This is a genomic window from Brevundimonas sp., assembly GCF_051860745.1.
Lineage (GTDB): Bacteria > Pseudomonadota > Alphaproteobacteria > Caulobacterales > Caulobacteraceae > Brevundimonas.
The window spans coordinates 1-54,539 of sequence record NZ_JBHYDN010000005.1; the positions used below are offsets into that span (position 1 = coordinate 1).

61 protein-coding genes (1 of these 61 running past the window's edge) are annotated in these 54,539 nt (G+C 68.3%); 33 read left to right on the forward strand and 28 right to left on the reverse strand.

Annotated features, from left to right (window positions below):
• Positions 1–323: 323 nt before the first annotated feature.
• The 4 genes from gatB to ACTIEW_RS07570 form a co-directional block, all read right to left on the reverse strand.
• Positions 324–1,817, reverse strand: coding sequence for an Asp-tRNA(Asn)/Glu-tRNA(Gln) amidotransferase subunit GatB (gatB, locus tag ACTIEW_RS07555; protein ID WP_439477299.1), 1,494 nt, complete (start codon positions 1,815–1,817; stop codon positions 324–326).
• Positions 1,818–1,819: 2 nt separating this feature from the next.
• The gene (gatA, locus tag ACTIEW_RS07560; RefSeq protein WP_439477300.1) at positions 1,820–3,298 is read right to left on the reverse strand and encodes an Asp-tRNA(Asn)/Glu-tRNA(Gln) amidotransferase subunit GatA; all 1,479 of its coding nucleotides are present in this window, start codon (positions 3,296–3,298) and stop codon (positions 1,820–1,822) included.
• The gene (gatC, locus tag ACTIEW_RS07565) at positions 3,299–3,586 is read right to left on the reverse strand and encodes an Asp-tRNA(Asn)/Glu-tRNA(Gln) amidotransferase subunit GatC (RefSeq protein ID WP_439477301.1); all 288 of its coding nucleotides are present in this window, start codon (positions 3,584–3,586) and stop codon (positions 3,299–3,301) included.
• 72 nt (positions 3,587–3,658) lie between these two features.
• Positions 3,659–4,174, reverse strand: a complete 516-nt coding sequence (locus ACTIEW_RS07570; protein ID WP_439477302.1) for a hypothetical protein — start codon at positions 4,172–4,174, stop codon at positions 3,659–3,661.
• Positions 4,175–4,247: 73 nt separating this feature from the next.
• On the opposite strand from ACTIEW_RS07570, the gene ruvX reads away from it, so the two are divergent.
• From ruvX to topA, 7 genes are all read left to right on the forward strand, one after another.
• Complete coding sequence (gene ruvX, locus ACTIEW_RS07575) at positions 4,248–4,712, forward strand: Holliday junction resolvase RuvX (RefSeq protein ID WP_305304435.1); 465 nt, start codon at positions 4,248–4,250, stop codon at positions 4,710–4,712.
• Positions 4,709–5,629, forward strand: coding sequence for an AEC family transporter (locus tag ACTIEW_RS07580; protein WP_439477303.1), 921 nt, complete (start codon positions 4,709–4,711; stop codon positions 5,627–5,629). Before ruvX ends, ACTIEW_RS07580 begins: the two co-directional genes overlap by 4 nt.
• A gap of 62 nt (positions 5,630–5,691) precedes the next feature.
• Positions 5,692–6,675, forward strand: a complete 984-nt coding sequence (locus ACTIEW_RS07585) for an aspartate carbamoyltransferase catalytic subunit (protein ID WP_439477304.1) — start codon at positions 5,692–5,694, stop codon at positions 6,673–6,675.
• Between the two features lie 142 nt (positions 6,676–6,817).
• Complete coding sequence (gene pyrC / locus ACTIEW_RS07590) at positions 6,818–8,104, forward strand: dihydroorotase (RefSeq protein ID WP_439477305.1); 1,287 nt, start codon at positions 6,818–6,820, stop codon at positions 8,102–8,104.
• A gap of 14 nt (positions 8,105–8,118) precedes the next feature.
• On the forward strand, positions 8,119–8,760 hold the full coding sequence (gene plsY / locus ACTIEW_RS07595) for a glycerol-3-phosphate 1-O-acyltransferase PlsY (protein ID WP_439477306.1): 642 nt from the start codon (positions 8,119–8,121) through the stop codon (positions 8,758–8,760).
• The gene (gene dprA / locus ACTIEW_RS07600) at positions 8,757–9,848 is read left to right on the forward strand and encodes a DNA-processing protein DprA (protein ID WP_439477307.1); all 1,092 of its coding nucleotides are present in this window, start codon (positions 8,757–8,759) and stop codon (positions 9,846–9,848) included. Before plsY ends, dprA begins: the two co-directional genes overlap by 4 nt.
• An 81-nt stretch (positions 9,849–9,929) precedes the next feature.
• Complete coding sequence (topA, locus tag ACTIEW_RS07605; protein ID WP_439477308.1) at positions 9,930–12,542, forward strand: type I DNA topoisomerase; 2,613 nt, start codon at positions 9,930–9,932, stop codon at positions 12,540–12,542.
• Here the strand turns inward: topA and ACTIEW_RS07610 are convergent.
• From ACTIEW_RS07610 to ACTIEW_RS07620, 3 genes are all read right to left on the reverse strand, one after another.
• Positions 12,539–12,964: a molecular chaperone DnaJ gene (locus ACTIEW_RS07610; RefSeq protein WP_439477309.1), complete on the reverse strand. Its 426-nt coding sequence runs from the start codon at positions 12,962–12,964 to the stop codon at positions 12,539–12,541. The two genes, topA and ACTIEW_RS07610, sit on opposite strands and share 4 nt — an antisense overlap.
• A 4-nt stretch (positions 12,965–12,968) precedes the next feature.
• Complete coding sequence (locus ACTIEW_RS07615; protein ID WP_439477310.1) at positions 12,969–13,808, reverse strand: division plane positioning ATPase MipZ; 840 nt, start codon at positions 13,806–13,808, stop codon at positions 12,969–12,971.
• A gap of 117 nt (positions 13,809–13,925) precedes the next feature.
• Entirely contained in the window at positions 13,926–14,507 is a 582-nt protein-coding gene (locus ACTIEW_RS07620; protein ID WP_439477311.1) for an SPOR domain-containing protein, read from the reverse strand.
• A gap of 144 nt (positions 14,508–14,651) precedes the next feature.
• On the opposite strand from ACTIEW_RS07620, the gene panC reads away from it, so the two are divergent.
• Positions 14,652–15,524: a pantoate--beta-alanine ligase gene (gene panC, locus ACTIEW_RS07625; RefSeq protein ID WP_439477312.1), complete on the forward strand. Its 873-nt coding sequence runs from the start codon at positions 14,652–14,654 to the stop codon at positions 15,522–15,524.
• Positions 15,525–15,533: 9 nt separating this feature from the next.
• Here the strand turns inward: panC and ACTIEW_RS07630 are convergent, their stop codons facing one another.
• From ACTIEW_RS07630 to ACTIEW_RS07650, 5 genes are all read right to left on the reverse strand, one after another.
• Positions 15,534–17,231: a hypothetical protein gene (locus ACTIEW_RS07630; protein ID WP_439477313.1), complete on the reverse strand. Its 1,698-nt coding sequence runs from the start codon at positions 17,229–17,231 to the stop codon at positions 15,534–15,536.
• Between the two features lie 64 nt (positions 17,232–17,295).
• Positions 17,296–17,571, reverse strand: coding sequence for a hypothetical protein (locus tag ACTIEW_RS07635; RefSeq protein ID WP_439477314.1), 276 nt, complete (start codon positions 17,569–17,571; stop codon positions 17,296–17,298).
• Positions 17,568–17,864 carry an I78 family peptidase inhibitor gene (locus tag ACTIEW_RS07640; RefSeq protein ID WP_439477315.1) on the reverse strand — a complete coding sequence of 99 codons (297 nt, stop codon included), beginning with the start codon at positions 17,862–17,864 and terminating at the stop codon, positions 17,568–17,570. Before ACTIEW_RS07640 ends, ACTIEW_RS07635 begins: the two co-directional genes overlap by 4 nt.
• A gap of 334 nt (positions 17,865–18,198) precedes the next feature.
• A complete protein-coding gene (locus ACTIEW_RS07645; RefSeq protein ID WP_439477316.1) occupies positions 18,199–18,660 on the reverse strand; it encodes a DNA polymerase III subunit chi in 462 nt (153 codons plus the stop codon).
• A 22-nt stretch (positions 18,661–18,682) separates the two neighbouring features.
• A complete protein-coding gene (locus ACTIEW_RS07650; protein WP_439477317.1) occupies positions 18,683–20,158 on the reverse strand; it encodes a leucyl aminopeptidase in 1,476 nt (491 codons plus the stop codon).
• Between the two features lie 134 nt (positions 20,159–20,292).
• On the opposite strand from ACTIEW_RS07650, the gene ACTIEW_RS07655 reads away from it, so the two are divergent.
• The 12 genes from ACTIEW_RS07655 (at position 20,293) to ACTIEW_RS07710 (ending at position 33,076) form a co-directional block, all read left to right on the forward strand.
• Positions 20,293–21,426, forward strand: coding sequence for an LptF/LptG family permease (locus ACTIEW_RS07655; protein WP_439477318.1), 1,134 nt, complete (start codon positions 20,293–20,295; stop codon positions 21,424–21,426).
• Positions 21,423–22,553, forward strand: coding sequence for an LPS export ABC transporter permease LptG (lptG, locus tag ACTIEW_RS07660; RefSeq protein WP_439477319.1), 1,131 nt, complete (start codon positions 21,423–21,425; stop codon positions 22,551–22,553). The genes ACTIEW_RS07655 and lptG overlap by 4 nt, the downstream gene beginning before the upstream one ends.
• A gap of 58 nt (positions 22,554–22,611) precedes the next feature.
• The gene (locus ACTIEW_RS07665) at positions 22,612–25,041 is read left to right on the forward strand and encodes an LPS-assembly protein LptD (protein ID WP_439477320.1); all 2,430 of its coding nucleotides are present in this window, start codon (positions 22,612–22,614) and stop codon (positions 25,039–25,041) included.
• A gap of 99 nt (positions 25,042–25,140) precedes the next feature.
• Positions 25,141–26,478 (forward strand): peptidylprolyl isomerase, encoded by a 1,338-nt coding sequence (locus ACTIEW_RS07670; RefSeq protein WP_439477321.1) that lies wholly within the window; start codon positions 25,141–25,143, stop codon positions 26,476–26,478.
• A complete protein-coding gene (pdxA, locus tag ACTIEW_RS07675) occupies positions 26,478–27,482 on the forward strand; it encodes a 4-hydroxythreonine-4-phosphate dehydrogenase PdxA (RefSeq protein WP_439477322.1) in 1,005 nt (334 codons plus the stop codon). Before ACTIEW_RS07670 ends, pdxA begins: the two co-directional genes overlap by 1 nt.
• A gap of 217 nt (positions 27,483–27,699) precedes the next feature.
• Positions 27,700–28,515 (forward strand): 16S rRNA (adenine(1518)-N(6)/adenine(1519)-N(6))-dimethyltransferase RsmA, encoded by an 816-nt coding sequence (gene rsmA / locus ACTIEW_RS07680; protein ID WP_439477323.1) that lies wholly within the window; start codon positions 27,700–27,702, stop codon positions 28,513–28,515.
• A 99-nt stretch (positions 28,516–28,614) separates the two neighbouring features.
• Positions 28,615–28,971: a hypothetical protein gene (locus ACTIEW_RS07685; protein ID WP_439477324.1), complete on the forward strand. Its 357-nt coding sequence runs from the start codon at positions 28,615–28,617 to the stop codon at positions 28,969–28,971.
• 92 nt (positions 28,972–29,063) lie between these two features.
• Positions 29,064–29,462: a host attachment family protein gene (locus tag ACTIEW_RS07690; RefSeq protein WP_439477325.1), complete on the forward strand. Its 399-nt coding sequence runs from the start codon at positions 29,064–29,066 to the stop codon at positions 29,460–29,462.
• A 444-nt stretch (positions 29,463–29,906) separates the two neighbouring features.
• Positions 29,907–30,602, forward strand: a complete 696-nt coding sequence (locus ACTIEW_RS07695) for a Crp/Fnr family transcriptional regulator (RefSeq protein WP_439477326.1) — start codon at positions 29,907–29,909, stop codon at positions 30,600–30,602.
• 1 nt (position 30,603) lies between these two features.
• The gene (locus ACTIEW_RS07700; protein WP_439477327.1) at positions 30,604–30,786 is read left to right on the forward strand and encodes a hypothetical protein; all 183 of its coding nucleotides are present in this window, start codon (positions 30,604–30,606) and stop codon (positions 30,784–30,786) included.
• A 356-nt stretch (positions 30,787–31,142) separates the two neighbouring features.
• Complete coding sequence (locus ACTIEW_RS07705) at positions 31,143–31,832, forward strand: hypothetical protein (protein WP_439477328.1); 690 nt, start codon at positions 31,143–31,145, stop codon at positions 31,830–31,832.
• Positions 31,829–33,076, forward strand: a complete 1,248-nt coding sequence (locus ACTIEW_RS07710; protein WP_439477329.1) for a DNA-packaging protein — start codon at positions 31,829–31,831, stop codon at positions 33,074–33,076. Before ACTIEW_RS07705 ends, ACTIEW_RS07710 begins: the two co-directional genes overlap by 4 nt.
• Before the next feature lie 150 nt (positions 33,077–33,226).
• Here ACTIEW_RS07710 and gmk read toward each other — a convergent pair whose 3' ends face one another.
• From gmk to ACTIEW_RS07735, 5 genes are all read right to left on the reverse strand, one after another.
• On the reverse strand, positions 33,227–33,868 hold the full coding sequence (gene gmk, locus ACTIEW_RS07715) for a guanylate kinase (protein ID WP_439477330.1): 642 nt from the start codon (positions 33,866–33,868) through the stop codon (positions 33,227–33,229).
• Positions 33,858–34,739: a YicC/YloC family endoribonuclease gene (locus ACTIEW_RS07720; RefSeq protein WP_439477331.1), complete on the reverse strand. Its 882-nt coding sequence runs from the start codon at positions 34,737–34,739 to the stop codon at positions 33,858–33,860. Before ACTIEW_RS07720 ends, gmk begins: the two co-directional genes overlap by 11 nt.
• A complete protein-coding gene (mltG, locus tag ACTIEW_RS07725) occupies positions 34,736–35,857 on the reverse strand; it encodes an endolytic transglycosylase MltG (protein ID WP_439477332.1) in 1,122 nt (373 codons plus the stop codon). The genes ACTIEW_RS07720 and mltG overlap by 4 nt, the downstream gene beginning before the upstream one ends.
• A complete protein-coding gene (gene fabF, locus ACTIEW_RS07730) occupies positions 35,857–37,137 on the reverse strand; it encodes a beta-ketoacyl-ACP synthase II (RefSeq protein ID WP_439477333.1) in 1,281 nt (426 codons plus the stop codon). The genes mltG and fabF overlap by 1 nt, the downstream gene beginning before the upstream one ends.
• A gap of 107 nt (positions 37,138–37,244) precedes the next feature.
• Positions 37,245–37,484, reverse strand: coding sequence for an acyl carrier protein (locus tag ACTIEW_RS07735; RefSeq protein WP_055830235.1), 240 nt, complete (start codon positions 37,482–37,484; stop codon positions 37,245–37,247).
• 210 nt (positions 37,485–37,694) lie between these two features.
• Here ACTIEW_RS07735 and ACTIEW_RS07740 point away from each other — a divergent pair, with 210 nt between their 5' ends.
• Complete coding sequence (locus ACTIEW_RS07740) at positions 37,695–37,955, forward strand: type II toxin-antitoxin system prevent-host-death family antitoxin (RefSeq protein ID WP_439477334.1); 261 nt, start codon at positions 37,695–37,697, stop codon at positions 37,953–37,955.
• A 3-nt stretch (positions 37,956–37,958) separates the two neighbouring features.
• Entirely contained in the window at positions 37,959–38,390 is a 432-nt protein-coding gene (locus ACTIEW_RS07745) for a type II toxin-antitoxin system PemK/MazF family toxin (protein ID WP_439477335.1), read from the forward strand.
• A 46-nt stretch (positions 38,391–38,436) separates the two neighbouring features.
• Here the strand turns inward: ACTIEW_RS07745 and ACTIEW_RS07750 are convergent, their stop codons facing one another.
• The 5 genes from ACTIEW_RS07750 to ACTIEW_RS07770 all read right to left on the reverse strand — a co-directional run bounded on the left by ACTIEW_RS07750 (position 38,437) and on the right by ACTIEW_RS07770 (position 42,265).
• Positions 38,437–38,628 (reverse strand): hypothetical protein, encoded by a 192-nt coding sequence (locus ACTIEW_RS07750; RefSeq protein ID WP_439477336.1) that lies wholly within the window; start codon positions 38,626–38,628, stop codon positions 38,437–38,439.
• On the reverse strand, positions 38,628–39,368 hold the full coding sequence (gene fabG / locus ACTIEW_RS07755) for a 3-oxoacyl-[acyl-carrier-protein] reductase (RefSeq protein WP_439477337.1): 741 nt from the start codon (positions 39,366–39,368) through the stop codon (positions 38,628–38,630). The genes ACTIEW_RS07750 and fabG overlap by 1 nt, the downstream gene beginning before the upstream one ends.
• 22 nt (positions 39,369–39,390) lie before the next feature.
• Positions 39,391–39,678 (reverse strand): hypothetical protein, encoded by a 288-nt coding sequence (locus ACTIEW_RS07760; protein ID WP_439477338.1) that lies wholly within the window; start codon positions 39,676–39,678, stop codon positions 39,391–39,393.
• A complete protein-coding gene (gene fabD, locus ACTIEW_RS07765; RefSeq protein WP_439477339.1) occupies positions 39,675–40,619 on the reverse strand; it encodes an ACP S-malonyltransferase in 945 nt (314 codons plus the stop codon). The genes ACTIEW_RS07760 and fabD overlap by 4 nt, the downstream gene beginning before the upstream one ends.
• A 239-nt stretch (positions 40,620–40,858) precedes the next feature.
• Positions 40,859–42,265, reverse strand: coding sequence for an FAD-binding oxidoreductase (locus ACTIEW_RS07770; protein ID WP_439477340.1), 1,407 nt, complete (start codon positions 42,263–42,265; stop codon positions 40,859–40,861).
• A 163-nt stretch (positions 42,266–42,428) separates the two neighbouring features.
• On the opposite strand from ACTIEW_RS07770, the gene ACTIEW_RS07775 reads away from it, so the two are divergent.
• From ACTIEW_RS07775 to ACTIEW_RS07785, 3 genes are all read left to right on the forward strand, one after another.
• Positions 42,429–42,836, forward strand: coding sequence for an NUDIX hydrolase (locus ACTIEW_RS07775; protein ID WP_439477341.1), 408 nt, complete (start codon positions 42,429–42,431; stop codon positions 42,834–42,836).
• A gap of 94 nt (positions 42,837–42,930) precedes the next feature.
• A complete protein-coding gene (locus ACTIEW_RS07780) occupies positions 42,931–43,944 on the forward strand; it encodes an SPFH domain-containing protein (RefSeq protein ID WP_439477342.1) in 1,014 nt (337 codons plus the stop codon).
• Between the two features lie 3 nt (positions 43,945–43,947).
• Complete coding sequence (locus ACTIEW_RS07785; protein ID WP_439477343.1) at positions 43,948–44,406, forward strand: NfeD family protein; 459 nt, start codon at positions 43,948–43,950, stop codon at positions 44,404–44,406.
• On the opposite strand, the gene rnhA is transcribed toward ACTIEW_RS07785, so the two are convergent.
• Positions 44,403–44,846: a ribonuclease HI gene (gene rnhA / locus ACTIEW_RS07790; protein WP_439477344.1), complete on the reverse strand. Its 444-nt coding sequence runs from the start codon at positions 44,844–44,846 to the stop codon at positions 44,403–44,405. The genes ACTIEW_RS07785 and rnhA overlap by 4 nt on opposite strands.
• A 104-nt stretch (positions 44,847–44,950) precedes the next feature.
• Here rnhA and ACTIEW_RS07795 point away from each other — a divergent pair, with 104 nt between their 5' ends.
• The 4 genes from ACTIEW_RS07795 to ACTIEW_RS07810 all read left to right on the forward strand — a co-directional run bounded on the left by ACTIEW_RS07795 (position 44,951) and on the right by ACTIEW_RS07810 (position 46,949).
• The gene (locus ACTIEW_RS07795; RefSeq protein WP_292066693.1) at positions 44,951–45,169 is read left to right on the forward strand and encodes a twin-arginine translocase TatA/TatE family subunit; all 219 of its coding nucleotides are present in this window, start codon (positions 44,951–44,953) and stop codon (positions 45,167–45,169) included.
• A gap of 28 nt (positions 45,170–45,197) precedes the next feature.
• Positions 45,198–45,719: a Sec-independent protein translocase protein TatB gene (gene tatB, locus ACTIEW_RS07800; protein ID WP_439477345.1), complete on the forward strand. Its 522-nt coding sequence runs from the start codon at positions 45,198–45,200 to the stop codon at positions 45,717–45,719.
• Positions 45,716–46,600: a twin-arginine translocase subunit TatC gene (gene tatC, locus ACTIEW_RS07805; protein WP_439477346.1), complete on the forward strand. Its 885-nt coding sequence runs from the start codon at positions 45,716–45,718 to the stop codon at positions 46,598–46,600. The genes tatB and tatC overlap by 4 nt, the downstream gene beginning before the upstream one ends.
• Before the next feature lie 70 nt (positions 46,601–46,670).
• A complete protein-coding gene (locus ACTIEW_RS07810) occupies positions 46,671–46,949 on the forward strand; it encodes a hypothetical protein (protein WP_439477347.1) in 279 nt (92 codons plus the stop codon).
• 78 nt (positions 46,950–47,027) lie between these two features.
• On the opposite strand, the gene glnA is transcribed toward ACTIEW_RS07810, so the two are convergent.
• Together glnA and ACTIEW_RS07820 are read right to left on the reverse strand one after the other, a co-directional pair.
• Entirely contained in the window at positions 47,028–48,434 is a 1,407-nt protein-coding gene (glnA, locus tag ACTIEW_RS07815) for a type I glutamate--ammonia ligase (RefSeq protein WP_439477348.1), read from the reverse strand.
• Between the two features lie 76 nt (positions 48,435–48,510).
• Positions 48,511–48,849: a P-II family nitrogen regulator gene (locus ACTIEW_RS07820; RefSeq protein WP_439477349.1), complete on the reverse strand. Its 339-nt coding sequence runs from the start codon at positions 48,847–48,849 to the stop codon at positions 48,511–48,513.
• Positions 48,850–48,969: 120 nt separating this feature from the next.
• Here ACTIEW_RS07820 and ACTIEW_RS07825 point away from each other — a divergent pair, with 120 nt between their 5' ends.
• The 3 genes from ACTIEW_RS07825 (at position 48,970) to ACTIEW_RS07835 (ending at position 51,573) form a co-directional block, all read left to right on the forward strand.
• On the forward strand, positions 48,970–49,794 hold the full coding sequence (locus ACTIEW_RS07825; protein WP_439477350.1) for an NAD(P)H-hydrate dehydratase: 825 nt from the start codon (positions 48,970–48,972) through the stop codon (positions 49,792–49,794).
• A gap of 90 nt (positions 49,795–49,884) precedes the next feature.
• Positions 49,885–50,652 (forward strand): peroxide stress protein YaaA, encoded by a 768-nt coding sequence (gene yaaA, locus ACTIEW_RS07830; protein ID WP_439477351.1) that lies wholly within the window; start codon positions 49,885–49,887, stop codon positions 50,650–50,652.
• Positions 50,653–50,724: 72 nt separating this feature from the next.
• The gene (locus ACTIEW_RS07835; protein ID WP_439477352.1) at positions 50,725–51,573 is read left to right on the forward strand and encodes a 3-hydroxybutyrate dehydrogenase; all 849 of its coding nucleotides are present in this window, start codon (positions 50,725–50,727) and stop codon (positions 51,571–51,573) included.
• A 3-nt stretch (positions 51,574–51,576) separates the two neighbouring features.
• Here ACTIEW_RS07835 and ACTIEW_RS07840 read toward each other — a convergent pair whose 3' ends face one another.
• From ACTIEW_RS07840 to ACTIEW_RS07850, 3 genes are read right to left on the reverse strand one after another with little or no spacing between them, the layout of a single operon-like run.
• Complete coding sequence (locus tag ACTIEW_RS07840) at positions 51,577–52,506, reverse strand: L-threonylcarbamoyladenylate synthase (RefSeq protein WP_439477488.1); 930 nt, start codon at positions 52,504–52,506, stop codon at positions 51,577–51,579.
• On the reverse strand, positions 52,503–53,078 hold the full coding sequence (locus ACTIEW_RS07845) for a YceI family protein (RefSeq protein WP_439477353.1): 576 nt from the start codon (positions 53,076–53,078) through the stop codon (positions 52,503–52,505). Before ACTIEW_RS07845 ends, ACTIEW_RS07840 begins: the two co-directional genes overlap by 4 nt.
• Positions 53,057–53,608 carry a cytochrome b gene (locus ACTIEW_RS07850; protein ID WP_439477354.1) on the reverse strand — a complete coding sequence of 184 codons (552 nt, stop codon included), beginning with the start codon at positions 53,606–53,608 and terminating at the stop codon, positions 53,057–53,059. The genes ACTIEW_RS07845 and ACTIEW_RS07850 overlap by 22 nt, the downstream gene beginning before the upstream one ends.
• A gap of 139 nt (positions 53,609–53,747) precedes the next feature.
• Here ACTIEW_RS07850 and ACTIEW_RS07855 point away from each other — a divergent pair, with 139 nt between their 5' ends.
• A protein-coding gene (locus ACTIEW_RS07855; protein ID WP_439477355.1) for an acyl-CoA dehydrogenase crosses the window boundary here: on the forward strand, positions 53,748–54,539 show its start. Its footprint extends 993 nt past the window's final position; the window shows 792 of its 1,785 coding nt (coding positions 1–792); the start codon lies at positions 53,748–53,750; its stop codon lies beyond the right edge, outside the window.

Here is a 54,539-nt window from a genome sequence, read left to right on the forward strand (position 1 = left end):
CGTTGCAGATAGTTCGATTACCCCTTGCCGACGGAGAGCCGTCCACACAGGGTCGGAATCAGGCTTCGGCCTCGCTGCTCGAATGCGACGCTCGCCCCCCCGTTGCAACCCGGCGCTGAGGCGGGCGGAGTCCCCGACCAAAGCGAGCCGGCGCCCGACCCCGTCTCCTCCCTGTCGCGCAGCGATGGGGAGGTGGCGCGGCGCGGCTTCGCGCCGTGACGGAGGGGTGACGACGGCGCCGCCGTCGGCGGATCGCATGCGATCAGGCTCCACCCCTCCACCACGCTTCGCGTGGTCCCCCTCCCCACTGCGTGGCAGGAGACTCAGAGCCCCAGCCTGGCCTTCAGGATGTCATTCACCGCGGCCGGGTTGGCCTTGCCGCCGGTGGCCTTCATGACCTGACCGACGAACCAGCCGAGGGCCTGGGGTTTTTCGGCGACGGCGGCGGCCTTGTCGGGGTTGGCGGCGATGATGTCGTCGATGGCCTTTTCGATGGCGCCGGTGTCCGTGACCTGTTTCAGGCCGTGCTTCTCGACGACCTCGGACGGGCTGCCTTCGCCGTTCCAGACATAGTCAAAGACTTGCTTGGCGATCTTTGACGAGATGACGTCGGTCTCGATCAGTTTGACCAGCTGGGCCAAATGGGCGGCCGGAAGGGTGTTTTCGCTGAAGTCCCTGCCGTCGGCGGCGAGGCGGGCCGAAATCTCATTGGTCACCCAGTTGGATACCAGTTTGGCGTCGCGGCCTTTCGCGGCGGCTTCAAAATAGTCGGCCTTGGCCTGTTCCGAGATCAGGACCACGGCGTCGTATTGCGACAGGCCGTAGTCGGCCATCAGCCGGCGGCGCTTCTCGTCCGGCAGTTCGGGCAAGCTGGCCTTGATGTCGTCGATCCAGGCCTGCTCCAGCTCCAGCGGCAGCAGGTCGGGGTCGGGGAAATAGCGATAGTCCATCGCCTCCTCCTTGGAGCGCATCGAACGGGTCTCGCCGGCCGTGGCGTCGTAGAGGCGGGTCTCCTGCGTGATCTTGCCGCCGTCCTCGAGGATTTCGATCTGGCGCCGGGCCTCGTAGTTGATGGCCTGGGAGATGAAGCGGAACGAGTTGACGTTCTTGATCTCGCAGCGCGTGCCCAGATGGTTGAAGTCGCCGGTCGCCTTGTATTTCGCGTACTGGCCTTCACGGCAGACCGAGACGTTCACGTCGGCGCGCAGATTGCCCTTCTCCATGTCGCCGTCACAGGTGCCCAGATAGATCAGGATGGTCCTGATCTTCTTGACGTAGGCGACCGCCTCTTCCGGCGAACGGATGTCCGGCCGGGAGACGATCTCCATCAGGGCTGTGCCGGCGCGGTTCAGGTCGACGTAGGACTCGGTCGGCGACAGGTCGTGGATCAGCTTGCCCGCGTCCTGTTCCAGATGCAGGCGCTCGATGCCGACGTTGAAGAAGGAGCCGTCCTCGGCCTCGACCTCGACCACGCCCTCGCCGACGATGGGGAAGTAGAGCTGGCTGATCTGATAGCCGGTGGGCAGGTCGGGGTAGAAATAGTTCTTGCGGTCGAACTGGCTGCGTTTGTTGATCTTCGCATTGAGACCGAGGCCGGTGCGGACGGCCTGTTCGACGCAGTATTTGTTCAGCGTCGGCAGCATGCCGGGGAAGCCGGCGTCGATGAGGCTTACCTGCTCATTGGGGCCGGCGCCGAAGCCGACGGCGGCGCCCGAGAACAGCTTGGCCTTCGACGCCACCTGGGCGTGGATCTCCAGCCCCATGACGATTTCCCACGGGCCGGTGCGGCCCTGGATGAGTTTGGTGCTCTCGGTCATGCTCACCACCACTTCTCCGGCTTGGCCACAAACCCCGCCGCGTCTTCCAGCGCGCTGGCGACCTGGAACACGGTCGCTTCGTCCAGCGCCTTGCCGATGACCTGCAGGCCGAGCGGCAGGCCGCCCTTGTCGAGGCCGGCGGGCACCGAAATGCCCGGCAGGCCGGCGAGGTTGGCGGTGACGGTGAAGATGTCGTTCAGATACATCTGGAGCGGATCGATCTGCTTGTCGCCGAGGGCGAAGGCGGCCGAGGGGGTGGAGGGCGTCAATATGGCGTCGACGCGATCCCAGACGGCGTCGAAATCCATGGCGATGCGGCGGCGGACCTTGAGGGCGCGGACGTAGTAGGCGTCGTAGAAGCCGGCCGAGAGGACATAGGCCCCGATGGTCAGGCGGCGCTGGACCTCCTTGCCGAAGCCCTCGGCGCGGCTGGTCTCATAGAGGTCGGTCAGGCTGGTGGTCCCCTCGGCGCGATGGCCGAAGCGCATGCCGTCGTAGCGGGCCAGGTTGGACGAGGCCTCGGCCGGGGCGATGATGTAATAGGCCGGCAGTGCGTACTTCGTGTGCGGCAGGCTGATCGGCACGATCTCGCAGCCCGCGGCCTTGAGCCATTCGATGCCCTGATCCCACAGCGCCTGAATCTCGGCGGGCATGCCGTCGACGACATACTCCTTCGGCACGCCGATGCGCAGGCCCTTGACCGACTTGCCGAGCGATTGGGTCCAGTCGGGGGTTTCGACGTCGAGGCTGGTGGAGTCCTTCGGGTCGAACGAGCACATCGAGCGCAGCAGGAGGGCGGCGTCTTCGACGGTTTTGGTGATCGGCCCTGCCTGATCGAGCGAACTGGCGAAGGCGACCATGCCGAAACGGCTGGCGCGGCCGTAGGTGGGCTTCATGCCGACCGTGCCGGTGAAGGCGGCGGGCTGGCGGATGGAGCCGCCGGTGTCCGAGGCGGTGGCGGCGAGGCACAGGTCGCCGGCGACGGCGGCGGCCGAGCCGCCCGAGCTGCCGCCCGGAGTTAAGTCTGCGTTGGAAGTCGTTGACTTCCATGGGTTGACCACCGGGCCGAAGGCGCTGGTCTCGTTGGACGAGCCCATGGCGAACTCGTCCATGTTGAGCTTGCCGAGCATGACCGCGCCGTCGCGCCACAGGTTCGCCGTGACGGTCGACTCATAGGGCGGGACGAAGCCGCGCAGCATGTTGGAGCCGGCGGTGGTCTGGACGCCGTCGGTGCAGAACAGATCCTTGATGCCCAACGGGGCGCCCTCGAGGGCGCCGCCCTCCCCTTTCGCCAGCCGGGCGTCGGAGGCGCGGGCCATGGAGAGGGCCTTGTCCGTGGTCTGGACGATGAAGGCGTTGAGGCGCGGATTGGCGGCGTCGATATTGGCGACGAAGGCGCGGGTAATTTCCTCGGACGAAAAGTCGCGGGCCTTGAGGCCGTCGAGGGCGGCCTTGAGGGTGAGCCTGGTCAGGTCGGACATTTATTCGACCACCTTGGGCACGACGAAGAAGCCGTCGGCGGAACGCGGGGCGTTGCCGAGCACGTCGGCGACCTTGTTTCCGTCGGTAACGACGTCGTCGCGCAAGCGCATGGGCTGGGCCACGTTGGAGGTCATGGGCTCGATGTCCGTGACGTCGACCTCGTTTAGCTGTTCGATCCAGGCGAGGATGCCGTTCAGCTCCGCGGCGAGCGGCTCCAGTCGGTCTTCCGGGGTCTTGATGCGGGCGAGGTGCGCCACCCGGCGCACGGTCGCGGCGTCGATGGCCATGCGGCCCTCCAAATGCGAAACCAGAACGGGCGGGATTAGCGTTCCAGCCCCGGTTTCACAAGGATTCTGACGCTATTGCGCGGGCGTGACCGTCACGGTCGCCGGGACGGAGCCGTCCGTGGCCAACGCCCAGCCGACGATGACGCGCCGGGTGCGGCTGCCGATCTCGCCCGAGGCCGGGTCCATGGTGCTCTCGTTGAGCTCCAGATCGACCCGGCCCTCGCGTTCCGACAGGACGCGGTAGTCGAGGAAATCGCCGATGCGGAAGACGCGCCAGCCCTCGGCCGGCGAATCAAAGAAGGCGACGTGGGTGTAGAGGCCGTTCATGGCCGGATCGCCGCCGGCCGTGCCGAACAGTTTGACCGTGCGTTCGCCCTGCCGCGTCAGCGGGGTCAGCTCGACCACGGCGGCGGCCCATTGCTGGCCCTCGTCGGCGTCAGGCTGGACGGTCGCGGCGGGGCCGGCGGCTGTCAGGGGCGCGGCGGCGGGGGCGGCCCGTTCGGCGGGTACGGCGGCCTTGCGGCTCTCGACCTGGGCGTCGCAGGCGGCCAGCCCGAGCAGGGCGGCGAGGAAGGTGACAGGCTTCATCGGAGGGTCTCCCATCAACGGCGGCCCCAGCTTGCACTTTGACAGGGCGGCTCGCCAGTCCTACCGCCAAGCCGTGACAGTTCTATCGCTCGAAGACCTCGCCGCCTCCACCCCGCCGGGCACGCCGTGGCTGGGGCTGGATCTGGGCGAGAAGACCATCGGCGTGGCGGTGTCCGACGTCACCCGGATGATCGCCAGCCCGCTGTCGCTGGTCCGCAAGACGAAATTTACCGACGACGCCCATGCGGTGCTCAAGCTGATGGACGGGCGCAAGGCCTCGGGGCTGGTGATCGGACTGCCGCTGAATATGGACGGTAGCGAGGGGCCGCGGGCGCAGTCGTGCCGGGCTTTCGCGCGCAATCTGCAGCGCATCCGGGCGGTGCCCTGCGCCTTTCAGGACGAGCGGTTGTCGACCAGTGCCGTCGAGCGGTTCCTGATCGAGGAGCTGGACCTGAACCGCAAGCGCCGGGCCAATGTGATCGACCGCACCGCCGCCGCCTGGATATTGCAGGGCGCGCTGGACCGGTTGCGGGCGTGAGCGCCCTGCTCACCGGCGTGGCGCCGGTCTTCGCCATGATCGCGCTCGGCTGGGGGCTGAAGAAACGCGACTTCCTGAGCGACGACGGTTGGCGCGCGGTTGAGCGGCTGACCTATTTCGCCTTCTATCCGGCCTTCCTGATCCCGGCGGTGTGGCGCGCGGACTTCGCGGGCGGCGCGGCGGGGCCGGTGGCCATGGCCACGGTGGCGGTGGCCCTGGCGGTGGCCCTGCTGACGGTGCTGGCCAAGCCAATGCTGAGAATCAGCGATCCGGCCTTCACCAGCGTCTTCCAGGGCGTGATCCGCTGGAATGGTTTCGTCTTTCTGCCGGTCGCGGGGGCAGTGTTCGGAGAGGCCGGGCTGGGCGTGGCGGCGGTGGCGTTCGGGGTGCTGGCGCCAGCGCTGAATGTGGTCTGCGTACTGGTGCTGGCGCGATGGGGCGCGGGTCAGGGCGGGGGTTGGCGGCTGGCGCTGTCGTCGCTGGCGAGGAATCCGATCATCTGGGCGTGCGGGATCGGGGCGGCGCTCAATCTGACGGGCGTGCCGAAGCCCGATCTGGTGATGGGAGTGTTCGATCTGATGGGGCCGGGCGCCATCGCGCTGGGGCTGATCACGGCAGGGGCCGGGCTGAGCTTCCGCTATGCGGCGTCGCGGCCGGTGCTGATGCTTACGGTGACGGCGATCAAGCTGATCGTCCTGCCGGTGGGCATGTACTGGCTGACCGGGGTGCTGGGCGGAGACCGGATGGCGCAGGGGCTGGCGCTGCTGGCCGGAGCCTCGCCGGGGGCGGCGGCCTCCTATGTCATGGCGCGGCAGATGGGCGGCGACGCGCCCCTGATGGCGGGGGTCGTGGCCCTGACCACGGTGGTCAGCGCCTTCACCATCCCGATCCTGCTGGCGGTGTTCGGCTATATCTGAACACAGGATGTGAACATGGGCGGCTTCCGTTCCGGCGCGCACGGCCCTATAGGCGGGCCTCGATGAGCAAGCCCGCCGCACTCACCGATCTGATTCTCGAGCGGCTGGCGCCGTTCCCGCACAGCCATTTCCTGTCCGCCGGCGACCTGAACGCAGCGACCACGCCGCCGCTGCTGGATCTGGCCGACGCCTTCGTCGACTTCAATCGCCAGTCGTCGAAGTCGCTGGACCTGATGCGCGGGCGCACGGTCATGAACCTGTTTTTCGAGAATTCGACCCGGACAAGCGCCTCATTCGAGATCGCGGCCAAGCGGCTGGGGGCCGATGTGACGGCGCTGAGCCCGCGCACCTCGTCGACCGCCAAGGGCGAAACCCTGATCGATACGGCGGCGACGCTGAACGCCATGAAGCCCGATGTGCTGGTGGTGCGTCACGGGGCCTCGGGCGCAGCGGCCCTGCTGTCCCAGAAGGTGGGCTGCGCGGTGGTCAACGCCGGGGACGGGCGGCACGAGCATCCGACCCAGGCGTTGCTCGACCTGCTGAGCCTGCGCCGTGCGTTCGGGGACGTGGGCGGGCTGACGGTCGCCATCTGCGGCGACATCGCCCACAGCCGGGTGGCGCGGTCCAATGTGTCGATGCTGTCGATGATGGGCGCGCGGGTGCGCCTGATCGGGCCGCCGACCCTGGTGCCCGGCGACGCCGACCGCTGGGGCTGCGAGGTCTTTCACGACATGCGCGAGGGCCTCAAGGGCTGCGACGTGGTGATGATGCTGCGGCTGCAGCTGGAGCGGATGGAGGGGGCGCTGGTGCCCTCGACCCGTGAATATTTCCGATTCTGGGGCCTCGATCGCGAGAAGCTGTCCTGGGCCAATCCGGGGGCGAAGGTGATGCACCCGGGGCCGATGAACCGCGGGGTCGAGATTGATTCCGACGTGGCCGACGACCTGACCGTCTCCCTGATCCAGGATCAGGTCGAGATGGGCGTGGCGGCCCGGATGGCGGTGCTGGCCGCCCTGTCAGCGCGGCTGGATGGAGACACGCCATGAGCGCGGTCGTTTCATTCCTCCCCCATCGGGGGAGGGGGACCGCGCAGCGGTGGAGGGGGCCAACCCCTGACACCGACTTGTGGACTGGCCCCCTCCACCACCCTTCGGGCGGTCCCCCTCCCCCGATGGGGGAGGAATGCTCATGAGCGCGATCGCCATTCTGAACGCCCGGCTTCTCGACCCGGCTACCGACTATGACGGTCCCGGCGCGGTGCTGGTGGAGGACGGGCGGATCACCGAGGTCGTGCATGGCGGCGGCGCGGCCGCTCCAGCGGGTGTGACGGTCATTGACGCCGGCGGCCTGTGCCTGTCCCCTGGGCTGATCGACATCCGGGTCAAGACCGGCGAGCCGGGCGCCGAGCCGAAGGAGACGCTGAAGTCGGCCAGTCTGTCAGCCGCGGCGGGCGGGGTCACCACCATCGTCATCCAGCCGGACACAGACCCCGCCATCGACGACCCGGCGATGATCGACTTCATCCTGCGGCGCGGCGCGGCCCTGGGGCTGGTCAACGTCCGGGCGGCGGGGGCGGCGACCAAGGCGCGGGACGGCGTGCGCATGGCCGAGATCGGCCTGATGGACGAGGCCGGGGCGCTGTATTTCACGGACGTCGACCGGGTCATCGCCAACACCCGCACCCTGCAGCGGGTGATGAGCTACGCCGCCGCCTTCAACGCACTGATTTCCTGCCGCCCGGCCGATCCCTGGCTGAGCGAGGGCGCGGTAGCGACGAGCGGCGAACTGGCCACCCGTCTGGGACTGGCCTCGGCCCCGGCCATCGCCGAGCGTATCCAGCTGGAGCGGGACCTGGCGCTGGTCGAACAGACCGGGGCGCGCTTCCTCGTGGACCAGATTTCGACCGAGGGTGCGCTGGAGACGCTGGCGCGAGCCCGGGCCCGCGGGCTGGAGGTCGCCGCCTCGGTATCGATCAACCACCTGTGCTTCAACGAGATCGATATCGGGGACTACCGCACCTTCTACCGGCTGGACCCGCCGCTGCGGCCCGAGAGCGACCGGCAGGCGCTGATCGAGGCGGTGCGCGACGGGCTGATCGACGCCATCACCTCGGCCCATGCCCCGGCCCCGGCCGAGGACAAGCGTCGGCCCTTCGCGGAGGCGACGCCGGGCGCGGTCGGGCTGGAGACCCTGCTGCCCGCAGCCCTGAGCCTGCATCATGACGACGGGCTGGAGCTGCTCGATATCCTGCGTCCCCTGACCCAGGGGCCGGCCACCCTGCTCGGGCTGGACGCCGGGGTGCTGGCGACCGGGGCGGCGGCGGACCTGATCCTGTTCGATCCGGGAGCGCCGGTGGTGATCGACGCCGACACGCTGAAGTCCAAGTCCAAGAACTCGCCGTTCGACGGACGCCGATTGCAGGGGAAGGTCTTGCTCACCGTCGTCGGCGGACGCATCGTCCACGACACACGTTAAGAGGGACGAATCACTTGCAGGATCTGATCGGCCCGGCCTTGGGGACGCTCGCGCTCGCAGCGGTGGGCGGATACCTGCTGGGCTCCATCCCGTTCGGAGTGATCCTGACCCGACTGGTGACAGGCGAGGATGTGCGCAGTATCGGCTCGGGCAACATCGGCGCCACCAACGTCCTGCGGACGGGGCGCAAGGATCTGGCCTTCGCGACCTTGATACTCGACGCCGGCAAGGGCGCGGCGGCTTTCCTGATCGCTCAGACCCTGTTTCCCGGCGTGCCGGCCATCGCCGCCGTCGCCGGCGGTGCGGCCTTCCTCGGCCACCTGTTCCCCGTCTGGCTCGGCTTCAAGGGCGGCAAGGGGGTGGCGACCTTCTTCGGGTTGCTGCTGGCTGCTGCCTGGCCGCTGGGCCTGCTGGCGGGGGCGACCTGGCTTACCGTGGCGGCCCTGTTCCGGATGTCTTCGCTGGCCGCCCTCGTCGCGGCGGTCGCGGCGCCGGTCTACGCGGTACTTCCGGTGGAGGCCCTGGGCTTGCCGACGGCTCGCCCGGTGTTCGTGCTGGCCCTCGTCACCGCCGCCCTGATCTGGCTGCGTCACCACGAGAACATCGGCCGAATCCTGAAGGGGGCCGAACCCCGGATTGGCGCGAAGAAGGGGTGACCCTCCCCGACGCAGAGCGTTTCGCGCGCCTGCGACTGGCGCGGACCGACCAGGTCGGTCCCGTGACGTTTCGACAGCTGCTGGAACGGTTCGGCTCAGCGGAGCGCGCCCTGGAAGCCTTGCCCGACCTGATCCGGCGCGGTGGCGGTCACGGGCACGCCGTGTCCCCGGTTGAACGGATAGAGGCCGAGATGGAGGCGGGCGAGCGCGCCGGGGCCCGGCTGATCGTGCTGGGCGACACCGACTATCCCGACATGCTGGCAGCCGTCGATCCGCCCCCGCCGCTGCTGTGGACCCTGGGCGACGCCGCGCTGATGGCGCGGCCGTGTATCGCCGTGGTCGGCGCCCGCATCGCCTCGGCGGGCGGGCAGAGAATCGCGCGTGGCCTCTCGCAGCAGCTGGGCGAGGCGGGCTATATCGTGGTCTCGGGATTGGCGCGCGGGATCGACGGGGCGGCTCATACCGGGGCCCTGCCGACCGGGACCGTGGCGGTGCTGGGCGGCGGCGTGGACGACATCTATCCACCCGACAACGCCGACCTCTATGCGCAGATCGTCGAACGAGGCTGCGTGGTCTCGGAGAGCCCGATGGGCGCGCGGGCGCAGGCGAAGGACTTCCCGCGCCGCAACCGGATCATCTCAGGCCTGTCGCGGGGTGTGATCGTAGTCGAGGCGGAGCTAAGGTCCGGCTCATTGATCACCGCCCGGCTGGCCGGCGAGCAGGGCCGGGACGTCTTCGCCGTGCCGGGATCGCCTCTGGACCCGCGATCGCGGGGACCCAATGAACTGCTGCGGCAGGGCGCCATATTGTGTGAGGGGCCGGAGGATGTGGAGCGGGCCTTCTCGACCCTGCGAACACTGCGCGAACCCGGACCGGACAATCCCTTCGACGGCGCGCCGGACGAGATCGAGGCGGCGCTGATCGAGCGGGTCGCCGCCCTGTTGTCGCCCACGCCGACGCCGCGCGATGAACTGGCCCGGGCGTTGGGTCTGCCGATCGGGACTGTGGCGGCGGCGCTGCTTGAACTCAATCTGATGGGGCGTGCCGAGCTGCTGGCGGGCGGTCTGGCCGCCGCCCGGTCGCCCTGATTTCCACGCCCGATTGACAGCGGCGCTCGCGCCAACCACGTTCCGCCCCCTTTCCGAGCCCGCGCAAGGCCCCCTCCCCGCATGAACCTCGTCGTTGTCGAGAGCCCCGCAAAGGCCAAGACCATCAACAAATACCTGGGCCCGGACTTCACTGTCCTGGCGTCCTATGGCCACGTCCGCGACCTGCCGTCGAAGGACGGCTCGGTCCTGCCGGACGACGATTTCGCCATGAGCTGGGAGGTCGACGCCCGCGCCTCCAAGCGGATGTCCGAGATCGCCGAAGCCGCCAAGAAGGCCGACCGGGTCATTCTGGCCACCGACCCCGACCGCGAAGGCGAGGCGATCAGCTGGCACGTGCTGGAGATACTGACCAAGAAGAAGGCGCTCAAGGACACTGCGGTCGAACGGGTCACCTTCAACGCCATCACCAAGTCCGCCGTGCTGGAGGCGATGGCCAATCCGCGCCAGCTCGACATGGAGCTGGTCGAGGCCTATCTGGCGCGCCGCGCGCTGGACTATCTGGTGGGTTTCACCCTGTCGCCGGTGCTGTGGCGCAAGCTGCCGGGCGCGCGTTCGGCCGGTCGGGTGCAGTCGGTCGCCCTGCGCATCGTGGTCGACCGCGAGCTGGAGATCGAGGCGTTCCGGGCCCAGGAATACTGGTCGGTCGAGGCCGATCTGGCCGCCGACAGCCCGCCCTTCACGACCCGGCTGGTCAAACACGCTGGCAAGCGGGTGCAGCGCCTCGACATCACCTCCGAGGCCATGGCCAACGCCGCGCGCGACGCGATCAAGGCCGGCAGTTTCACCATCCGGTCGATCGAGAAGAAGCCGGTCAAACGCAGCCCCTCGCCGCCCTTCACCACCTCGACCCTGCAGCAAGAGGCCGCGCGCAAGCTGGGCTTCACGGCCCAGCGGACCATGCAGGCGGCGCAGAAACTGTATGAGGGCGTCGACGATACGGGCGGCCTGATCACCTATATGCGGACCGACGGCCTGTCGGTGAGTCCCGAGGGGATCGCCCAGGCGCGCGAGGTCATCACCGATCGGTTCGGTCCGGCCTACGTTCCGGAACAACCTCGATATTACAAGACCAAGATCAAGAATGCTCAGGAGGCGCACGAGGCAATTCGACCGACCAACCTGACGCGCCACCCCGACAGTCTGCGGCTCGAGGGCGACCTGTCCCGGCTGTATGAGCTGATCTGGAAGCGGATGATCGCCAGCCAGATGGAGTCCGCCCGGCTGGACCGGACCACGGTCGACGTGGAGACGCCGGACGGCCAGACCGGCCTGCGCGCCACCGGTCAGGTGGTCGCCTTCGACGGCTTCATCGCCGTCTATGAAGAGGGCCGCGACGACAAGCCCAAGGACGGCGTCGACGACGAGGACGACACCACCCGCCTGCCCGCGCTGAAGGAAGGCGCCGTGGCGAAGGTCGAGGCCATCCGCACCGACCAGCATTTCACCGAGCCGCCGCCGCGCTTCTCGGAAGCGACCCTGGTCAAGAAGCTGGAAGAACTGGGCATTGGCCGGCCATCGACCTACGCCTCGATCCTGACCACCCTGCGCGACCGGGAATATGTCCGCATGGACAAGAACCGGTTCATTCCCGAGGACAATGGCCGGCTGGTCACGGCCTTCCTCGAGCAGTTCTTCACCCAGTGGGTCGAGTACGACTTCACCGCCGCGCTGGAGACCCGGCTGGACGAGGTCTCGGCCGGTGACCTCGACTGGAAGGTCGTGCTGCGGGACTTCTGGAGCCAGCTGAAGCCGGCGACGGACGCCGTCACCGCCCGTCAGGGCGTGATCGACGAGCTGGACGAGGCCATCGGGCCCTTCCTGTTCCCGGACAAGGGCGACGGCGCCGACGCGCGGCTGTGTCCGCTGTGCAAGACTGGGCGGCTGCATCTGAAGGCCAGTTTCAAGATGAAGTCGTCCTTCATCGGCTGCTCAAACTATCCCGAATGCCGCTACACGCGCGGCTTCGGCGCCGCGACGGGCGTCGACGACGGCGGCGACCGCGATCTCGGGATCGACCCTGTGACCGGCGCGCCGGTGGCGCTGAAGATCGGGCGGTTCGGCCCCTATGTGGAGACGACGGTCCCCGGCGAGGAGAAGCCGAAGCGGTCGTCCCTGCCCAAGGGCTGGTCGCCCGCGACCCTGGCGCTGGAACAGGCGCTGCGCCTGCTGGCCCTGCCGCGCGAGGTCGGAATTCATCCGGAGGACGGCAAGCCGATCTCGGCGGGTCTGGGCCGCTATGGCCCGTTCGTGCTGCATGCAGGGACCTACGCCAATGTCGCCGATATCGACGAGGTGTTCGACATCGGCCTGAACCGCGCGGTCGTGCTGCTGGCCGAGAAGCGGGCGGGCAAGTTCGCGGGACGCGGGGCGGCCACGGCGCCGTTGAAGGATCTCGGCGCCCACCCGGAGACGGGCGAGCCGGTGCACGTCATGGCCGGGAGGTTCGGCCCTTATGTGAAGTCGGGCAAGATCAACGCCACCCTTCCCAAGGGCACGACGCCCGAAGACCTGACGATGGAGCAGGCCCTGCCGCTGCTGGCCGCCCGCGCGGCGGCCGCGCCGGCCAAGGGCAAGAAGGCTCCGGCGAAGAAGGCGGCTCCGAAGGCGGCGGCGAAGAAGCCCGCTGCGAAGAAACCTGCCGCCAAGAAGAAGCCGGCCGCAAAGAAGGCCTAGGCCTGGGGCTTCAGCAGCCGGTCGCGCGCCGCGTTGAGGCGGGAGGCGAGGCCTTCCGTGCCGCCCTGATCGGGATGTGCGCGGCCCATCAGCCGTTTCCAGGCGGTGTTGATCTCCTGCGGCGTGGCGCCGGCGGCGACGCCGAGCAGCGACCGGGCCTCGGCCTCGCTCATGGCCTCCGAGCGCGGCGCCACGACGCGCTGGCGCGAGGCGACGGTCAGCCACAGGCCCGCGCCGATCAGGCCGGCGGCCGGGAGCCAGGCGCCGCGGAAGGCCACGAGCGCGCCGGCGCCGATCAGCGCCGCGCTGAACAGGGTGGCGGCGACCCGCCATTGGGCCCGGCCGCGACGCTCGCTGTGACGGCCCAGACGGATCAGGGCCCAGACCGCGATAGCCGCCAGGACCAGCCAGGCGAGGTTCAAGGGGTCACGCCGCCGCGTCCAGCCGGGCGTCGAGCGCCGCGCCGTCCAGCCCCAGGGCCAGCATCAGATTGCGCAGTTCCTGCCGCGCCGCGACATGGGCCAGGGAGACGGCGACCGGGCGAACCTCATTGGACAGATCAGCCACGGTCAGGCCGAAGGGGAAGAGCTCGCGATAGATGACCCGGTCGCGCAGGCCGGGGCCGATGCGGAAGCCGACACGGCGCGCCAGCTTCTCCATCCGTTCCTCGAGCCGCTGCCGGTTTCGTGCGGCCGCGACGGCCATGCGGTTCACCACCACGATCCAGTCGATCGCCGCGTGGCGACCCTCCGCGATCGCCCGGTGCTTGCGGGCCTCCCAGACGCTCTCGGAATAGATCGAGGGCTTGAGCAGTTCGAGCGTCACCGGATCGATCTGACCCAGCAGGTCGAAATCCACGAAGCTGTCGTTCATCGGGGTGACGATCTGGTCGGCGAGGCCGTGGGCGGTGCGCGACAGCAGCGTGTCGCCGCCGGGGGTGTCGATCAGGATGATGTCGGCCTCGGCACGGGCCTGGGCGAACGCGGCCTGAAAACGGGCCAGCTGTTCCTGCTCGTCGGCCTTCGCCAGCGCCTTGCCGTCGCCCATGTCGGGCTCGACCGGCATCGGCAGGACCTGATTGTTGCCGGCCATCCAGGCGGCGCGATTGGCGAAGAATTTGGCCATCGACCGCTGGCGCAGGTCCAGGTCGATGATGGCGACCCTCCGGCCCGCATGCAGCAGACCGCAGACGATATGGATGGCGAGGGTGGACTTGCCCGCTCCGCCTTTTTCGTTGCCGACGACGATGACCGCAGGGTCAGCCATGGATGTTCACGCCTTTCAGGCGGCCGCCGACTCAGACACGCGACCGCGACTTGGCAGAATCGCGTCCGCGGGCGCGGACGTCAACGACAGGATGGGCGGCGGCTGTGGATGCGCGGGTCAGGCGACCCGATTGCACCAGGGATCATCAATGCCCGCGGCGGCGCAGACGGCGGCGGCGCCGGCGGCGGGGGCCGTGACCTTGAGCCGGGTCAGGCGGCGGCCGCCGACCTCGACGCCCTCATAGACCGGCGACAGGCCGTTCAAAGCCCAGGCGGCCTCGCCGGACTTGAGCCGGGACCAGGCCGACCGGGCGGCGGCCTCGCTGGAATAGGCGCCGAGCTGGACCAGACCCCGGCTGGCGCGGGGCGTGGCCGAGCGGGAGGACGGCAGGGCGGGACGCAGGCCGGCGCGCGACGAGGCCGCGTCGATACGGGCGGATACCTGTTGCACCACGGCGTCGGCCACGGCGGGAGCCGCGGCGGCGACCAGTCGGGAAGCGGCGCGTTCGCCGGCGCCGTCCAGTCCGTCACGGGCGTCCCAGAGCGCATGAGGATCCATGACCTCGACACGCAGCGCCGGGCGCAGGCCCGCGTTCGCGGCGGTACGGGGTGGGGCAGCCGCGGCGCGCTTGCCGCCCACGTCGATGGCGGCGACGGAGTTGGCGAGATTCTCGAACCGGTGCGGATCACTGTCGATCATGCCGCAGGCGTTCAGGCCGACGGCCGCGACAAGCGCAACGACTGGACGAAGGATGCGGCTGGGCGTCATAAGCCGACACTGGCACGGCAGGATTTGCCGCCCCGTTCACAAGCAGGCTTAAGCCGAAGGGTTAATCCGTTCATCATGGCCGAGACTGACGCCCTTCCCGTGGTCCGCAGCGTGGCGGCGCTGCGCGAGACCGTACGCGGTTGGCGGCGGCAAGGGTTTACTGTCGGCTTCGTGCCGACCATGGGCGCGCTGCACGAAGGCCACCTGACGCTGGTGCGCGAGGCGGGCCAGAGGGCGGACCGGATCGTGGCCAGCGTCTTCGTCAACCCGACCCAGTTCGCCGCCCACGAGGATCTCGGAACCTATCCCCGGCAGGAGGCGCGGGACGCTGAACTGCTGGCGGGAGCGGGCTGCGACCTGCTGTTCGCGCCGTCGGTGGAAGAGATGTATCCGGCGGGCGCCACCACCACCATCAGCGTCGGCGGACCGGCCGACGGGCTGGAAGGCGAGTTCCGGCCGCAGATGTTCGGCGGCGTGGCCCTGGTGGTCACCAAGCTGTTGAATCAGGTGCAGGCGGACGTGGCCGTGTTCGGCGAGAAGGACTGGCAGCAGTTGATGGTCGTGCGGCGGCTGGTGCGCGACCTCGACATTCCCACCGAGATCGTCGGATCGCCGACGATGCGGGACGGTCACGGCCTGGCCCTGTCCTCGCGCAACGCCTACCTGTCCGAAGCGGAGCTTGAGATCGCCCGGCAGCTGAACGGCGTGCTCGCCGAGGCCGGGGCGGCGGCCGCGTCCGGAGCTTCGCTGGACGTCGTCGAGCAGGATGCGCGGGAGGCCCTGCTGAGGGCCGGCTTCAGCCATGTCGACTATGTCGCCGTCCGCCGCGCCGAGGATCTGGCCGCCTTCGAGGATGGTGTGGCCGACGCGGCGGGGCGTGTTCTGGCAGCCGCCTGGCTGGGCCGGACCCGGCTGATCGACAATATGGCGGTCGCCCCGCCGTCCTGACGCGCCGCGTCAGGCCAGTTTGAGGTCCATGGCGCCGCCGATCCATTCAATGCGCGAACGTCGGCGGGCCTCGGCGGCGGCGTCCCCATTTCCCAGAGCCGCTTCAGCCTCGGCCAGGACGTAATAGCTGTAGGGATCGCTGGGCCAGTCCTCGATCAGCTCCAGAATCTTGGCGCGGGCGCCGGCGGCGTCGCCTTTCAGCAGCAGGGCCGCGGCGAGGCTGCGGCGGGTCGGGTACCAGACGATGGGCGGGTCGCCGCCCTCCTCGCCCTGACCCTGAATCGCCGCCGCGCGGGTGAAGGCGGCGATGGCCGCATCGGCATCGCCCGCGATCATCGCGGCACGGCCCTCGAGCACCCGCTGGGACAGTTCGGTGAAATCGCGCCGCTCGCTGGCCATCGGGCCCGAGGCGAAGGCCGGATCGGCGCGGAGGGTCTCGATCGCCTCGACCTCTGCGCGCACGCCCGCGGCGTCGCCCGCCCGGGCCGCCGCCTCGCCCCGCGCATAGCGCCAGCTGACGCGCAGCATCGGATGGGTGGCCGCCGGCTCCGGCAGGGCCGCGACCTGTTCCGGCGATCCGAACCGGCCGTAGTTGGCATAGGCGTTGTTGGCGACCATCTGGCGCCACATGTTGTCCGCCGGAATGTCCGGAAACGTGGCCAGGAACCACCCGGCCAGCTTCAGGCCTTCTTCGCCTCCGCCCGCCATCAGGGCGCCGCCCATGCCGAAATGGATGTTGTGACCGTGCAGCGGCATTCCGGGCACGCCGCCCGGCGGGCGGGCCAGACTGTCGTATTGCTGGTCCAGCGCCACGGCGTTGACGTTGGACATCATGGCGTCCCGGTAGCGGCCGACGCGATAGAAGGTGTGCGACGGCATATGCACCAGATGACTGGCGCCGGGCGCCAGCGACGCCAGCCGTTCGCCGTAGGGGATGGCCTTGTGCGGGTCGTCGGACCATTCGGTCAGGTGGATGTAGAGGTGGATCGCGCCGGGATCGTTCGGCGCCGTCGCCAGCGCCTGCTCCAGTATTCCCATGGCGCGGGTGATGCCCGGGTCCTTCGCCTTGCCATCGTCGTCCCACCATTCGTCGGCCTTCAACATCCAGGCGTCGGCGGTGATGGCCGCGACGGTGATGTCTGACGGATTGCGGCGGGCGATCCGGTCCATGGCCAGGGCGAAGCGCCGGTCGCGTGATCCCTTCAGACCCGAATAGCGCTGGACCATCGCATTGATCATCTGGCGCTGCATGGGCGTGGCGTGGCGGGCCAGCCGGCGGGCTTCGCGCGCGGCCTTCAGGGCGGCGGACTGGCTGTCGTCGTCATTGCCGCCGCCGTTCAGATTGGGGCCGAGCGCCCAGGCCTCGCCCCAGGCGCACATGCCGCAGGTCGGATCGAGCAGGCGCGCCTTTCGGAAGGCCCGCACCGATTCCTTGTGCTCGAACGCCCAGCGCAGCCGGACGCCGTGATTGAACCATGCCTGGGCCTCGGGGACGGTTGTGTCGACGGCGAAGCCGCCGGTTCCGAAGCCCTCGACCATGACCATGTCGGCGACCGGCGTACCGGTATTGGCCGAGACCGCGGGGCCGCAGATCTGGGGTCGCTCGATCCGGTCCAGCGCGGCGCGCTCGGCGGTTGCGTCAGCGACGGCGGCGGGGCCGATCAGCGAAACCGTCAGGGCGACGCCCGCCATCAGAATTGTGCGCATGAACGGGGCCTCCCCGCCCTCGCAGCTACCTTGTCGCGAAAGGCCACGTTCGCCAAGGGCGGGATCAGCCGCAGTCCACGCCCTCGATGATCCCTGTGGCCTCGTTGAACCGAACGTTCAGACGATCTGGCCGCAAGTCCTTGGTGGTCGGACATGTGGTGCAGACGATCCGGACATTGGCGCCTTGCGGGAAGGACACCGCGCCGACATGCGTGCCGATCAGCGAGCGAGCGGCCGCCGCATCGCAGCGCTGCGCAATCGGCATATGGTGCGGCGCCGGCTCGACCGGCGCGCAGGCCGCCAGCACCAGACCGGACGCGGCCATGATCAGAGTCCTCATCCGCATTTGACCTCGCGGATCACGCCGGTGGACTCGTCGAACAGGATGTTCAGGCGGCGGGGGCTGTAGTCCATGGTCACCGGACAGGTGGTGCAGGTCACGCGCCAGACCTCGTCAGCCGGCCGCGCGGGAAGATCCGAACGGTTGCGACCGATGTAGCGCTGGTACTGCTCAGCCTTGCATTGAGTGGGGCCGTCTTCTGGCGGCATCGGGGGCGGGTAACCGGCGTCAACTGGCGCGCAGCCCGCGACCAGCAGGGCCGTGGCGGCAAAGCTGAGGGACAGGATTTTCATCGGCGTCGTCTCCCGTGATTGGCTCAACCGCAGCGGACCTGTTCGACGATTTCGGTCCGTTCGTTGAAGAAGATGTTCAGGCGGTGGGGCGAATAGTCCTCGGTGATCGGGCAGGTCGTGCAGGTGACGCGACGGTTCACGACATCGACCGGAACGGGAATCTCAGTCTTTGGTTTCCCGACCAGCCATTGCAACTCGCCCGCCCCACACACGTCGGCAGTGGGATTGGAGGAGCGCGAGCCCGTCGGCTGATTGATCTGGGCTTCCTCGATCGCACGCGGAGCCGAGGCGTCAGACGCGGGCGTGGAACAGGCCGCGAGGGCCAGAAGCGCGATCAGGCCGCCTTTTCCCAGCGCCCTTCCGGAGACTGTTTCCAGTAGGCCAGTTCGGCGCCCTGATCCTTCAGCGTCTTCCACCGGACCCGTGCTCCCGTCAGCGCCGTCTCGTCCCGTCCGTCGAAGATGATGAAGCATCGCTCGAAGCCTTTCGTGTCGCCCAGTTCTGAGCCGTCCACAATGAACAGCGCCTGAGCGCCGTTCGGGTTCTCATGCGATTCGGTCAGCAGGATGGGCTGGCGCGCCGCCTCGGGCCCGGACGCCCGGCCGTGCGCCAGGAAGCTGTCGTCGCGATAGGTCCACAGGCGCTCGTCGATATCGTCGAGCAAACGGGCGTCGGCGGCGCGCACCAGCGCCCGCCACCCCCGCCCACGCGTCTTCTCCATCAGGCCGGGCAGCACCTGTTCCAGGGTCGACCGCTCGAGGTGGTAGAACCAGATTTCCGGTTTAGGGTCAGACACCCGATCCTACCTTTTCAGAGACTTATGACTCGTAGTTGTCAGCCACCATCCGGTCGAGCGTGCGCACGCCCCAGCCGACGGCGCCGTCCGGGACGGTCGGATTCTTGCTATCCTTGACCCAGGCGGTGGGGGCGATGTCGATGTGCGCCCAGGGCGTGCCGTTGGTGAAGCGCTGAAGGAACAGGGCGGCGGTGATCGAGCCGCCGGCGCGGCCGTTGCCGGTGTTCTTCACATCGGCGATCGGACTGTCGATGTGGCGCTCATAGGCAGCCGGGATCGGCATCCGCCAGGCGTTCTCGCCGACCTTGGGGCCGGCGGCGAGGAAATTGTTCGCCAACTCATCCGAGTTCGAGAATACGCCCGCGTATTCGAGGCCCAGGGCCACGATCATGGCTCCGGTCAGGGTGGCCAGGTCGAGCATGAATTTCGGCTTGAACCGCTCCTGGGTGTACCAGAGGCAGTCGGCCAGAACGAGGCGACCCTCGGCGTCGGTGTTGATAACCTCGACCGACTGGCCGGAGAGCGACATGACCACATCGCCCGGACGCTGGGCCGCGCCGTCGGGCATGTTTTCGACCAGACCCAACACGCCCACGACGTTGACCTTCGCCTTGCGGCCGGCGAGCGCATGCATCAGGCCGACCACGGCGGCGGAGCCGCCCATGTCCCACTTCATATCTTCCATGCCGTCGGCCGGCTTGATGGAGATGCCGCCCGTGTCAAAGGTCACGCCCTTGCCGACGAAGGCGATGGGCTGGTCGCCCTTCTTGCCGCCGTTCCATTTCATGACCACGACCTGGCTCTCGCGGCGGCTGCCCATGCCCACGGCCAGCAGGGTGTTGAAGCCGAGCTTCTCAAGCTCCTTCTCGCCCAGAATCTCGACCTCGAGACCCAGCTTTTCCAGCGCCTTGACGCGTTTGGCGAACTCGACGGGATAGAGGACGTTGGCTGGCTCGCTGACCAGATCGCGCGAGAATTCGACGGCGTCGGCGACGGGCGACAGCGTGTCCCAAGCGACTTTGGCGGCCCTGGGGTCGGCGGCGACGACGCGGATCGTCTCGATCGACGGGGTCTTCTCGGGCTTCAGCGTGGTGCGGTATTTGTGGAAGCGGTAGGCGGCCAGACGCGCGGCGAAGGCGGCCCGGGCGGCCTGACCGGCGGTCAGGGAATAGGCGTCGATGGTCAGGGCAGTCGCGCCTGACAGCTTGACGGCGTGATAGGCGGCGCCGGCGGCGGCCTCCAGCGCCAGATCGTCGAACTTGCCGGCCTCGCCAGCGCCGCTGAGCAGGATCGTCCCGGCGTCGACCCCGGCCGGGGCGGTGACGGCCAAGGTGTTGTTCGTGCCGCCGGTGAAGCGGCTGGCGGTCATCGCCTTCGTCAGGGCGCCGGAAGTCGCCGTGTCGACCTCGGGACCCCTGCCGGAGAGGACCCGGCCTTCGTGGACCAGAACGGCCAGAACCTCAGCAGCGCCCGCGGACGCGACGAATTCGATCTTCATTTACTACTCCCGCCGGGCGGTACGCCCCGGCTCTGTGTCGATGGTGTAAGCGCGCACGGTTCCACCGACGCGTTCGGGTGTGTATTAGATGCTCTCCCTCCCCGCCGCCTGCAACCGGCGATTTCCTGCCGCATATGACCCTGATTCAAGGCTATCTTTTCCGGCAGATCGCCCGCCCCGTCGTGGGCGCGTGCGCCGCGCTGGCCGGAATCGGCATCCTGAGCCAGAGCCTCGACCAGCTGGAAGTCATTGTCGAGCGCGGCCAGAGCGTCTGGGTCATGGTCAAGCTGACCCTGTTGGCCGTGCCGCAACTACTGGCCGTCATCATTCCCATCGGCCTGTTCGTCGGCGCCCTGATCGCCCTGACTCGGCTGCAACGCGAACAGGAGCTGACGGCGGTGTTCGCCTCAGGCGTCACGCGTTGGTCGGCGATTCGCCCGGCCGTGAGGATCGCGGCCATCGCGGCCCTGCTGACGCTTGTCGTCACCACCGTCGGGCAACCGTGGGCCCAGCGCCAGGCCCGGGCCGAGGCCTTCGCCGTCCGCACCGACCTGGCGGCCCTGCTGGTTGAGGAAGGGCGTTTCGTAAAGGGGCCCAACGGGCTGACTGTCTATGTCCAGCAGATCGAGCAGAACGGCCTGCTGAAAAATCTGTTCGTCTACATGCTGGATGGCGACGATGCGGTCACCTGGGACGCCGCCGAGGCGCGGTTCGGACGCATCGACGGCCGACCCGTGCTGACCATGGTGAATGCCTCGACCACCCGCTATTCCAGCCGTGGGGTGCTGACCTACGGGTCGTTCGCCCAAACCGTGATTGATCTGTCGCCCTATGCGGCTGTTACCGAACGGGTCCGCTACAAGCCGTCCGACCTGTATCTGCCCCAGCTGTTCAATCCGTCGCCCGGAGACCTGGAGCGGGTCGGATCGGCGGGCGAGCTGATGGCCGAGGCTCATTCCCGGCTGTCGGCGCCGCTCTACGCCCTGATGGGCATGGCCATGGCGCTGACGGCGATCATGGGCGGGCAGTTCAGCCGGACCGGCTACAGCCTGCGAATCGCCAAGGTCGCGGGCGTGTTCCTGGTTGTCCGCATCGCCGGCTATGGCGTGGTCTCGGCCAGCGCCTGGAACGGCTGGCTGAACGTCTTCCAGTATCTGCTGCCGATCGTGGCGACCGGTGTTGCCCTGAGGCTGCTGTTCCAGGCGCTGAAGCCCCGACGGCGTCCTGTCTGGCCAGCCTTGGAGCGGTTGAAGGCGCGTTTCGCATGACCAGCCGTACCTCGCTGCCCGTGCCCTGGCTGAGGCTTGGCCGAATCGAACGCTATGTGCTGGTCCAGCAGGCGCGTTCGCTGGGCATCGCCCTGGGCGTCATCGCCGCCCTGATCATGCTGATCGACTTCGTGGAGGTGTCCCGGGGGGTCGGCTCCGACGTCGATCTGTCCGGCGTGCGCATCCTTGGCCTGATGCTGCTGAAGTCGCCGCAGGTGATCATCCAGCTGCTGCCGTTCGTGTTCCTGTTCGGGACGCTGGCGGCGTTTGTGGGCCTGAACCGGCGCAGCGAGCTGATCGCCATGCGGGCGGCGGGGGTCTCGGCCTGGCGGTTCGTGCTGCCGGCGGCGGGCGCGGCCCTCATGTTCGGCGTGATCACCGTCGCGGCCCTCGGGCCACTGGCGGCTTCGGCAGACGGTCTGTTCCAGCGCGAGCGCGCGCGCCTGTCAGGATCGGCGGCCGGGGCCGAGGCCAGCCCGACGGTGTGGATCCGCGAGGGCGACGACACGCGCCAGATGGTCGTCCGCGCCGAGCGTCAGGACCGGTCGAGCGCACGGCTGCTGGAGGTCACCTTCTTCATCTACACCAATGACGCCGACGGCATGCGAACGTTCTCGGAGCGGATCGACGCGGACTCGGCGTCCCTGTCGAACGGGAGCTGGCGGCTGGTGAATGCGGTCGGGGCGGAGATCGGACAGCGCGCGGTGCGCTACGCCACCCTGGATCTGCCCTCGAGCCTGGCCGACGAAGAGGCCTTCGAGCGCTTCGCCCGACCGCAGTCGACCTCTTTCTGGTCGTTGCCGGCCCAGATCGACCGTGTCGAGGCCGCCGGCTTCTCGTCGACCGCCTACCGGCTTCGGCTGCAACAACTGCTGGCCACGCCGCTGATGTTCGCCGCCATGTCGATCCTGGCCGCCGCCTTCTCGCTCCGGCTGATGCGGTTGGGCGATCTGGCCAGGATGAGCGTGGCGGCGGTGGTGCTGGGGTTCGGCTTCTTCTTCGTCAATCAGGCGGCGTCCGCCTTCGGCTCGGCGGAAGTGATTCCACCCTGGCTGGCCGCCTGGCTGCCGCCATTGCTGACAGCGCTCGCCGCCTTCACCTTGCTGTTCTATACCGAAGACGGGTAAGCGATCCGGCCTGTCCCCCGGCTTGCCGGACCGTACGCCCTCCAGAGTGAATTCTTGCATGCAGCGTGACCGCCACGCGCCCGATTTGGGAGCCTTGCGCTACCGGCTTCTGGCCGGTGCGGCTGCAATCGCGTTGACGTCCTTGGCCGGAGCGGCCCATGCGCAGCAGGCACCCGCCGCCGCGGCGCCGGCCGGACCGGGCGCCGATGGGCTGACGCCGAACGCCGTCTATATCGAGGCTGATTCCGCGGCGCGGACCGGCGAACTCATCACCGCAGAAGGCGCTGGGGCGGACCGCGTGCTGGCCCGGTTCCGGGGCGCGACCCTGAGAGCCGGCTCCGTCAGCTATGATCTCGGTCTCGGCATCGCCACGGCGGACCGTCAGGTCGAGTTCAGCGATCCCGAGGGCAATGTCGTCTTCGCCAGCCATCTGGAACTCGACTCGGATCTGAAGGCGGGCGTTGCGGTCGATTTCGCCACCCGCTTCAGCAATGGCGCGAGCCTGATGGCCGCGACGGCTGTGCGCCGGAGCGAAAACGTCAACGAGCTGAACTACGCCATCTTCACGCCCTGCCCGATCTGCGACGCCGACGGGAATCTCAAGGAACCCAGCATCGCCATTCAGGCGGAGAAGGTGGTCCAGGATGAGGCACTGCGTGCGATCCTGTATCGTAACGCCGTGTTCCGGGTCGGGGGAGTGCCGGTCTTCTACCTGCCGTTCTTCGCCCACCCGGATCCGACCGTCGAACGGGCCTCGGGCTTTCTGGTGCCGATCCCCAGCTATGACGAGGGGCGCGGCCTGAGCCTTGAGGTTCCCTATCTGCAGGTGGTGTCGCCGTCCGAGGACTGGCTGATCAGCCCGCAGTTCAACACCGACGTCGCGCCCCTGCTGAACCTGCAATGGCGCCGGAGGTTCGCCGACGGGATAATCGTCGCCCGCGGCGGCTATACCTATGAGCGCAGTTTCGGGGATTTCGATCTGGACGGCGATGGCGATGCCGAGAGCAACGTCAAATACGGCGACCGCACGAGCCGCAGCTATTTCCTGAGCCATGGCCGGTTCGACCCGGACGGGCCCTGGCGCTGGGGCTTCACGGTTGAACGGGTGTCGGACAAGACTCTGTTCGACCGATATGACGTCCGCGATCCCTATCAGGACAACGGCCTCTACTATGGCGACCAGCGGCGACTGATCAGTCAGCTGTACGCCGAGCGGCAGACCGCGCGGTCCTACTTCTCGGTCGCGGCCTTCGACCTGCAGAGCCTGCGGGTGACCCGGTTTGATCCGGTCACTCCGGCTCTGAACGAGTTCGAGGCTGACGGAGCCCTGCCAGTGGTCGCCCCCCTGGTCGAGGCGCGTTGGGAGCCAGCCGGACCGGTTCTCGGCGGCCGTCTGCGGCTGCGAGGATCGGCCGTATCGCTGTATCGCGACGACTATGTCGGCGGCCCGGTGTTGCGCCCGGAGATCATCCCCGCCGGACCGATCGTCGGACTCCCGGGCGTCGACAGCCGGCGCATCTCGGGTCAGGTCGAATGGCGGCGGACGCTGATCTCGCCCTTGGGCGTGCGATGGGAACCGTTCGTCGACGTCCGCGCCGACCTCTATTCTGTTGGAGACCTGCCGCCCATGTTGGGGCTGGAGGAAGAAGCCATCTCCCGCGGCCGCGCCACGGCGGGCCTCGATATCAGCTATCCTCTGTTTCGTCGTGTCGGCCCCGGCGCTGATCTGATTCTGGAGCCGATGGCGCAACTGTCGGCCTCGACCACGTCGGACCTCGACCCGCGCATTCCCATCGAGGACAGCCAGACCCTGGAGCTGGACGAGAGCTCGCTGTTCCGGACCGACCGCTTCCCCGGCTATGATCTGTACGAAGGCGGTCCCCGGTTGACGATCGGCGCTCGCGCGACCCTGCGATGGAACGAGGGGCGGCAGGCCAGCCTGTTCATCGGCCGCAGCTATCGCTCCCAGGAGGAGCCCGCCTTCCTCACGCCCGTGCCCGATGCGCCGTCCCAGCTCTATGATCCGACCGGCCTGGCCTCACAGTCATCCGACTGGGTCGTGCAGGGCAGTTTCTCGCCGTCGGATCGCATCCGCGGCTGGGGCCACGCCACTATCGACGCCTCTGGTGAAATCCGGCGAGCGGAGACGGCGGTGGACGGCCGCTGGGGCCGGCGCAATCTGGCGACCGTCAGTTATATCGTCGACCGCTCAAACCCGCTGGCCGGGCCGCTGAACCGCAACTACGAGTTTGTGCAGCTGTCGGGTCAGCAGTTCATCTATGGCAATTGGGGCGTGGCGGCATCGGGCATCGCCGATCTGGAGCGGGACATCATCACCCGCTCCGAAGTCGGCCTGCTGTTCGACGACGACTGTTTCCGATTCGAGATCGGCTATCGGCGCGACAACACCCGCGTGCGCCCGACAGGACCGTCCGAAGGCGTCTATGTGCGCCTAAACCTCGCCACTTTCGGCGGTACAGGGTATTAACGCAGCGACGGGCGCTGACGGCCGCGCGGCCCGGGGGTGCGCGGTTCGCAAATCCGGGACGAAAACCGGACCAGCGCCGCTTGAGGAACCAGGACTGACATGGGTTTGCAGCGTTACATGACGGGCGTGGCGATCGCCGCCCTCCTGGCCGGTTCGGCCATGGCCCAGACCGCGCCACCGGCGCAGCCGGCCGCCGCCGGCAATCTGAATCCGGCGGCCGAAGCCGCACCGGTCGCGCCGCCGGCCGCGCCAGCCTTCCAGATGTCGGACGGCATCCTGGCCACGGTCAACGACAGCGTCATTACCGGGTTCGACCTGCGCCAGCGCATGCTGCTGCTGATCGCCATGACCCAGGTCCAGCCGACGCCCGAGAACATTCCCGCTATCCAGCAGCAGGCCCTGAACGCCCTGATTGATGAGCGGCTGCAAGTGCAGGAACTGGCCAACTACGAGGACCTGGTCGTCAGCGACGGACAGGTCGAGGAAGAGATCACGGCCATGGCCCAGGAAGTGGGCGCCTCACCCCAGGCCTATGTCGACTTTCTCGCCCAGGGCGGCATCCGCCCCAGCACCCTGCGCGAGCAGCTGCGGACCCAGATAGGCTGGTCGCAACTGGTGGGCGGCCGGTTCCAGAGCCGCGCCCGCGTGAGCCGGGCCGCCGTGACCGCGGCCATGCGCCAAGTCTCGGAAGCCGCCGCCAAGAAGCAGTATCTGATCGGCGAAATCTACATCGAGTCAGCCCGTGTCGGCGGTCAGCAGGCGGCGCTGAACGGCGCCAACCAGCTGGTGCAGCAGATGGTCCAGGGCGCGCCCTTCCAGGCCGTGGCCCAGCAGTTCTCGGCCGCGCCTTCCGCAACGCGCGGCGGCGACGCCGGCTGGGTCGTCGAAGGCACGATGCAGCCGGCCTTGCAGCAGGCGCTGGACCAGCTCCAGGTCGGACAGCTGTCGCGGCCGATCCCGGTGGATGGCGGGGTCTATATCGTCTATATGCGCGACAAGCGGGATGGTGCCTCGGCGAGTCTTGTGCAGATCAAACAGGTCATGATTGAACTGCCGGATACGGCCACCGAGGCGGACGTCGCGGCGGCGACCCAGCGGCTGGAGGCCCTGCGTCCGCAGCTGACCTGCGACACCATGCTGGCCCGGGCGACGTCGGAGCAGGGTCTGCTCGGCGCCGATCTGGGTGAGGCCGATGTGCAGAACCTCGCCCCGCAGTTCCAGCAGGTCGCCCGCTCCGCCGAGGTCGGCTCGGTCAGCACCGCCGTGCGCACCCCGCTGGGCGTCCACCTGCTGGGCGTGTGCGGCCGCCGCGTCGGCGGAACCGAGGCGCCGAATCCGCAGGAAGTCGAGAACACCCTGTTCCGGCAGAACCTCGCCACCCTCGGCCGTCGCTATATGCGCGACCTGCGCGAGGACGCACTTATCGAGTACCGGTAATGACCACCGGTCCCGCGCCGCTGGCCCTGTCCATGGGCGAACCGGCGGGCGTGGGACCGGAGATCATCGCCATGGCCTGGGCCGCGCTGAAGTCCGCTGGCCCGGCCTTCGTCGTCATCGGCGATGCGGCCCTGTTGCGGGCCCAGGGCCAGCCGGTCGAGGTCGTCCTGTCGGCCATTGACGCTCCCGCCGTCTTCGGACGGGCCATTCCGGTGCTCGACAACCCCCTGCCCGCGCCCGTCACGCCGGGTCGTCCCGAGCCGGCCAACGCCGGCGCCGTGGCCGACTGGATCGAGCAGGCGGTCAACCTTGCCCTGTCAGGCGAGGCCTCGGGCGTCGTCACCGCCCCCATCGCCAAGGCCCCGCTCTACGCGGCCGGCTTCCGCTTCCCGGGCCACACCGAGTTCATCGCCGAACTGACCGCCGACGCGCCCTTCGCGGGGACGCGCGGACCGGTGATGATGCTGACCGCCAAAGACCTGCGCGCCTGTCTGGTGACCATCCACGCGCCGCTGGCCGAGGTTCCGGAACTGGTCACCGCCGAGCGGGTCTGCCGCACCGCCCGCGTGGTGCACGAGGCGATGAAGCGCGACTTCGGCATCGCGGCTCCGCGCCTGGCCCTGGCGGCCCTGAACCCGCACGCGGGCGAGAGCGGTTCGATCGGGTTGGAGGAGATCGAGGTGCTGATCCCGGCGGCCACGGCCCTGCGCGCCGAAGGCGTCGACATCAGCGATCCCCGGCCCGCCGACACCCTGTTCCACGACGCGGCCCGCGCGACCTATGACGCCGTCCTCTGCCTTTACCACGACCAGGCCCTGATCCCGGTCAAGACGCTGGACTTCTGGGGCGGCGTGAACACGACCCTGGGACTGCCGGTGATCCGCACATCACCCGACCACGGCACGGGGTTCGACATCGCGGGGAAGGGTCTGGCCCGGGCCGACAGCCTGATCGCGGCGGTGCGGCTGGCGGGGGCCATGGCGGGGATGCGGGCGGCGGGGTAGCGATCCCTCACTGCTATCGTCATCCTCCGGCGAGCGAAGCGAGACCGGGGGACCCAGCGGCGCGCGTGAGCGCGAAACTGTCGAGACCGCCACCGCCGGACACAGCCTGCCTGAGCAGGTCGCCTTCGGCGCCGCTGGGTCCCCCGGTCGGCGCGGCTACGCCGCTTGCCGGAGGATGACGATAGCGGGGGGAAACTGCGTCACGTAAGGGAGAGGTGTGAGCCCCATCGACCTCCCCTCCCTCCGCGAAACGCTCGACGCCCACGGCCTGCTGGCGAAGAAGAGCTTCGGGCAGCATTTCCTGCTGGACCTGAATGTGACGCGCAAGATCGTGCGGCTGGCGGGGCCGTTCGAGGGCCGGGCCGTGATCGAGGTCGGGCCGGGCCCCGGCGGGCTGACGCGGGCCCTGCTGGAGAGCGACGCCGGCCGGGTGGTGCTGGTTGAGAAGGATCCGCGCTTCCTGCCGCTGTTGGCCGAGCTGGACGACGGTACGGGGCGGCTGACCGTGGTCGAGGCCGACGCCCTGAAGGTGCGAGAGGCCGAGCTGGTCGAACCAATCCCGGCGCATGTGGTTTCCAACCTGCCCTACAATGTCGGCACGCCGCTGCTGATCAAATGGCTGACCGGGCCGTGGACGCCGCACGCCCTGACCCTGATGTTCCAGAAGGAGGTGGCCGAGCGGATCACGGCCGCACCGGGGGACGACGCCTATGGCCGACTGGCGGTGATCGCCCAGGCGGTGTGCGAAGCCAAGCTGGTGATGCACCTGCCCGCCGCCGCCTTCACCCCGCCGCCCAAGGTGGCCTCGGCCGTGGTCCATCTGGTTCCGCGCGCCGACCGGCCGGATGCGGAGACGTTGAAGCGGCTGGAGCGGGTTACGGCCGCGGCGTTCGGCCAGCGGCGCAAGATGCTGCGGTCGAGTTTGAAGACGCTCGGGGGGGCGGCGCTGTGCGAGGCGGCGGGGATCGAGCCGGATGCGCGGGCCGAGGTCATCGACGGGGCGGGATTCCTGCGGCTGGCGAGAGCGTTGTAGGGCGCGATCGGCCGCCCGCGACGAAATCAGCTTTCGACCCTCGCGGTCGCCGCTGTCAGGGTTTAGCCTGCCGGGGTTGAACAGCCGGGAGCTACGGGCATGTCGAGGATGATCGCGCGACGGGCTGTCACGAGCGCCGCCCTTTCCCTGGCGGTCCTCGGATCGGCGGCGCTGCAGACCCCCGACGGCCAGCCTCGGCCCGTACTCATCATCAATGCGACCGGACAGACGATCACCCATTTCCATGCCTCCACCCCCGGCTTCAACGTCTGGGAGGAAGACCTGCTGGGCGAGCGTGTCATCGCGAACGGCGCGGCCATGCGTATCGACGTCGACAACGGGTCCGGCCGATGCCTGTACGACTTCCGCGCCCGGCTGGCCGACGGCGTGGTACTCGACCGACGCGGGATCAATGCGTGCGAGGTCGCTGAGTATCGCTACACCGCGAACGAATAGCGCCCGGACCGGCGGCGACCGCTGTCAGGCCGGACGGCAACTCCCGCGCCCGAGGGACGTTCAACCGGTCCCCCGACAATCGGAGAGACCGGATGATCATTTCCACAGGCACGCTCGTGGCCGTCGTCGACGGCGAGAAGCTGGCGCTGTTCGAGAACAGGGGGCATCAGTCGATCAGCCTGACCGCACGCCCGGCGCCGGCGATCGCAGAGCGCGCCTCGGGCGCCGCCGGTCGCATCTCCAGCGGGGCCAATCCAGACAACGACACCCAAGCCGAGGACGGCTTCGCCATGGGCGTGGCCGATGTGCTGAACAAGCTGGTGCTCGACCACAAGGTGGAACATCTGCTGGTCATCGCCGCGCCCAAGACCATGGGTCAGCTGCGCAAGGGCTGGCACAAGGAGACCGCCGCACGGGTGGTCGGCGAGATCTCGAAGGATCTGACCGGGCATTCGACGGATCAGATCGCGGCGGCGATCGAGAAGGCGTAGGGCTTTCACGCACTGCTGAACGACAAGAAAGGCCGCTCCTGATGGGGAGGGCTGAGCCGATGGCAAGGCGCCCCGAGAGCAAAGTAGGGAACCTGACAGACAGCAGGCTGTTCGACGTGCCTCGTGCCACCGGTGGTTGGGAGAAAGCTGGTGGTGCGTTACAGACTGAGCCTATATCGCAGGTCGAATTCGGCGCGCGCTACCCAGAGCGTCGAACTCGAACACGACAGTGACGCATTGGATCTAGCACAAATCGCCCTGTTATCGACGGCTGACTACACTCACGCTGAGGTCTATCGCGATGACGCCTTGATCGGTGCGATTGAGCGCGACAGCACCGCCGCCTTAAAGCACAAATCTGACAACCGCTGTGGCGGAAATTAGAAAACGATGTCATTGAGGCTGACACCTCAGCGAAGGTGATTATATGTATTCGAGTTCTTGATGACCAACTCCACCCAAGTCGATTTGCTATTATCTGGGCTTGGTAAGGAGGACGCTGATGCGCTTTATCCCTTCATGTCTACCTTCAACTTTGAGGAGGGAGACGAGTTCGGCCACGCTGGGGACGATGTGTCCCATCTATACTTTGTGAACCACGGCATCATCTCGGCCGTGTCTATGATGAAGGACGGGGAGTCCGCCGAGGCCTATATGGTCGGTTCGGAGGGGTTCACCGGCGTCACCGCGTGGCAAGTGCCCTCAAAAACGTCTGTACGTTTCTACTGCCACCTTGCAGGTTCCGCGCTGCGCATAAAGGCCAGCAAGCTGAGGGAACTCGCTTCCGATAGCGCGCCTCTAAGGACGGCGCTCGCCGGTTACGATGCTGCGCTGCAGGTCGAACTCGAGAAAAGCGCGCCATGCAATGCACTTCACCCCGCGGCGCAGCGCTTCGCAAAATGGTTGCTCCGGGCACATGATCGGGCGAACGGGGATATCCTGTTTATGACGCAGGACTTCCTCGCAAAAATGCTGGGTGTGCAGAGGTCCACGGTCAACGAGTCTGCCCAGACGCTGGCGCGGGCCGGCGCCATTTCCTATTCACGCGGTCGGGTTCAGATCAGAGACAGAACAACTTTGCTGGCGTGCGCCTGCGAGTGTTACCTCGCACCAGAGGCGGCGCGAGCTCCCTCGGGCTAATATGACGAGGTATCGCATCTATCTGCTCGAACGTGGGGGCCGGTTGATCGACTCGATCGAGTTGAACTGCCCGGACGACGAGACAGCAATCAACGAGATGGAGCGATACGTGACCCAAGCCGCCTCGCTCCAGCTGTGGAACGGTCGTCGCCTAGTAGGCCGCACGGACAGTCCAGACAGCTAGTTCGCCGCTATCGCTTAGCGAGGTCCACTCTAGGGAAAGGTCCGCGTCCCACTCTTGTCCGGCATTCTGTGGGTCCGCTTTCGGGCCTCGTCTGCTGTCGACCGGGCGGTGGGCAGGCCGAACGTTCCGGCTGCGGTCGGAATGGAACGCGGGCGCCTGACCGATACATTCCCCCCGACACATCCGCGACATCGCACCCCTCGACATCCGCGACACCCGATACATCCGCGATAATTGCTGGCCTTTCGCCGATAGCGATCATAATTTCGCGCGCCACCCCATTGATCAGTAACGGTTTCCGTCCGCCGACAGCGTCTCCAGCCCGCCATAGGTAGCGGCCGGGCGATACTGGCGGGATGGAACAGACAGACACGCCCGGACGCCGAAACGACTACAAGATCCGCGGCAAGCGGACCTGGACCCTGATCCGCGAGCGGTATCTGGCGGGCGAGAGCGCGCCGAGGCTGGCCGAGGTGTTCGATGTGACCGAGGCGGCCATCCGGGCGCGGGCCCGACGGCAGGGCTGGACCAAGCGGGACATGGCCGAGGCGATGGCGGCGGCGCCAGCGGACGCGGGGCTGGCCGAGGTGGTCGCGGGTGAGCTGAACGGGGTTCTGACGGCGAGGGAGGCGGCGCGGCTGGCGCTGGGCGAGGCGGTGACGCTGTTGCGCGGCGGGAAGATGGGGCTGGCGGGCGAGGCGGCGCGGGTGGCTGATGTGATGGGGCGTGCGGCGGCGCGACTGGGGGATGAGGCGGCGGTGGACGTGGAGCCGGATGAGGCGGCGTTCGAGGCGGTGCGGCGGAAGGTGCTGGGGTTGGCGGAAAATACCCCAAGCTATCGTCATCCTGCGGCGAGCGCAGCGAGACCGGAGGACCCAGCGGCGCGCGAGTGCGCGACCCTGTCAGGAGCGCCCGGCCTGACCGTTTCGCCTTCGGCGCCACTGGGTCCTCCGGTCTGCGCCGCTGACGCGGCTTGCCGCAGGATGACGATAGCAGTGGGAGATGCGGTGGGCGGCGCCTCCACTAACGGGGAGGAGAGGGATTGAGCGTCGCGGAACGGCTGGAGGCCCTGTCGCCGCCGGAGCGGCGGCTGCTGGCGGCGGACTGGCGGTTCACGGCGCATAAGGGCCAGACGCCGGCCCACGATGACTGGACAACCTGGCTGGTGCTGGGCGGGCGCGGCGGGGGGAAGACAAGGGCGGGGGCGGAATGGGTCGCGGACCGGGCGCGGGAGGGTGGGCGGATCGCCCTGGTGGGGCAGAGCCTGCATGACGCGCGCGAGGTGATGATCGAGGGGCCGTCGGGGGTGCGCGCCCTGCCCCGCTATGGGCTGGGCGGGCGGCCGTGCTGGGAAGCGAGCCGGCGCAGGCTGGTGTGGCCGAACGGGGCGGTGGGGATGGTGTTCTCGGCCGAGGACCCGGAATCGCTGCGCGGGCCGCAGTTCGGAGCAGCGTGGGCGGATGAGTGGTGCGCGTGGCGCAAGCCCGAGGCGACGTTGACGCTGTTGCGGATGGGGCTGCGGCTGGGGGATCGGCCGCGGCTGGTGGTGACCACCACGCCCAAGCCGACGGCGGCGTTGCGGCGGTTGCTGAAGGAGACGGGGCTGACGCGGTCGGACCTGCCGACGCGGGTCAACGCCGACCATCTGGCGCCGGCGTTCCTGGAGGGGCTGGAGGCGCTGTACGGCGGGACGCGGCTGGCGGCCCAGGAACTGGACGGGCGGGTGGTCGAGGGGGACGGCGCGCTGTTCACCCTGGAGATGATGCGGGCGGCGCGGGAGATGGCGAGGCCGGAGCGGTTCGACCGGGTGGTGGTCGCCGTGGATCCGCCGTGCTCGGCGGATGGGGACGCGTGCGGGATCGTGGCGGTCGGGCGAAAGGACGGGATGGCCTGGGTGCTGGCCGACCGGACCGTTCGGGGGCGCTCTCCACAGGGCTGGGCTGGGGTGGTGGCGCGGTCGGTCGTGGACTTCGGCGCCGTCAGGGTCGTGGCCGAGGCCAACCAGGGCGGGGAGATGGTCGAGGCGGTGCTGAAGGCGGCGGGCGTGACCTGTCCGGTCAGGCGGGTGCATGCGCGGTTCGGCAAGCGGGCGCGGGCCGAGCCGGTGGCGGCCCTGTACGAACAGGGTCGGGTGAAGCACGGGCCGGGGCTGGAGGCGCTTGAGGAGGAGCTGATGGGGCTCGGCGAGGATGGTGGGGGGAGTCCCGACCGGGCTGATGCGCTGGTGTGGGCGGTGACGGATCTGCTGATCGACGGGGGCGGGCTGGGGCCGAGGGTGAGGGTGTTGTGAACCTTATCCCGCTCATCCCGGCGAAGCCGGGACCCAGTGCCTTGGGTGAACGGCGCCTGTGGTCATCCCGCCCGGTAGTCCTGAAACACCGGCGTCTCGCTGGACAGGACTGGGTCCCGGCTTCGCCGGGATGAGCGGAACAATTTGGACTCAGACCGCCTCGTTCAGCAGGGCGTCCCTGTAGGCGTCGATCCAGATGTTGCGGAAACGGCAGCTGCGTTCAGCGTGATAGATATGGGCCAGTTCGGCGTAGCTGCGGTCGAAGTCGTCATTGACGAAGACATAGTCGAATTCGCCGCAGTGCTCGATCTCGCCCTTGGCGTTCTGGATGCGGCGCTCGATGACCTCGTCGGCGTCCTGGGAGCGGGTGACCAGACGGCGACGCAGTTCCTCAAGGCTGGGCGGCAGGATGAAGACGCGGACGGCGTCCTCGGGGCATTTTTCGGCGATGTCGCGGGCGCCCTGCCAGTCGATGTCGAACAGGACGTCGCGGCCCTCGGACAGGGCCCTGTCGATCGGCGCGCGCGGGCTGCCGTAGCGGGCGCCGTGGACGTCGGCCCATTCGAGGAAGGCGTCGGCGTCGATCAGCCGCTGGAACTCGGCGTCACTGACGAAATGATAGTCGCGGTCGGCGACCTCGCCCGGGCGGATGCCGCGGGTGGTCATGGAAATGGACAGCTCCAGCCCGCCGTGGTCGGCCATCAGGCGGCGGCACAGGCTGGTCTTGCCGGCGCCCGAGGGACTGGCGACGATCAGCAGGACGCCGCGGCGGGGATGGCGTTCATTCGACATTCTGGACCTGTTCGCGCAGCTGTTCGATCACGGCCTTGAGCTCCAGGCCGATTCCGGTGAGCGCGGTCGTAGCTGATTTTGAGCAGAGGGTGTTCGCCTCCCTCATGAATTCCTGCATCAGGAAGTCGAGTTTCCGGCCGGCGGGGGGTTGCTGCAACAGGGTGCGGGCCGAGGCGACGTGGGCGGTGAGGCGGTCGAGCTCCTCGCGGACGTCGGCTTTCGTGGCCAGCGAGGCGGCCTCAAGGAAGATGCGGTCCTCAAGGCCCGGCGCATCGGGGGCCAGCTCGGTCATGCGGCGGGCGAAGCGCTCGCGAATGGCGTCGGTCTGGGCGGCGGCCCCGGTCTCGGCCTGGGCGGTCAGGGCCGCAATGCGGCCGATGAAGTCGGTGATGACCGGCAGGAGCTGCGATCCCTCGCGGTCGCGCGAGAGTTTGAGCGCGTCGAGGGCCAGATCGATCGACACGGCCATGTCGGCCTCTACGGCGGCGCGGGCCTCGGGATCGTCGGCCTCCTCGGGGGCTTCCAGCACGCCGCGCAGGGACAGCAGGCCGTCGGCCGAGGGCGGGGTCGCCCCCTCCTCCGCCAGCTGGTTGGCCAGGGTCAGATAGTGGGCGAGGATGTCCTGATTGACCTTCAGCGACGCGGCGCCGAGTTCACGTTTGGCCTGGATCCCCAGCGTGATCTGACCGCGGCTCAGCCGGGTCTGGGCGGCGGTCCTGGCATGGCGCTCGAGGCCGTCGAAGCCGGGCGGGCCGCGGAAGCGGACCTCCAGATTGCGGCCGTTGACCGAACGGGCCTCGACCGACCAGGTCCAGTCGCCGGATGCGCCTTCGGTCCGGCCGAAGCCGGTCATGCCGGAGATGGCGCTCATCCGGCGGGGGCCGGGGCGGGAATGGTGATCACGCGGGCGCCGGGGGGAACGGTCACGGCGGGCGCCTCGGCTGCGGCGGGCCCGGCGGGGGCCGGCTCCGGGGGGGCGGGCGCAAGACCGGCCCGGCGGCGCTCGATCTCGCGCCAGCGGGCGACATTGGCGAGATGCTCCTCATAGGTCCGGGCGAAGGCGTGGCCGCCCGAGCCGTCGGCGACGAAGAACAGGTCGGCGGTCGAGGGCGGGTTGAGCACGGCGGCGACGGCGTCCCGGCCCGGATTGGCGATAGCGGTCGGGGGCAGGCCGTCGACCTGATAGGTGTTCCACGGATTGGGCCGGTCGAGCTCGGACCGTCTCAGGCCCCGGCGCAGCGGCACGCCCCTGGTGATGCCGTATTCAATGGTCGGATCGCTCTCCAGCCGCATGCCGGACCGCAGCCGGTTGGTGAAGACGGCGGCGACGCGGGGGCGTTCGGCGGCGACGCCGGTCTCCTTCTCGACGATGGAGGCGAGGATCATGGCCTCCTCGGGCGTGCGGACGACGGTGGCGGGGCTGCGGGCGGCCCACAGGCGGGCGAGGTTCTGGTCGCGGGCGGTGCGCATGCGGGCGATGACCGAGGCGCGGGTCTCGCCGCGGGAGACCTCATAGGTGTCAGGCCAGAGACTGGCCTCGTCGGGCGTCGTGTCGATGGTCCCGGTCAGGATCGGCTGCCGGTTCAGGATGTCGACGGCCTGGGCGGAGGACCAGCCCTCGGGCAGGGTGACGTAGTGGCGGACCACCCGACCCTCGACCAGCAGGACGAGGACGGAGCGCAGCGAGGCCTTGCCGGGCACCTCATATTCACCGGCGCGCAGCTTGCGGTCGGCGCCGGTCAGGGCGGCGGCGGCCTTGAACATGTCGGTCGAGCGGATCACCCCCGCCGACTTGAGGGTGGCGGCGATGGCGTTGACCCCCGCGCCGCTGGGCAGGGTGACGATGGTCGCCTCACCCTCGCGGGCCGACGGGCCGGGGGCGTAGAAGACGCTCCAGGCCGCGACCAGGGCGATGATCAGGAAGGTGCTGAAGGTGGCCGTGGCGGCCAGAAACGCGGTCTTGCGGCCGGATCCCCGCTCCACAGACATCAGCCGACCTTCCGGAAGATGACCGAGGCGTTGGTGCCGCCGAAGCCGAAGCTGTTGGACATGGCCACATCGATCTCCATCGGCTGGCCCTTGCCGCGCACCAGGTTCAGGGCCGTCTCGCGCTCGGGGTTGTCGAGGTTGATGGTCGGCGGGGCGATCTGGTCGCGGATGGCCAGGATGCAGAAGATGGCCTCAATGGCCCCGGCGGCGCCCAGCAGGTGACCGGTCATCGACTTGGTCGAGGACAGGGCGACGTTGGGGGCATGGTCGCCCATCAGCCTCTCGATAGCGCCAGCCTCGATCCAGTCGGCCATGGTCGAGGTGCCGTGGGCGTTGACGTAGTCGATCTCCGAGACGTCGATGCCGGCCCGCTTGATGGCCATCTGCATGGCCCGATAGCCGCCATTGCCGTCCTCGGCCGGGGCGGTGATGTGATACGCGTCGCCGCTCATGCCGTAGCCGACGACCTCGGCGTAGATGGTCGCGCCGCGGGCTTTCGCGTGTTCGTACTCCTCCAGCACCACGATGCCGGCCCCCTCGCCCATGACGAAGCCCGAGTGGTCCTTGTCCCACGGCCGCGAGGCCTTTTCGGGGGCGTCATTGTATGCGGTGCACAGGGCCTTGCAGGCCAGGAAGCCGGCGATGCCGATGGGGACGATAGAGCTTTCCGCCCCGCCGGCGACCATGACGTCGGCGTCGTCCAGCATGATCATCCGGGCCGCGTCGCCGATGGCGTGGGCGCCGGTGGCGCAGGCGGTGACGACGGAATGATTCGGACCCTTGAGGCCGTGGCGGATCGAGATCTGGCCGCTGGTCAGATTGATCAGGGCCGAGGGGATGAAGAAGGGGCTGACCCGCCGCGGACCCTGTTCCTTGAGGATGATGGCGGTGTCGGCGATGGGGCCGAGGCCGCCGATGCCCGAGCCAACCATGACGCCGGTGCGCTCGCGCTGCTCCTCGGTCTCGGGCTTCCAGCCCGCGTCGGCCAGGGCCTCGTCGGCAGCGGCGATGGCGTAGACGATGAAGTCGTCGACCCGCTTGCGGTCCTTGGGCGACATGACCTTCTCGTGGTCGAACACGCCCGGCTGGCCGGGCGCTCCGCCGCCACGACCGTCGACCGAGGGAATCTCGCCCGCGATGGTGCAGCCAAAGCCCTCGGTGTCGAAATTGGTGATCGGACCGATGCCCGAACGTCCCTCGAGGATGCCCTTCCAGTTGTGCTCAACGCCCCAGCCGAGCGGGGTGAGCAGACCGAGGCCGGTGACGACGACGCGGCGCATGAGCGCTCCTCGTTACAGAATCCTGACCGCAAACAGTAATGGCCGCCGGACGGCCCCGCTAGGGGCGCGCCACGGCGGCCATCAAAGCCGTATCGAAGTGGAGGCGATCAGCCCGCCAGCTTCTCGTCGATGAATTTCACGGCGTCGCCGACCGTCTGGATGTGTTCGGCGGCGTCGTCCGGGATTTCGATGTCGAATTCTTCCTCGAAGGCCATGACCAGTTCGACGTTGTCGAGCGAGTCAGCGCCCAGGTCGTCGATGAAGCTGGCCTTTTCAACGACCTTTTCCGGATCGGCGTCCAGGTGGTCGATGACGATCTTGCGGACGCGTTCCAGGGTGTCGGACATGGGGGTCTCTGCTTTTGGGGCCGCCGGGGCGGCTGTTGTCTCAAAACCTGCCGTATGACGACGGCGACGGCGACGCAAGCCTTGAACGAAGACTCAGGCCAACCGGTTGCGGAGGCTTTAGCACGGCGGCGCGGGCGGGAAATAGGGGATCGCGCCCTGGCTCTGGCGAACGGGATGGAATAACTCCAGTTATTCGAGTAATATGTCGCCATGCCTAATATCAGCGTATCCTCAGCGGAATTCCTCAAATCCTACGGTCGCATCAGCGACACGGCGGTCAGGGAGCCGGTTTCGATTACCAGCCACGGACGCGAACGACTGGTGCTGATATCGGCGGAGGAGTACCGGCGGCTGAAGCGAAACGATCGGGTCGCGCTCTACGCCTGGGAACTCAGCGACGAGGATGTTGCGGCCCTTGAGGCCAGCGAGGCTCCGCCGGAATCCGCGCAGTTCGATCACGAGATTGAGTGATCCGTGGAGATCCCCGAACCTCGCGCGGGCCAGGTGATCAGCTATGCCTATGTGTGGCGAGGTGAAGCGATCAAGGGCGCCAAAGAGGGCCGGAAAGACCGGCCCTGCGTGATCGTTCTGGCCGCGGTCACGGTCGATGAGGCAACGCTGGTGACTGTCGCTCCGGTGACCCATTCCATTCCCGAGCCGGACAGCGGCGCCATCGAAATCCCGCTGGCGACCAAGAGGCGGCTGGGTCTGGACAACCAGCGGTCGTGGATCGTCGTCAGCGAGGTCAATCGCTTCATCTGGCCCGGCTACGACCTCAGGGCCACGCATCGCGGCAGCGGGAAATGTCTGTTCGGCACCCTTCCCCGAGGCCTTTTCAACACGATTCGAGACGCAATGATTGCGAGCGCTCGCAAGGGCAAGCTGCGGGTCACATCGCGAAACTGACGTTGCAGGTCATCGTCCCGGCACGCCCAGGGACCAGGAACCGCCCTCACCGCCGCCGGTTGACCCACCAGACGAGCGCCGCGCCCGCCAGCGCCAAGGGCGCGCCATAGACGGCCCAGATGATCTGGCCGGTCATGAAGCTGCCCGGCAGGATGTTGAGCCCCTGCAGCACCCAGATGATCCCGATCAGCAACATGGGGCCGCTGAAAATAGTGGCGAGGATGCGGAGGATCTTCATCAGATCATCGCCATGCCGCCGTTCACGTGCAGGGTCTGCCCCGTGACGTAGGCGGCTTCGTCCGAGGACAGATAGACGGCGGCGGCGGCGATCTCGTCGCCCGTGCCGAGCCGGCCGAGCGGGATGGTCTTGAGGATGGTCTCGCGTTGGGCGTCGTTGAGCACATCGGTCATCGGCGAGGTGATGAAGCCCGGGGCGATGCAGTTGACCGTGATGCCGCGAGACCCGACCTCCTGCGCCAGCGACTTGGAGAAGCCGATCATGCCGGCCTTGGAGGCGGCGTAGTTGGTCTGGCCCGGGTTGCCGGTGACGCCGACGATCGAGGTGACGCCGATGATGCGGCCCGAGCGGCGCTTCATCATCCCCTTCATGGCCGCGCGCGAGAGGCGGAAATAGCTCTCGAGATTGACCCGGATGACGTCCTGGAAATCCTCGTCCTTCATCCGCATGAGCAGACCATCTTTCGTGATGCCGGCGTTGGCGACGAGGATGTCCAGCGGCGCGCCCGCGGCTTCCTCGGCGCGGGCGATCAGGCCGTCGACCGAGTCGGGGTCGGACAGGTTGGCGGCGGCGGTGAAGGCGCGCTCGCCCAATTCCCTGGCCAGGTCCTGCAGCACGGCCTCGCGGGTGCCGGAGAGGACGACGGTCGCGCCCTGGGCGTACAGGGCGCGGGCGATGGCCCCGCCGATGCCGCCGGTGGCGCCGGTGACGAGGGCGGTCTTGCCGGTGAGATTGAACATGGAAGCGGCTCCAGACTTTGGACTATTTGATCGTCGCCCCAACAAGGACCGACAGGATAACGCAGGCGTAAGCGCTGACCAGAAAGGCGGTCGCACGCCCGAGTTCGGATTTTAGGGCGGCGCCAGCCGCTAGCACTGCGCAGGCGGCGATCATGGCGAGCAGCAGCACGATAATCCACCCGGTGAGGCTGCCGTTCCCGATCGCGAAGAGCGTCATCGCGAGCAAACCCAGGAACAGCCACAGCAAAATTACGCCGCCGATCGCCAATGCGACGAGGGCGAACCAGCGTCGGGTGGACGGGAGGGTCAAAGTGATGCCGCGAACGCTTCCAGCTCTTCGGGCGTGTTCAAAGACAGGCTCTCCGCGTCGGGGGCGATGCGTTTGGCCATGCCGGTCAGAACCTTGCCCGAGCCGATCTCGGCGAAGCGGGTCACGCCGCCCTCCCCGGCCATCCATTCCATGCACTCGCGCCAGCGGACGCGGCCGGTGACCTGGTCGACCAGCAGGCGGCGGATGACCTCGGGATCGGTCTCGGGGCGGGCCGTCACATTGGCGACGACGGCGACCGACGGGGCGACGATCTTCGCGTCCGCCAGGGCCTCGGCCATTTCGTCGGCGGCGGGCTGCATCAGCGGGCAGTGGAAGGGCGCCGAGACGTTCAGGGGAATGGCGCGGGCGCCAAGCTCCCTGGCCTTTTCGATGGCGCGGTCGACGGCGGCCTTGTCGCCCGAGATGACGATATTGCCGGCGTTGTTGTCATTGGCGACGACGCAGACCCCGACCTCCGAACCCGCGGCGGCGGCGGCCTCGGCCAGGGCGAGGTCGGTCTTCGGGCCGATCAGCGAGGCCATGGCCCCGCGGCCCACCGGCACGGCGCGCTGCATGGCCTGACCGCGCAGCTTCAGCAGCCGGGCCGTGTCGGCGAGGGTGATCGAGCCTGCCGCGCAAAGGGCGGAATATTCGCCGAGCGAATGGCCGGCGACGAAGCCGGCGCGGCTGACGTCGATGCCAAACTCGACCTTGAGCACGCGGGCGGCGGCCAATGAGACCGCCATCAGGGCGGGCTGGGCGTTCTCGGTGAGGGTCAGCTGATCCTCGGGACCCTCGCGCATCAGCACCGACAGCTTCCGGCCCAGGGCGTCGTCGATCTCGGCATAGACCTCGCGGGCCGAAGCGAAGGCATCGGCGAGCGAAACCCCCATGCCGACCGACTGGCTGCCTTGTCCGGGGAACAGCAGGGCGAGGGTCATGGCGGGCTCCGAACGGCTTGGATTGAGGCGGAGGGGTAGGACGGAAGAGCCGGAGGGGCAAGACAGCGATGATCCTTCTCCCATTGGGAGAAGGTGGGCGGCGAAGCCGCTCGGATGTGGGTCGGCTGGTAGAAGCGGCGAAGCCGCCCCCCGGCGATCAACCCTCACCCTTTCGCGCAAGAACGACCGCTACGCGCCCGTGCGCTCAAGCCCTCTCCCAATGGGAGAGGGGTCAGAAACTAGAACAGCACCGCCGGGTTCATGATCCGCTGCGGGTCGATCGCGGCGCGGACAGCCTGCATGGTGCGGATCTCCAGTGGCGACTTGTAGCGTCGCGCCTCGTCGGTCTTGAGGCGGCCGAGGCCGTGTTCGGCGGAGATGGAGCCGTCGTAACGGGCGACGATGTCGTGGACGATCTGCGAGCCCTCCTCCCAGCGGGCGAGGAAGGCTTTCAGATCGCCGCCCGGCGGGCACAGGACGTCATAGTGGAGGTTGCCGTCGCCGACATGGCCGAAGGCGCTGACCCGGGCGCCGGGGTGGAAGCGTTCGACGGCGGCGGTGGCCTCTTCGAGGAAGTCGGCGATGCGGGAGAGCGGGACCGAGACGTCGTGCTTCCAGCCGCCGCCCTCGGGCTTCTGGGCGCCGGACTGCTCCTCGCGCACCTTCCAGAAGGCGGCGCGCTGGGCGTCATTCTGGGCGATGGCGGCGTCGTTGATGAGGCCGGTCTCGAAGGCGTGGGTCAGCAGCCGCTCCATGGCCGCGTCGGCCGCGCCGGGCTCGCCCGAGACCAGTTCGATCAGGACGTACCAGGGGGGCGCGCTGTCCAACGGTTCGCGGGTATCGGGGATGTTGGCGAGGACGAACGCCATGCCGATCCGCTTCATCAGCTCGAAGGCCTCGACCCCGCCCCCGGTCTCGGCCCTGGCGCGGGCCAGCAGGTCGATGGCGGCGGCGGGCGCGTCGAGCCCGACCATGGCGGTCGCGCGGCTGCGCATGACGGGGAACAGCTTCAGGGTCGCGGCGGTGACCACGCCGAGCGTGCCCTCGGCCCCGATCAGCAGCTGTTTCAGGTCGTAACCGGTGTTGTCCTTGCGCAGCCGTTTGAGGCCGTTGAAGACCTCGCCGTCCGGCATCACCGCCTCAATGCCCAGCACCAGGTCGCGCATCATGCCGTATCGCAGCACCGCCGTGCCGCCGGCGTTGGTCGAGATGACCCCCCCGATGGTGGCCGTGCCCTCCGCAGCAAGGCTGAGCGGGAACAGGCGGTCGGCGGCGGCGGCGGCCTGTTGCGCCTCCAGCAAGGTGACCCCGGCCTCGACGGTCATGGCGTCGTCCAGCGGCGTGACGTCGCGGATGGCGCGCAGCTTGCGGGTCGAGAGCAGGACCTCGCCATAGGGAATCTGGCCGCCGACCAGGCCGGTGTCGCCGCCCTGCGGGACGATGGCGATGCGGTGTTCGGCGCAGACGCGGACGGCGCGGGCGACCTCGGCGGTCGAGCGGGGCGTCAGCATCAGGGGCGTGTCGCCATGCCAGCGGTTCCGCCACTCGGTCAGCCACGGCGCGATCTCCACGGGATCATCAGTCCAGCCGCCGTCGCCGAGGGCGGATTTCAGGGCGGCGAGGGCGGCGGGCGACGGTGGGGTCATGCCGCCCTTGTCTCAAAGCGACGGCTCGCGCGCCACCCCAAACACCGTCATCCTCGGGTCACTCGGCCATGGATCGCGCACAGTCGTTTCGACGGCCGCCTGTCGAGCAACGGGGCGATGGGTCCTCGGGACAAGCCCGAGGATGACGGGATAGAAGAAAGGGATGAGCCATCCGATGACACCCGTACCCGCCGTCGGCGTCGTCTGTCTGCGGGACGATTCGGTGCTGCTGATCCGGCGTGGGACACCGCCGCGGCAAGGCGAATGGAGCCTGCCCGGCGGGCGGATCGAGCCCGGCGAGCGGGCGGTGGACGCGGCCCTGCGGGAGTTGCGCGAAGAGACGGGGGTGGAGGCCGAGATCACCGGCCTGGTCGACGTGGTCGACGGCCTGTTTCCCGGGGCGGGGCGGCACTATGTGCTGATCGACTATGCGGCGCGCTGGCTGTCCGGCGAGCCCGTCGCCGGAGACGACGCCCTGGAGGCGCGGTTCGTGGCGCTGGATGAGGCCGAGACCCTGATCGAGTGGTCCGAGACGCGGCGGATCATCCGGATGGCCGCCGCCGCGCGCTGAACGGCGCAGATTACGCGGATGTCATCTTCGCCCTGTCCGGTTTCTGTGGCGTGGCGGCCACAGGGTGCTAACCTGTGCGGGACAGGGAGATATCATGGACACGTCGCTTCTATTCACGGTCGCACTGGTGGTGCTGGCCTTCGTGCTGCTGTTCAGCGTGGTCAAGATCGTGCCCCAGGGCCGCGAGATGACCGTCGAACGGTTCGGCAAATACACGCGGACGCTCGCCCCCGGCATCAGCCTGCTGACCCCGTTCGTCGAGCGCATCGGCCGCCGCATGAACATGATGGAACAAGTTCTTGATGTTCCTCAGCAAGAGGTCATCACCAAGGACAACGCCATGGTGAAGGTCGACGCCATCGTCTTCATCCAGGTGATGGAGGCCTCGGCCGCCGCCTACCGGATCGAGAACCTGCCCTACGCCATCACCCAGCTGTGCTCGACCAATCTGCGTACCGTGGTCGGTTCGATGGAGCTGGACGAGGTGCTGTTCCAGCGCGACTCGATCAACTCGCGCCTGCTGACCGTGATCGACGCGGCGACCGAGCCGTGGGGCGTCAAGGTCAACCGGATCGAGATCAAGGACCTGACCCCGCCAGCGGACATCACCAACGCCATGGCCCGCCAGATGAAGGCCGAGCGCGAGCGCCGCGCCGTCATCACCGAGGCCGACGGCGAGAAACAGGCCGCCATCGCCCGCGCCGAGGGCGCCAAACAGGCGGCCATTCTGGAAGCTGAAGGTCGCCGCGAAGCCGCCTTCCGCGACGCCGAGGCTCGCGAACGCGAAGCCGAGGCCGAGGCGAAAGCCACGGCGATGGTGTCGCAGGCCATCGCAGCCGGCGACGTCAACGCGATCAACTACTTCGTCGCCCAGAAATACGTCGAGGCCTTCGCCGAACTGGCCCGCAATCCGACGGCCAAGACGGTCATCGTCCCGGCCGAGATGTCCGGCCTGGTCGGCACCATCGCCGGCCTGGGCGAACTGGTCGGCCTGGCCAGGGAACAGCAGCAGGGTCGCAGCGACGTGCGTCGCGACGCCCCGCCGCCCCCTGCGCCCGCTCGTCCTGCGCCGCCGCGCCCGCCCCGTCCCTCCGTTCCGAGGACCTGATCCATGGAAGCCCTGACTGACCTGCACGCGGCCCAGCCGTTCTGGATCTGGCTGGCCCTGGGCGTGATCCTGCTAGCGGTGGAAGCGGCCTTTTCGACCGAATGGCTGCTGTGGCCGGCGGTGTCGGCGGGGGTGGTGGCCGTGGTCACCGCCCTGGGCCTGCCGCTGGGCTTCCTCGGCGAGGTGGCCCTGTTCGCCGCCCTGACTGTGGTCGCGACCCTGCTGTCGCGACGGCTGATCCAGCGGGTCAATCCGTCGGACGCGCCGGACATCAACGCCCGTGACAGTCGGCTGATCGGCCAGCGGGCGCAGGTGGTCCAGGCCTTCGTCGACGGCCGCGGCCGGGTGTTCGTCTCGGGCGCCGAATGGGTCGCCGAGATCGAGGGCGCGGCTCCGCTGGCGGGCGAGAGCGTGATCGTCGAGGGGATGGACGGACCGAAGCTGAAGGTGCGTCCGGCCTAACCGGCCCGCAAATCCTCGATCCCGCGGTTGGCGAGGCCGTCGGCGCGCTCATTCAGTTCATGGCCGGCGTGGCCCTTGACCCAGTGCCACTTCACCTCGTGACGGGCGCGGGCGGCGTCGAGGCGTTTCCACAGATCCTCGTTCTTGACGGGCTTCCTGTCCGCGGTCTTCCAGCCACGCGCCTTCCACGGGCCGATCCATTTGGTGATGCCGTCCATGACGTAGCGGCTGTCGGTGTGGAGATCGACGCGGCACGGGCGGGACAGGGCCTCGAGAGCGCTGATGGCGCCCATCAGCTCCATGCGGTTGTTGGTGGTCAGCGGCTCGCCGCCCCACAGCTCCTTCTCGTGACCACCGCCGGTCTGGAGAATGGCGCCCCAGCCGCCGGGACCGGGATTGCCCTTGCAGGCGCCGTCGGTGTGGATGATCACGTGACTCATGCGCGCCTCCTAACAGGTTCGCTTGGCGTCGCGCCACTGAACGGCCTATATGCGGCACAAGTGTTTGAACGGGCCGCGCACCGGCCCGAACGAGGAGACGGTTCGTGGGTTCTTTCAGCATCTGGCACTGGGCCATCGTCGCCATCATCGCCCTGCTGCTGTTCGGCGGGCGCGGCAAGCTGTCCGGCCTGATGGGCGACGCGGCCAAGGGCATCAAGGCCTTCCGCGAGGGTTTGAAGGACACCGATTCGGACAAACCTTCGGACGAGCGTGCGGGCGCCCTGCCCCGCACCGACGCCGAAAAAGAAGACCTGAAGTCGTAGGCCCGCATTGACGTCGGAGACCTGACGGATGGGTGGCCTCGGCCCCGGTATCGGCGGCTTTGAAATCCTGGTGATCGGCATCGTGGCCCTGCTTGTGGTGGGGCCAAAGGATTTGCCCTTGCTCATGCGCAAGATCGGCAAGGTGATGGCCCGCGCCCGCGCCATGGCCAATGAGTTCCGCTCGAGCTTCGACGAGATGGCGCGCCAGTCCGAGCTGGACGAGCTGCGCAAGGAGGTCCAGGCGCTCCGGACCGGTCAGGGCATGGTCCCGCTGGGGGCCGAGGCCGACGCCGCTTTCCGTGAAATCCGTGACGACCTGAACCGTCCGCTGGACGAGCCGGTCATGCTCGCCGCGCCGGACGAATGGCCCGACAGCCCGCCGTTGACGGCGCCGCTGGAGGCCGAGGCCCCTCCCGCACCTAAAGCAAAGGCGAAGGCCGCAACCACAACCCGCGAGACCACGAAGAAAGCTGCCGCCGCGCCACCGGCCTCCATCAAGACCGCCAGCGGCAAATCCCGGCCCATCCGCGCGAAAAAGGTCGACCTGTGACCCGGCTCGACACCGACGAGGATGAGATCGAGGCGTCGCGTGCGCCCCTGATGGATCATCTGATCGAGCTGCGTGGACGGCTCGTCATCTGCGTGGTCGCGTTCGTCATCGGCTTCCTGGTCTGCTTCTATTTCGCGGAGCCGTTGTATATTTTTCTGGTCAAGCCGTTCGCGGCGGCGGCGGCCTTCCACCAGTCGGTCGGGCCCGGCGGGCAGGTCTCGCCGCTGGACCTGATCCTGGGCACAGCGGGACTCAAACCCCTGCCCGGCGTGGACGGCCAGACGGTCAACCTGATCTACACCGCGCCGCTGGAAATCCTCTTCACCAAGATGAAGCTGGCAGGCTTCGGGGCCATCGTCGTGGCCTTCCCCGTGCTGGCCTGGCAGTTGTACCGGTTCGTGGCCCCCGGCCTGTACCGCAATGAGAAGGGCGCCTTCCTGCCCTTCCTGCTCGCGGCGCCGCTGCTGTTCCTGCTGGGCGCGGCTCTGGTCTATTTCGTCATGCTGCCCTTCGTCATGTGGTTCTCGCTGAGCCAGCAGATCACCGGCGGCGGCGTCACCGCGGAACTGCTGCCCAAGGTGTCGGACTATCTGAACCTGGTCACCGCCCTGCTGCTGGCCTTCGGCCTGTGCTTCCAGTTGCCGGTGGTGATGACCCTGCTGGGACTGGCGGGCATCATCTCGTCGAAGGTCATGGCCGAGGGTCGCCGCTACGCCATCATGGCCGTAGTCGTGGTCGCCGCCGTCGTCACCCCGCCCGATCCGATCAGCCAGATCATGCTCGCCGTCCCGCTGGTGCTGCTCTACGAAATATCGATCTGGTGCGTGCGTCTGATCGAGTTCCGCCGGAAGAAGGCGGACGCGGCTGAGGGGCTGACCTGAATCCCCCGGATCGACCGGAACCACGACCGAGCGTAGCCGTTTGCATGGGGTTCCCATTCAGGAGTCCGACATGACCATCCGCCACACGCTGACCGCCGTCGCCGCGCTCGGCGCCATCGCCTTCGCCACCGCAGCCTGCACCCCGGCTGACAACGACGCCGACGCCGCCCGCGACACCGATACGACGACGGTCATCGAGCGCGAAGTCCCGGCCGCACCGGTGGTCATCGAGCGTGAAGTCGCCGTCCCCGGCCCGCCCGTGGTCATCGAACGCGATCGCCGCGACGGCGACAGCACGACGGTCCGCGCCGGCCGGGACGGCATCGAGGTCGAGACCACCAACCGCTAGACCGCAAAGCTGGAGAACGAAAAAGGCGCCGGACGGAATCCCGTCCGGCGCCTTTGACTGTCCAGCCTCAGCCGCCGGTCAGCAGCTGTAGTACATGTCGAACTCGACCGGGTGCGGGTGCAGTTGCAGGCGCATCACCTCTTCCATCTTCAGCTCGATGTAGCTGTCGATGAAGTCGTCATCCATGACGCCGCCCTTCTTGAGGAAGGCGCGGTCCTGGTCGAGGGCGTCCAGCGCCTCCTTCAGCGAACCGCAGACCTCGGGGATCGAGCCGCGCTCCTCCGGCGGCAGGTCGTAGAGGTTCTTGTCGGCCGGCGCGCCCGGATCGATGCGGTTCTCGATGCCGTCGAGGCCGGCCATCAGCAGGGCGACGAAGGTCAGATAGGGGTTGCCCATCGGATCGGGGAAGCGGGCTTCAATACGCTTGGCCTTGGGCGAGTTGACCCAGGGAATCCGGATCGAGGCGGACCGGTTGCGCGACGAATAGGCCAGTTTCACCGGGGCTTCGTAGCCGGGGACCAGCCGCTTGTAGGAGTTGGTGGTCGAGTTGGCGAAGGCGTTGATGGCCTTGGCGTGTTTGATGATGCCGCCGATGTACCAGAGACAGAGATCCGACAGGCCGGCGTATTTGTCACCCGCGAACAGCGGCTTGCCGTCGCGCCAGATTGACTGGTGCACATGCATGCCGGAGCCGTTGTCGCCGAAGGTCGGCTTGGCCATGAAGGTGGCCGACTTGCCGTATGCGGCGGCGACATTGTGGATGACGTATTTGTAGAGCTGCAGACGGTCGGCCATGGTCAGCAGGTCGCTGAACTTCAGGCCCAGTTCGTGCTGCGCCGGGGCGACCTCATGGTGGTGCTTCTCGGGCTGCATGCCCAGATCGCGCATGACGCCCAGCATCTCGCCGCGCAGGTCCTGGGCGCTGTCGGTCGGATTGACCGGGAAATAGCCGCCCTTGTGCGTCGGGCGATGGCCCATATTGCCTTCGGAATATTCGGCGCCAGTGTTGGCCGGCAGCTCGATCGAGTCATAGGCGTAGCCGGTGTCGTGCGGGGCGGTGCTCCAGCGCACGTCGTCGAAGATGAAGAACTCGGCTTCGGGGCCGAAGAAGACGGTGTCGCCCACGCCCGAGGACTGGACATAGGCCAGGGCCTTCTTGGCCATCGAGCGGCTGTCGCGGTTGTAGGGTTCGCCCGTGTCGGGGTTCAGCACGTCGCAGAACAGGAACATCGTCGTCTGTTGGTAGAAGGGATCGATCCAGAAATGGGTCAGGTCCGGCTTGAGCAGCATGTCGGACTCATTGATCGCCTTCCAGCCGGCGATCGAGGAGCCGTCGAACATGGTCCCTTCCTCGAGGAACTCTTCATCGACCAGGTCGATGTCGAAGGTGACGTGTTGCATCCGACCCTTGGTGTCGGTGAAACGGAGATCGACGTATTTCACGTCCTTCTCCTTGATCTCCTTGAGAATCTTGCCGGCGCTCATGTCTTGTGGATCCTGTCTAGCGGGGGGAGGAGGAAAAACGGCCGCGCCCCTTGCGGAACGGCCGGTGGATGGTGGGCTATACGGCCTGTGCGCCGGTTTCGCCGGTGCGGATGCGGATGACGTCGAGGACGTCGGAGATGAAGATTTTGCCGTCGCCGATCTTGCCGGTGCGGGCGGCGGCCTGGATGGCGTCGACAACCGAGTTGACCATGTCGTCGGAAACCACCACCTCGATCTTGATCTTGGGCAGGAAGTCGATGACGTATTCGGCGCCGCGGTAGAGTTCGGAATGACCCTTCTGGCGACCATATCCCTTGGCCTCCAGCACCGTCATGCCCTGCACGCCCGCGTCCTGGAGCGCTTCTTTTACTTCATCCAGCTTGAAAGGCTTGATGACGGCTTCGATCTTTTTCATCGGCGATCCCAGGCGGGCCATTTCGTGCCGCACACTTGGACCGCAAGGGGACATTGCATTGCACAATAAGGCAAGTGTTTTTCCTCCTGAGTCGCCATCCGTGAACGGAGGTAAGCCGGTATGACCCGCCCCGCCCTGCCCGACTGGCGCGCGACCCTGCCCTGGCCGGGAGTCGATGCGCACAAGCACGCGCGCGGGCGGCTGGGCGTTGTGTCCGGCAAGGCTGCCCAGACCGGCGCGGCGCGGCTGGCGGCCCGGGCGGGACTGAGGATCGGCGCGGGCGTGGTGCGCATCCTGTGCCCGCCGGATGCGATGGCGGTGATCGCACCGGCCATCGAGGCGATCATGCTGACCCCGTTCGGCTCGGACGAGGCCTTGGCGGAAGCCGCCGCGAACCTGGACGCCGTCGTCATCGGTCCGGCCGCCGGGATCAATGACGCCACCCAGGCCAATGTCCGCGCCCTGGCCGGAACGGGCGCGGCGCTGGTCGTGGACGCCGACGGGCTGACCGTGTTCGAGAGCTGGCCCGAGGACCTGTTCGAGGTGCTGGACCGCGACGACGTCCTGACCCCGCATGAGGGCGAGTTCCGCCGGCTGTTTCCCGGTCTGCTGGAGCAGGGTCGGGAGGCGGCGGCGATCGAGGCGGCGAAACGGGCCGGCGCGGTTGTGGTGCTGAAGGGTGCGGCGACGGTCATCGCGGCGCCGGACGGGCGGCTCAGCGTCAATGACAACGGCACGCCCTGGCTGGCGACGGCCGGCAGCGGCGATGTGCTGGCGGGGATGATCGCCGGGCTGATGGCGCAGCGGATGGACAGTTTCGACGCGGCCCGCGCGGCGGTGTGGATGCACGCCGAGGCGGCGCGGGGGTTCGGCCCCGGACTGATCGCCGAAGACCTGCCGGACCGGATCCCGGCGGTGCTGGCGGCGCTTTATGAGACGAGATAGTTCATTCCGCTCATCCCGGCGAATGCCGGGATGCATTCAATTCGTCACCGAACCGGCCTATCTGCACGCAACGCCGCCGGAGCCGCTGTCTTGCTGATTATTCTGTCACCGGCCAAGCGGCTGGATTTCACCGAACCCGATCCCGGCCTGCCCGCGAGCGAGCGGCGCTTTCTTGAGGACACCGCCTCCCTGGCCCGGACGGCGCGCGGCCGCACGGTGGCCGAGCTGCGCCGGCTGATGAGCATTTCCGACGATCTGGCGCGCCTGAACCGCGAACGGTTCCAGGCCTTTGACGCCGAGTCGACCGACGGGGTGCAGGCGGCCTTCGCCTTCGCCGGCGACGTCTATGAGGGGCTGAAGGCGCGGGAGCTCGACGCCGCCGGTCTGGCCTTCGCCCAGGACCATGTGCGCATCCTGTCGGGCCTGTACGGCCTGCTGCGGCCGCTGGATCGCATTCAGCCCTATCGGCTGGAGATGGGGACGCGATTGAAGACCCGGCGCGGGTCCAGCCTGTACGACTTCTGGGGCGACCGGATCGCGAAACAGCTGAACGCCGACGCCGAGGGGCACGGCCGGCGCGCGCTGGTGAACCTGGCCAGCCAGGAATATTTTGGCGCCGTTGACGCCCGGGCGCTGAAACTGCCGGTAGTGACGCCGCATTTCCGCGAATCGAAGGACGGCGAGAGCCGGATCATCTCCTTCTTCGCCAAGAAGGCGCGCGGCGGCATGGCGCGGTTCGCCATCGATGAACGGATCGATCAGGCCGAAGAGCTCAAGGCCTTCGACCGCGATGGTTATCGCTTTGACAAGGCGGCCTCGAGCGAGACAGAGTGGATATTCATCAGGTCAGGAAATTAATCCCGACTGTCGCCTTCGCAAGCGCGAACAGCTAGGCTGGCGGCGCAAGACTGACGGACGGACGAGACCCCTATGTTCCAATGGCCCAAACGCGGTGACGGCTCTGAGACGGCGAGCGAGCCCTTCCGCGACATCGGCGACCTGAAGGGTCAGGTGGCGGTGATCTCGGGCTCGACCTCGGGCATCGGCCTGGCCTTCGCCCGCGCCATCGCCTCGCGCGGCGGCGATGTGGTGCTGAACGGCCTGGGCGACCCGTCCGAGATCGAACGCACGCGGTCGGAGCTGGAAGCCAGTTGCGGCGTGCAGGTGCGCTATCATGCCGCCAACATGCTGCGCGGCGACGAGGTCGCCGACATGGTCGCCTACGGCAAGCACCAGCTGGGCCGGGTCGACATCCTGATCAACAACGCGGGCGTCCAGCACGTCGAGGCGGTCGAGAAATTCCCGTCCGACAAGTGGGAACAGATCATCGCCGTCAACCTGTCCTCGACCTTCTACGCCACCCGCGCGGCGATCCCGATCATGAAGGCGCAGGGGCGCGGCCGGATCATCAATGTCGCCTCGGCCCACGGCCTCGTCGCCAGCCCGTTCAAGTCCGCCTATGTCGCGGCCAAGCACGGCGTGATCGGCTTCACCAAGACGGTGGCGCTCGAAGTCGCCCTGGACGGCATCACCTGCAACGCCATCTGCCCCGGCTATGTCGAGACGCCGATCGTCGAGAAACAGATCGCCGACCAGGCCCGCGCACGCGGCCTGTCGAAGGAGGCGGTGCTCAAGGAGGTCATCCTCGGCTCGCAGCCGACCAAACGGTTCGTCACGACTGACGAACTGACCGGGATGATGCTCTATCTGGTCAGCGACCTCGGCGCCTCGGCGAATGGGGCGAGCTTCTCGATCGACGGCGGGTGGACGGCGCAGTAGCGCCTACCCGACGAACCCCGCCGCCCGTCGCAGCCGGTCGTTGATCGCCTCGCCCAGCCCGTGCGGCGGAATCGGCGATACCGCGATCCCCGTCGGCCGCTCGCGGTCGGCCTCGCGTAGTCGGCGGAACAGGTTGGCCGCCGCTTCGCGCAGGTCGCCGGCGGCGCTCAGGCTCCAGCGCGGGTCGCCGACGCCGGGGCCGAAGCCGAGCAGGATTTCACCCGGCCGGGCCGCCTCCGCCTCGATCCGCACCGGCGCGTCTGGCGCATAATGCAGGGCCATCCGGCCCGGGGAGCGGTGGCCCTCCCCGTCCCCTTGTCCGAATCTGGCCAGCGGGCCGACGACGGCCTCGATCTCCTCGCGGGTGACCGAGCCGGGGCGCAGCAGGGATACCCGGCCGTCCAGCACCGACACCACCGTGCTCTCCACACCCACCGCGCAGTCGCCGCCGTCGATCAGGACCCCCGCGAACGTCCCCGTCTCCTCGACCGCGTCGGCGAAGGTGGTGGGGCTGGGGCGGCCGGAGCGGTTGGCCGAGGGCGCGACGACGGGGCGGCCGAAGGCGGCGATGATGGCGCGGGCGCGGGCATGGCCGGGCACGCGGACGGCGACGCTGTCCAGACCGGCGCGGGCCAGATCGCAGACCCGGTCACGGTCGCGGAGGGGGGCTACGATGGTCAGCGGTCCGGGCCAGAAGGCCTCGGCCAGCGCACGCGCCTGCGCGTCGAACACGGCGACGGCCTCGGCCTGCACCGCGTCGGCGACATGGGCGATCAGGGGATTGAAGCGCGGCCGGCCCTTGGCCTCGAAGATGGCGGCGACCGCGACGGCGTTTCCGGCGTCGGCGGCGAGGCCATAGACGGTCTCGGTCGGAAGAATGACGAGGCGGCCGTCGGCAAGGGCGCGGGCGGCGTCAGCGTCGGACACAGTCAGGCGCGGCGCGCCTGAAGCGCCACCCGCACCGTCACCTGCCGTCCGACCAGCCTGTTCCAAGGCCCCGATGTCCCTATGCCGAAATCCGCGCGATTCAGGACGAACGCGCCCGTCAGATGCGCCCGGTCTCCGGTCACGCGCAAGTCCACGGGGAAGGCGACCGCACGGGTGATCCCCTTCATAGTCACCTCGGCGTGGGCGGTGTAGCGATCGCCACCGAGCGGCTCCAGCGCCCGCAGGTCGAACCGGATCTGCGGATAGCGGGCGGCGTCGAGGAAGGCGGGACCGGTGGCGCGGCGCGACGCCACGGCCGGCGACATCGCCAGCGAGGCTGACTGGACGACCACCGTGGCCCGTGTCCCCTCAGGATCGGTCGGATCGAAGACGATGTCGCCCCGCCAGTCGGCGAACCGGCCGCTGTGCGAGCCGCCGAAGGCCTGGACCGACATCTCGATGCGGGACGCGTCCCGATCGATCATCCACGGAATCGCGGTCGCTCCCGTCTGAGTCAACAGGGCCAGGACGGCGAAGGCCAGGACCGCGCGCCGCCTCACGGCCGCCGCGGAATCCACGGGATCATCCGGTGCAGGACATTGTCCCGGTCGACGAAATGATGCTTCAGCGCGCCGGCGATATGCAGGGCGATCAGGACGTAGAGCGCCTTGGCCGCCAGCTCGTGCATATCCATCAGGTCCCGCGCCATGTCGCGCCCGCCGTCAATGGGCAGCAACGGCCACGGGAACAGGCCGAACCACTGGATGTCGCGGCCGCCCGCGGACGAAGCCGCCCAGCCGACCAGCGGCATGCCGATCAGGAAGGCGTAGAACAGGACGTGGGTGGCCCGCGCCAGCAGCTTCCGCCACCGCGGCATTTCATCCGGCAGGGGGATGGCCGGATTGGCGATGCGCCAGCCGAGCCGGGCGAGCGTCAGCACCAGTATGGTCAGGCCCACCGATTTGTGGATCTGGACGAACTCGCGCGAGATCGGGCCGTCGGTCGCCTCATGCGCCCAGATCAGTGACACCTGGGTCACGACCAGGGCCGCGATCAGCCAGTGCAGGATCAGCGAGACGGTCGAGTAGCGGTTGCGCGGTTCAGCCATGACCTGCCCCAGAAGGATGAGAGGCAGCTTGGCCCACAGGGTCGCCTACGCCAAGCCGAGTCTTGCATGCCGCAATTTGCATACCCTTGCGGCAAGGCGGCATGAACGCGCATCAGACCGACAGCAAGGCTCGACCGCCATGACCTACCGCGCGCCCGTCCGCGATCTCGCCTTCACCCTTCAGGCCGTGGCCGGCATCGACCGGGTCGCGGCCACCGGCGCCTTTCCGGACTATGACGCCGACCTGATGGGCGCGGTGCTTGAGGCGGCGGCGCAGTTTTCCGAAGGCGTGCTGGCCCCGCTGAACCGGATCGGCGACCTGAAGGGTTCGACCTGGGTCAACGGCGCGGTGACCGCAGCGCCGGGCTTCGCCGACGCCTATCGCCAGTTCGCGGAGGGCGGCTGGACCGGCCTGTCCGCCCCGGCCCATGCCGGCGGCCAGCAGTTGCCCAAGGCGCTGGAGCTGGCGGCCTATGAGACGGTGCACGCGGCCAATATGGCGTTCGGCCTGTGCCCCATGCTGTCGCTGGCGACCATCGAGGCGTTGGAGAGCCACGGGACCGACCGTCAGAAAGAAGTCTATCTGACCCGGCTGGTCAGCGGCGAATGGACCGGGGCCATGGTCCTGACCGAACCGCAGGCGGGCTCGGACCTCGGCGCCCTGACGGCCACGGCGACGGCGAACGGCGACGGAACCTACAGCCTGACTGGCCAGAAGATCTTCATCACCTGGGGCGACCACGACGCCACCGACAACATCATCCACATGGTGCTGGCCCGCCTGCCCGATGCGCCCGCAGGACCCAAGGGTATCAGCCTGTTCCTGGCCTCAAAATTCCTCGTCAACGACGACGGCTCGCTCGGCGCGCGCAACGGGTTCCGCGCCGTCGGCGTCGAGCACAAGCTGGGCATCCACGCCTCGCCGACCTGC

Bases quoted from the DNA above. Each gene is read 5' to 3' on its own strand.
- ACTIEW_RS07630 (WP_439477313.1), bottom strand. From the start codon at position 17,231: ATGCGCACAATTCTGATGGCGGGCGTCGCCCTGACGGTTTCGCTGATC.
- ACTIEW_RS07695 (WP_439477326.1), top strand. From the start codon at position 29,907: ATGACCAACTCCACCCAAGTCGATTTGCTATTATCTGGGCTTGGTAAG.
- glnA (WP_439477348.1), bottom strand. From the start codon at position 48,434: ATGAGCGCCGGCAAGATTCTCAAGGAGATCAAGGAGAAGGACGTGAAA.
- ACTIEW_RS07655 (WP_439477318.1), top strand. From the start codon at position 20,293: ATGACCCTGATTCAAGGCTATCTTTTCCGGCAGATCGCCCGCCCCGTC.
- rnhA (WP_439477344.1), bottom strand. From the start codon at position 44,846: ATGAGTCACGTGATCATCCACACCGACGGCGCCTGCAAGGGCAATCCC.
- ACTIEW_RS07740 (WP_439477334.1), top strand. From the start codon at position 37,695: ATGCCTAATATCAGCGTATCCTCAGCGGAATTCCTCAAATCCTACGGT.
- gatC (WP_439477301.1), bottom strand. From the start codon at position 3,586: ATGGCCATCGACGCCGCGACCGTGCGCCGGGTGGCGCACCTCGCCCGC.
- ACTIEW_RS07690 (WP_439477325.1), top strand. From the start codon at position 29,064: ATGATCATTTCCACAGGCACGCTCGTGGCCGTCGTCGACGGCGAGAAG.
- ACTIEW_RS07780 (WP_439477342.1), top strand. From the start codon at position 42,931: ATGGACACGTCGCTTCTATTCACGGTCGCACTGGTGGTGCTGGCCTTC.
- panC (WP_439477312.1), top strand. From the start codon at position 14,652: ATGGCCGAGACTGACGCCCTTCCCGTGGTCCGCAGCGTGGCGGCGCTG.
- fabD (WP_439477339.1), bottom strand. From the start codon at position 40,619: ATGACCCTCGCCCTGCTGTTCCCCGGACAAGGCAGCCAGTCGGTCGGC.
- ACTIEW_RS07615 (WP_439477310.1), bottom strand. From the start codon at position 13,808: ATGGCTGACCCTGCGGTCATCGTCGTCGGCAACGAAAAAGGCGGAGCG.
- fabG (WP_439477337.1), bottom strand. From the start codon at position 39,368: ATGTTCAATCTCACCGGCAAGACCGCCCTCGTCACCGGCGCCACCGGC.
- gmk (WP_439477330.1), bottom strand. From the start codon at position 33,868: ATGTCGAATGAACGCCATCCCCGCCGCGGCGTCCTGCTGATCGTCGCC.
- lptG (WP_439477319.1), top strand. From the start codon at position 21,423: ATGACCAGCCGTACCTCGCTGCCCGTGCCCTGGCTGAGGCTTGGCCGA.
- ACTIEW_RS07825 (WP_439477350.1), top strand. From the start codon at position 48,970: ATGACCCGCCCCGCCCTGCCCGACTGGCGCGCGACCCTGCCCTGGCCG.
- ACTIEW_RS07635 (WP_439477314.1), bottom strand. From the start codon at position 17,571: ATGAGGACTCTGATCATGGCCGCGTCCGGTCTGGTGCTGGCGGCCTGC.
- ACTIEW_RS07650 (WP_439477317.1), bottom strand. From the start codon at position 20,158: ATGAAGATCGAATTCGTCGCGTCCGCGGGCGCTGCTGAGGTTCTGGCC.
- ACTIEW_RS07835 (WP_439477352.1), top strand. From the start codon at position 50,725: ATGTTCCAATGGCCCAAACGCGGTGACGGCTCTGAGACGGCGAGCGAG.
- pyrC (WP_439477305.1), top strand. From the start codon at position 6,818: ATGAGCGCGATCGCCATTCTGAACGCCCGGCTTCTCGACCCGGCTACC.
- pdxA (WP_439477322.1), top strand. From the start codon at position 26,478: ATGACCACCGGTCCCGCGCCGCTGGCCCTGTCCATGGGCGAACCGGCG.
- ACTIEW_RS07770 (WP_439477340.1), bottom strand. From the start codon at position 42,265: ATGACCCCACCGTCGCCCGCCGCCCTCGCCGCCCTGAAATCCGCCCTC.
- mltG (WP_439477332.1), bottom strand. From the start codon at position 35,857: ATGTCTGTGGAGCGGGGATCCGGCCGCAAGACCGCGTTTCTGGCCGCC.
- ACTIEW_RS07720 (WP_439477331.1), bottom strand. From the start codon at position 34,739: ATGAGCGCCATCTCCGGCATGACCGGCTTCGGCCGGACCGAAGGCGCA.
- ACTIEW_RS07685 (WP_439477324.1), top strand. From the start codon at position 28,615: ATGTCGAGGATGATCGCGCGACGGGCTGTCACGAGCGCCGCCCTTTCC.
- fabF (WP_439477333.1), bottom strand. From the start codon at position 37,137: ATGCGCCGCGTCGTCGTCACCGGCCTCGGTCTGCTCACCCCGCTCGGC.
- ACTIEW_RS07700 (WP_439477327.1), top strand. From the start codon at position 30,604: ATGACGAGGTATCGCATCTATCTGCTCGAACGTGGGGGCCGGTTGATC.
- tatB (WP_439477345.1), top strand. From the start codon at position 45,198: ATGGGTGGCCTCGGCCCCGGTATCGGCGGCTTTGAAATCCTGGTGATC.
- ACTIEW_RS07750 (WP_439477336.1), bottom strand. From the start codon at position 38,628: ATGAAGATCCTCCGCATCCTCGCCACTATTTTCAGCGGCCCCATGTTG.
- ACTIEW_RS07570 (WP_439477302.1), bottom strand. From the start codon at position 4,174: ATGAAGCCTGTCACCTTCCTCGCCGCCCTGCTCGGGCTGGCCGCCTGC.
- ACTIEW_RS07640 (WP_439477315.1), bottom strand. From the start codon at position 17,864: ATGAAAATCCTGTCCCTCAGCTTTGCCGCCACGGCCCTGCTGGTCGCG.
- ACTIEW_RS07850 (WP_439477354.1), bottom strand. From the start codon at position 53,608: ATGGCTGAACCGCGCAACCGCTACTCGACCGTCTCGCTGATCCTGCAC.
- ACTIEW_RS07820 (WP_439477349.1), bottom strand. From the start codon at position 48,849: ATGAAAAAGATCGAAGCCGTCATCAAGCCTTTCAAGCTGGATGAAGTA.
- topA (WP_439477308.1), top strand. From the start codon at position 9,930: ATGAACCTCGTCGTTGTCGAGAGCCCCGCAAAGGCCAAGACCATCAAC.
- gatA (WP_439477300.1), bottom strand. From the start codon at position 3,298: ATGTCCGACCTGACCAGGCTCACCCTCAAGGCCGCCCTCGACGGCCTC.
- ACTIEW_RS07735 (WP_055830235.1), bottom strand. From the start codon at position 37,484: ATGTCCGACACCCTGGAACGCGTCCGCAAGATCGTCATCGACCACCTG.
- ACTIEW_RS07620 (WP_439477311.1), bottom strand. From the start codon at position 14,507: ATGATCGACAGTGATCCGCACCGGTTCGAGAATCTCGCCAACTCCGTC.
- ACTIEW_RS07785 (WP_439477343.1), top strand. From the start codon at position 43,948: ATGGAAGCCCTGACTGACCTGCACGCGGCCCAGCCGTTCTGGATCTGG.
- ACTIEW_RS07775 (WP_439477341.1), top strand. From the start codon at position 42,429: ATGAGCCATCCGATGACACCCGTACCCGCCGTCGGCGTCGTCTGTCTG.
- ACTIEW_RS07705 (WP_439477328.1), top strand. From the start codon at position 31,143: ATGGAACAGACAGACACGCCCGGACGCCGAAACGACTACAAGATCCGC.
- gatB (WP_439477299.1), bottom strand. From the start codon at position 1,817: ATGACCGAGAGCACCAAACTCATCCAGGGCCGCACCGGCCCGTGGGAA.
- ACTIEW_RS07810 (WP_439477347.1), top strand. From the start codon at position 46,671: ATGACCATCCGCCACACGCTGACCGCCGTCGCCGCGCTCGGCGCCATC.
- ACTIEW_RS07670 (WP_439477321.1), top strand. From the start codon at position 25,141: ATGGGTTTGCAGCGTTACATGACGGGCGTGGCGATCGCCGCCCTCCTG.
- ACTIEW_RS07665 (WP_439477320.1), top strand. From the start codon at position 22,612: ATGCAGCGTGACCGCCACGCGCCCGATTTGGGAGCCTTGCGCTACCGG.
- ACTIEW_RS07585 (WP_439477304.1), top strand. From the start codon at position 5,692: ATGAGCAAGCCCGCCGCACTCACCGATCTGATTCTCGAGCGGCTGGCG.